Raw genomic sequence first — 56,869 nt, 5'->3', positions numbered from 1 at the left:
TGCTGTTCAAGCGTTTTGCCAATATCGACTCCATCGACATCGAGGTGAAGCACCGCACACCGGAGGAGTTCATCGATACCGTGGCGAACATTGCCGACACCTTCGGTGGCATCAACCTGGAGGATATCCGGGCGCCGGAATGTTTCGAGATCGAGCGTCAGTTGGTGGAGCGTTGCCAGATCCCGGTATTCCATGATGACCAGCATGGTACCGCCATCGTTACCGCCGCCGGCCTGCTCAACGCGCTGGAGATCCAAGGTAAAGAGCTGTGCGATAGCACCATCGTCTGTCTTGGGGCCGGTGCGGCGGCCATCGCCTGCATGGAGCTGCTGATCAAGTGCGGTGCCATGCGCGAGAAGATCTACATGCTGGATCGCAACGGGGTGATCCACACCCGGCGCGATGACCTCAATGAGTACAAGAAGCTGTTCGCCAACAACACCGACAAGCGCACGCTGCAGGACGTGATCGCCGATGCGGACGTGTTTGTCGGTGTCTCCGGGCCGGACCTGCTCAGTGCCGAGGATGTCGCCCTGATGGCGGACAAGCCGGTGATCTTTGCCTGCTCCAATCCGGACCCGGAGATCAAGCCTGAGCTGGCGCGCTCGGTGCGCCCGGACGTGATCATGGGTACCGGTCGCAGTGATTACCCCAACCAGGTCAACAACGTGCTCTGTTTCCCGTTCATCTTCCGGGGAGCCTTGGATGTGCGGGCCAGCGCCATCAACGACGCCATGAAAGTAGCGGCGGTGGAGGCACTGCGCAGCCTGGCCAAGGAGCCGGTGCCGCAGAACGTGCTGGACGCGTATGGCAGTGAGGGGATGAGCTTCGGCCCGGATTACGTGCTGCCCAAGCCGGTTGATGGCCGTCTGCTGCCGCGCATCGCCCGCGCCGTGGCCCAGGCCGCTATCGACTCCGGTGTCGCCGGTATTGACACCCTGCCGGATGGGTACCTTTCGGACGCCTGCTGAGGCTCTGCCCAGTCCCTACCGAGCCCGCCACTGTGCGGGCTTTCTTGTATCTGCGGACTTTGGGGCACAGTGATACGAGTTCCTAGATCCTAGATCCTAGGAACTCGGAACCTGTCTCCTGCTCCCAAGCTCGGGTGTGTCCCGGGAGGAGTCGTCGTTCAGGGCAGGAGGGCGGTCAGAGAGCGGAAGATCAGCAGCAGGCCAGCGCCGCCGCAGAGGGTCAGAGTGGCGTTTTTCAGCCGCTCCGGCGCCACCAAGGTGACCAGTTTGTCCCCCAGCAGGAAGCCCACCACCACAGGGGGGATCAACCACACCCCGCGCCAGAAGTCGTCCCAGCCGAAGGCACCGGCCAGTATCAAAAGCAGCAGGGAGAGAGCCGCACTGAAGACGAAGAACCCCGCCAGGGTATGGCGCAGGGCGGCGGCGGAGCGGTGATTATTGAGCAGCAGAGCCAGGGGGGGTCCCCCCATGGCGGAGATGGCGGCGAAGACCCCGGAGACGATGCCAGCCCCGAACAGGTTGGTGCGGCTCAGCGCCAAGCTGTACCTGTGGTGGGTCAGCCACACCGCCAGTAGGACGATCAGGCCGATCCCCAGCCCCAGCCAGTGGGCGGAGGCCACCAACAGCAGCCAGGTGCCGAGGATCCCCCCGGGCAGGCGGCCCAGCAGCGCTGGCGCCAGTATCCCCAGCTCGAAGCGTACGCCGGTGCGCAGCAGGGTAAAGAGGGAGACCAGCAGGCCCATCATGATGATGGGTCCCGGTACCCAACTGGGATCGATCAGGAACAGCAGCGGCGTGATCACCACCGCCAGGCCAAAGCCGATGGCACTTTGTACCAGGGCGCCAAGCAGGACAATCAGCCAGATCAACAGCAGTTCGAAGGAGAGGAGCATGGGCTTCCCGAGTCAGCCAGGAGACAACAAAAAGCCCGCCGTGAGGCAGGCTTTCCAGAGGGAACCAGACTCAGTCGTCCAACTGTTCCGGATCAATTCCCAGCGAGAGCATGATCTCACGGGCCGCAGCCGGGATATTGTCCGGCTGGTCTTTGCGCAGGTCCTCGTCTGAGGGCAGCGGCTGGCCGGTGTAGGCGTGCAGGAATGCTTCGCACAGCAGTTCGCTGTTGGTGGCATGACGCAGGTTGTTGACCTGGCGGCGGGTGCGTTCGTCGGTGAGGATCTTCAGCACTTTGAGCGGGATGGAGACGGTGATCTTCTTGACCTGCTCATTTTTCTTGCCGTGTTCTGCGTACGGACTGATGTAGTCGCCGTTCCACTCGATACTCATCGATGCACCTATAAGTCATGATAACGGGAGCAATTTTAAACTCATGGCAGAGAGAGTCAATGGTCGCCATCTTGACTGATACACGTTTGGATGGCTAAACGTCTTGACGCCTTTCTTGGTGCCGTTTAAGTTAATCCAACATGAACGAATTGTTGTCAATGCGTCAACCCGGAGGATGCACCCATGAGCCAGCCTCAGCTTGCCACCATCGCCGCTCGAGAAGGGATTGAGAGCGACACGCAGCATGGTGCCGTTGTTCCCCCCATCTACCTCTCCACCAGCTACACCTTCGAGTCATTCGGTCAGCCGCGCCAATACGATTACGCCCGCAGCGGCAACCCGACGCGGGGCACCTTGGGGGACGCTTTGGCCAAGCTGGAGGGGGGAGTCGGCGCCGTGGTCACCGCCACCGGTATGGCCGCCATCACGACGGCCACGGCACTGCTGGGCCGTGATGACCTCTTGGTGGTCCCCCACGACTGCTACGGTGGCAGCTATCGCCTGTTTACCTCCGTGGCCGCTAAGGGCGGCTTCCGACTGGCGGTGGTGGACCAGACCGATCCGGTGGCGCTGGCCCAGGCCCTGGCGCAGAAACCCAGGATGGTGTGGCTGGAGACCCCCTCCAACCCCCTGATGCGGTTGGTGGACATTGAGGCGATCGCGGCATCGGCCCAGGCCGTTGGCGCCTGGGTGGTGGTGGACAACACCTTCCTCTCCCCGGTACTGCAGCAACCCCTGAGCCTGGGCGCCGACATCGTGGTGCACTCCACCACCAAGTACATCAACGGCCACTCCGATGTGGTGGGCGGGGCGGTGATCACTAAAGATCCCGAATTGGCGGAGCAGCTGGCCTGGTGGGCCAACTGCCTGGGGCTGACTGGCGGTGCATTCGACAGCTACCTCACCCTGCGGGGGCTGCGCACCTTGCCGCTGCGGATGAAGCAGCACCAGAGTAATGCCGAGGTGGTGGTGGCGATGCTGCAGGACCACCCGGCAGTGCGTCACGTTTACTACCCCGGCCTGGAGGGGCATCCGCAGCATGGCCTGGCCCGGCGGCAGCAGAAGGGGTTTGGCGCCATGCTCAGTTTTGAGCTCGAGGGGGGTATCACCGAAGTGCAGGCCTTCCTCTCCCGCCTTCGGGTCTTCAGCGTAGCGGAGAGCCTGGGCGGGGTAGAGTCCCTGATCTGCCACCCGGGGACCATGACCCATCGTGCCATGTCCGATGAAGCGCAGGCGGCGGCGGGGATCGGTCCTACCCTGTTGCGGATCTCCGTCGGCATCGAGGATCCCCAGGACCTGCTGGTGGATCTGCAACAGGCGTTGGGCTGAGCCTCATCGCCAGCGAACCCGGTCGGAACTTAAGGAAGGGAGCCACAGCGTGTCACGTCGCACCTTGCACAAATTTGGTGGCAGCAGCCTGGCGGATGCCGACTGCTACCGCCGCGTCGCCCATATCCTGTTAACCCAGGGACACAGCGATGATCTGGTGGTGGTCTCCGCCGCCGGTAAGACCACCAATGCTTTGATCAGCCTGCTGGAACGGGCTCGGCAACATCGCGAGTTCAGTAACGAACTGGCGCAACTGACGGAGTTTCAGCAGGGGCTGATCCGCCGTTTGCTGCTGGGGCCCGAGGCGGAGACGATCCTGGCCCAGTTCAACGATGACCTGGCGACCCTGCGACACTGGCTGGGGGCCCCAAACCGTCATGGCGCCGAGATCCAGGCTTTGGGCGAGGTGTGGTCCTCCCGACTGCTGGCGGCACTGCTGGGCCAGCTGGGGGTGAAAGCCCAGGCGCTGGATGCACGCCAGTTCCTCCTGGTGGGGGCAGACCGTGCCCCGGATTACGCCAGTAGCCGTGATCGACTGAACCGCTTCCTGGCCCAGAGTCCGGACACCCGGATCGTGATCACCGGCTTTGTGGCCAACGATGGCCACGGACAGAGCGTGCTGCTCGGACGTAACGGTTCCGATTACAGTGCCACGGTGATCGGGGCGCTGGCGCGGGTGGACCTGATCACTATCTGGAGTGACGTCCAGGGGGTGTTCAACGCGGATCCCAACCGGCTGCAGGATGCCCGCCTGCAGGCGGAACTGTCTCTGGCGGAGGCCGACACTCTGGCCAGGCTGGGATCGCCGGTGCTGCACAGCCGCACATTGCAGCCGCTTAAAGACCATGCCATGGCCCTGCATGTGCGCTCTAGCTTCACTCCGGAGCAGCCCTATACCCGGATCCTGGCCGAGGGCGCCCGGGCAGAGCCGGTGATCACCAGCCTGGATGCCGTGGTGGTGCTCTACTGCCCCGAGGGGCGGCTCGATTCGGCCATCGAACACCTCCAGGCCAGTGGCCTGGCCCCGCTGGCCTGTTATCCCCAGCGCAATGCTCTGGTGGTGACCGAAGAGCTGGCCGAGGCGACCCAGGTCGCCCTGGTGGAGTGGCTGGGCGCGCCCGTATCCAGTGAGCGGGGGTGGGGCATGGTGGCGCTGATCAGCCGCCACGCCGGTCGCCTGGCCGGGGCCTTTGCCCGTCTGCTTGGCCGGCGGGCCTGGCCACTGCGCAGGGAGCCCTTGGCGCTGATCACCCTGGTGCCCAGCGATGAAGTGGCGGACCTGACCGGCCGGGTGCATCGTCGCTGCGCCGGTCCGATGAAGAAGATCGGTCTACTGGTGGCAGGCAAGGGCAACATCGGTGCCGCCTGGCTGCAGCAGTTTGCCCACTACCAGCGCCGGATCAGCGATGAGCTGGAGGCCGAGTTGATGCTGGTGGCGGTGCTGGGCCGAGAGGAGGCACTGCTGGCCCCGGAGGGGATAGAACCGGCCCAGTGGCAACCCCGCTTCGATGCCGAAGCTCGCCCCTACCGGCTGCCACAACTTATTGAACAGGCGTCAGCACTGCCGCTGGATGAGCTGATCCTACTGGATATCACCGCCAGCGAAACCCTGGCCCAGGCCTACCCGCAGCTGCTGGCCCAGGGGATCCACCTGATCTCCGCCAACAAGCAGGCGGGCAGCGGCAGTCAGGCCTTTTACCATGAATTGAAGCAGGCGGTGGCCCAGCGGCATCTTTACTGGCGCTACAACGCCACCGTGGGGGCGGGCCTGCCGGTGTTTTACGCCATCGATGATCTCAAGCGGGGCGGGGACCGGGTGCAGCGCATCGACGGGGTGTTTTCCGGCACCCTGAGCTGGCTTTTTCACCATTACGACGGTGCCAAGCCCTTCTCACGACTGGTGCTGGAAGCGCGGGAGCGCGGCCTGACCGAACCGGACCCAAGGGAAGATCTCGGGGGCATCGACATGCAGCGCAAACTGCTGATCCTGGCCCGGGAGCTCGGACTGGAGCTGGAGCTGGCGCAGGTCGGGCTGGAGACCTTGGTCCCGGAGGCGTTGCAAGGGGTCAGTGATAGCGAGTTTCTGCAGCGGGTCGAGGAGTTGGACCAGCCCATGACTGAGGCGTTGGCGGCAGCTTCAGCACGGGGGGAGACCCTGCGCTACACCGCCTCGCTGGCGGTCGAGGGGGATCGCCTGCAGGCTCGCGTGGGACTGGCGTCCGTGGCGCCGGATCACCCCTTCGCCAGCCTGCCACCGGGAGACAATCAGTTTCTTTTGCGCAGCCTTCACTACCCCGAGGGGTTGGTGATCCAGGGACCCGGCGCCGGCCGGGAGGTGACCGCGGCGGCGGTTCAATCCGATCTGGTGGCGATCTGCCGCCGCTTATTGCACTGATATCAGGGAGTCGACATTCATGGCCTTTTCTCACGCCCAGCAGGTTGAAGCGCTGAACGAGCGACTCTGCTCCCTGCGCGATCTGAACATCTCGTTCGAGTTTTTCCCGCCCAACTCGCCGGCCATGGAGGAGACGCTTTGGGCCTCGGTGGAGCGGCTGGCCCCGCTCAAACCGAAGTTCGTTTCTGTCACCTATGGCGCCAACTCCGGGGTGCGTGATCGGACCCACAAGGTGATCGAGCGGATCCACGCGGAGACCGGTCTGCAGGCGGCACCGCACCTGACCCTGGTGGATGCCAGCGACGAGGAGCTGCGGCAGCTGGCGCGGCAGTACTGGCAGCAGGGGGTGCGTCATATCGTGGCCCTGCGCGGGGATGTGCCAGAGGGACAGCCCAACCCCAACCGCTACGCTTCTGACCTGGTGGCCCTGCTGCGCCAGGAGCACGATTTCGAGATCAGTGTCGCCGCCTATCCGGAGGTGCACCCGGAAGCGCGAAGTGCCCAGGCGGACCTGATAAACCTGAAACGGAAGGTCGATGCCGGTGCCACCCGGGCGATTACCCAGTTCTTCTTCGATATCGAGGCTTACCTGCGTTTTCGTGACCGCTGTGCCGCGGCGGGGATTGATGCGGAGATCGTGCCAGGGATCCTGCCGGTCACCAACTACCAGCAGCTGCTCAAATTTGCCAACTTCGCCAAGATCCGGATCCCCAACTGGCTCCATCACATGTTCGACGGCCTGGAGGAGGACCCCGCCACCCGCAAGTTGGTGGGGGCCAACGTGGCGATCGAGATGACCAAGGTGCTGGCGCGGGAGGGGGTGGGTGATTTCCACTTCTACACCCTAAACCGGGCCGAGCTCTCTTACGCCATCTGCCACTCACTGGGGGTGCGCCCCGGCGTTTGAGAGTGATCGACCATCACCTTGTCGGCGTTTGAGATAACTACCGGAAGCCACTGGTCTTTGATGGTGGTATTTCGTACTCTGGGGCTCGATAACACAAGGAGGTTTGGGTATGAGTGCCCTCTATCAATTTACCGTCGAGAGCAATTCCGGCGCCCAGATCCCGATGTCGGAGTATCAGGGCAAAGTTCTGTTGATCGTCAACACCGCCAGCAAGTGCGGTTTCACCCCGCAGTATGAGGGACTGGAGCAGCTGCACCAGGCGTACTCGGAGCGCGGCCTGACGGTGCTGGGCTTTCCCTGCAACCAGTTCGGCAACCAGGAGCCGGGCAGTGCGGCGGAGATCAGCGATTTCTGCCAGCTCAACTACGGGGTCAATTTTCCGCTGATGGCCAAGGTGGAGGTCAATGGAGACGACGCCCACCCGCTCTACCAGCACCTGAAAACCGAGGCACCCGGGGTGCTGGGCAGCAAGGGGATCAAGTGGAATTTCACCAAGTTCCTGGTGAACCGGGATGGCGAGGTGGTGAAGCGTTACGCCCCGACCACCACACCCAAGTCCATTGCCGCCGACATCGAGGCGCTGCTGTAAGCGCGTCGACGGTGGCATGATCCGAGAATACGGGCCCCAGCGGCCCGTTTTTGATCTCTGCAGTTCTGTAGTCAGGTTACTGTCACGGCGAGCGGCAGCACCGGGTTGACGGGGATGGGTCCCCGCAGGGGCAGGATGGGAACCTTTGCGTTATTATGGCTCCGGCGATAACCGCCGCCACCCAGTCCCCCTCTCTGTTAAGGAACCCTGCTGTGTCCCAGCCCGCTGATACCCTGATTGTCCTAGACTTTGAAACCTCCGGTCTGTCGCCGGATCGGGGTGATCGCGCCATCGAGATCGGTGCGGTCAAACTGCATCGGGGCGAGGTGGTGGCGCGGTTCCAGCAGCTGATGTATCCCGGTTTTGCCATCAGCCCCTTTATCGAGAGCTACTGCGGCATCGACAACGCCGAGTTGGCCAAGGCGCCGCCCTGCGCTGAGGTGATGGCGCAGTTTGCGGAATTCATCGGCGATCACAACCTGGTGGCCCATAACGCCAGCTTTGATCGACGCTTCTTGGATGCGGAGCTGGCGCGGATCGGCGCTGGGTATGGGGGCGAGTTCGCCTGCTCGTTGCTGCTGGCCCGACGGCTCTATCCCCAGGCTCCCAACCATAAGCTGGGTACCCTGGTGGGTTACAAGGGGATCCGGCACGATGGGGTGTTCCACCGCGCGCTGGCGGATACGGAGATGACGGCCAAGCTGTGGTTGGCAATGCTGGCGGACCTGGCCCGGGAACACGGCATCCACAATCCCAGCTTCAGCCTGTTGCAGCAGTTGGCCCGTCAGCCCAAGGCGTCGGTGGCCAGCTTTCTGAGGCGTATGGCGGGTTAGGGCGGTTTATCCGTCGGCCCGCTCCCGCTCATTCACTCTCTCCCTCCAGCCCGCTGTCCGGCGCCATCGGTTTGCGAAGTTTGACCGGATCCTGGCGTGTTTTGCGCAGCTTGAGGTTGAGCATCTCCACTGACACGGAGAACGCCATCGCGAAGTAGACATAGCCTTTGGGCACGTGACCGCCGAAGCCCTCCACCACCAGGGTCATCCCCACCAGCACCAGGAACGAGAGCGCCAGGATCTTCACCGTCGGGTGCTGGTCGACAAACTCGCCGATGCGTCGGGCGGCCATCAACATGACAACCACCGCCAGGACGATGGCGATCGCCATGACCGCCAGGTCCTCCGCCAACCCCACCGCGGTGATCACCGAGTCCAGCGAAAACACCAGGTCCAGCAGGGCAATCTGAATCAGGACCATCGCCATTCCATTGACCTTGCCGGGTCCGTGCACTTCCTTGGCCCCCTCCAGGCTGTTGTGGATCTCCAGGGTCGACTTCGCCAACAGGAACAGCCCCCCGCCTATCAGGATCAGGTCCCGGCTGGAAATGGCGCGGCCCAGGATCTCGAACCAGGGCTCAGTCAGTCCCATCACCCAGGTGAGGGAAAAGAGCAGCGCCAACCGGGTGACCATGGCCAGCATCAAGCCGAGGCGACGGGCTCGTTCCCGCTGCGCCGCGGGCAGGCGGCCTACCAGGATGGAGATAAAGATGATGTTGTCGATGCCGAGGACGATCTCCAGGGTGGTGAGCGTCGCCAGGGCGATCCAGGCTTCCGGGCTGCTGATCCAGTCAAACACAGCGGCACTCCAGATGGATGGGGGTGCAAAAACTTTAGCGGAATCCGGTCGCTGGGGGGGAGGAAAAGCCGGTCGCCGCGGTGATGGGTTGCTAGCCTTGAGCATGGGGCTAAGTTCGCAGTGGCCTCGCGAGTCCAGCTCCGGATTCCTGGAACCTATTGCCTGGTTCCCGGGCCTGTGATCTGGCCGCGCCCTTGGTTTCATTTTAAGGGCTTTAAGGTGGCGTGGAGGATAAGCGGTATGGCACGGCGTTATGACAGCATACTGGAGACCATCGGTAACACGCCGGTGGTGCGGATCAACCGGATCGACAGCCACGGCTGTGAGCTTTACGTGAAGGTGGAGTCCTTCAACCCCATGGGGTCGGTGAAAGATCGCCTGGCGCTGGGGGTGATAGAAGCGGGCGAGCGGGATGGCAGCTTGCGGCCGGGGCAGACGGTGGTGGAGGCCACCAGTGGAAATACCGGCATCGGCCTGGCCATGGTGTGTGCCCAAAAAGGCTATCCCCTGGTGGTGACCATGGCGGAGAACTTCAGTGTCGAGCGGCGCAAGCTGATGCGTTTCCTCGGTGCCAAGGTGGTGTTGACTCCGGCCCACGAGAAGGGCAGCGGCATGGTCAACAAGGCGGTGGAGTTAGCGGAGAAACATGGCTGGTGGCAGTCGCGCCAGTTTGAAAACCCCGCCAATGCCGAGATCCATGAGCGCACCACCGCCAGAGAGATCCTGCGGGACTTCGAGGATGTGACGCTGGATTACTGGGTCACCGGTTTTGGTACCGCAGGGACGCTCAATGGGGTCTCCCGGGTGTTGCGGGCCGAGAGCCCGAAGACCCGGATCATCGTCTGTGAGCCGGACAATTCACCCATCCTTGCCAGTGGTACCCCCCAACCGAGCCAGGGCAGCCACCCCAGTTTTCGTCCACACATGATGCAGGGCTGGAGCCCGGACTTCATTCCCGAGCTGGCCCAACCGGTGCTGGAGCAGGGGCGCATCGACGCGTTCTGTCCCATTGATGGCCGGGACGCGCTGCGCTGCAGTGCGGAGTTGGCCGCCAAGGAGGGGATCCTGGTGGGGATCTCAGGTGGTGCGACCTTTGCCGGTGCGCTGGAGGTGGCTCGGGAAGCCCCTAAGGGGAGCCGGATCCTCTGCATGCTGCCGGATACCGGCGAGCGCTACCTCAGTACCCCACTGTTTGAAGGGGTGGCCGCCGAGATGACCGACGAGGAGATGGCGCTCTCCCGCTCGACCCCCAACTACCGCTTCGACACTGCCGGCTCGGCACCGGCCAGCGTGCCTCCGGCCGGGCCGCTGGATCCCGCCGCCCAGCAGGAGGTTGCGGAAACCCTGGCCGACCCGGCAAACCCGGTGGTGATGTACGCGCTGGAGTGGTGCGAATTTTGCTGGACCGTCCGCAAGGTATTCAAAGCCTATGGCATTGAGTTTGTTAGCCTGGACCTGGATTCGGTGGCCTACCAGGCACAGGAGCGGGGAGCCAAGATCCGCGCGGTGCTGCGGGATAAAACCGGGTGGAACACCCTGCCACAGATCTTCATCGGTGGTGAGTTTATCGGTGGTTGTACGGACCTGCTGGACCAGCTTAAAGAGGGCAGCCTGCAAACCCGGCTGAAGCAGGCGGGGGTCCCCTTTGACGACAGCGTCAGCCTGGATCCCTACAGCTTGCTGCCCAGTTGGTTGCACCCACGATAGGGGGGCTCCCGCGGTGATCCGCCCCCTGGCTTATACTCACTGTGCAAAGACACGAGTTTCTGGTTCCTAGGCCCAAGTAAGGATATACGATGAACAAATTGATCACTCTGGCCCTGGCGGCTATGGCCCTGCTCTTCACTCCCCTGACTCGGGCGGATGACGTCAGCGAAGCGCTCAAGAGGTTCCAGGCGGCGGAGGCCACAGCCCCCTTCTTTGCCAACGCTTACGGTTACGCCATCTTCCCCAAGGTGGGTAAGGGCGGTATGGGCATTGGCGGTGCCTATGGTAAGGGCAAGGTGTACCGGGGAGGCGAGCTAACTGGCACCACGAAACTGGCCCAGGTGAGTTTTGGGCTGCAGCTGGGTGGGCAGGCTTACAGCCAGATCATCTTCTTCCAGAATGCCGACGCCTATGAGGAATTTACCAGCGGTAACTTCGAGTTTGGCGCCCAGGCCAGTGCGGTGGCCCTGACCGCCGGCGCGTCCGCTGAGGCGGGCTCCAAGGGCACCTCAGCCGGTGCCGGTGAAAGCCAGGCCGAGAACAGCTACAGCGGCGGCATGGCGGTCTTCACCATGGCGATCGGTGGCCTGATGTATGAAGCGGCGATCAACGGTCAGTCCTTCAGCTTCAAGCCGATCAATTAGCCGCTAGTTGATTGACATTCAAGCGCCCGCCTCTCAGAAGCGGGCGCTTTCGTTTCCCGGGGCGGGTTAGGATCGAACTTGACGCTGTAGGCAACTCTGGCCACTGTTGGCTCTCCGTTCATGACCACAGCCGGCCCAGTCCCTTCTTGGTCAGATATCGTGCTGGATATTGAACAGGCGATAAAACCAGGCGGGCAGGGCGCGTATCGGTGCGGTGCGGGGGTTGGTATGTTCAATCACTTGCCCTTTCTCCCACTGGGGGTTGCCCTCCTCGTCGAGCGTGACGTGCCAGAAATTGTCCAACTGCGACAGTAACAGATACTCCGATAACGCTTCTGCGAACTCCTGGCTCTCGATCATCATGCCCATCTCGAAGTTGAGGTGGTCGGAACGGGGATCGAAGTTGGACGAGCCGATGTAGCTGAGCCAGTCATCGATGACGAAGGCCTTGTTGTGGTAGTAGGTGGTGGCTTGGTGGAGGTAGGGGGGGTGCACCGCTTCGCTGTCATATTCATAGATGTCAACACCCATCTCCAGCAGCGGTTTACGGTATTTGTCGTAATAGGCGGCGACGAATCCCGAGTCGTTGGAGGCGGCGCTGTTGGTCAGCAGGATAACGTCGGCTCCGTTCTCGAGAAACGCCTGGGTCGCGGTGAACTCATCGCCGTTGGGGATCATGTAGGGGGTGGAGATCAGCAGCTCCTTGTGCTGGGTCGGGTAGGTCAGCAGGAACTGCTCGATCCGGCGGCGGAAATAGGGCAGCGAGTCCTCGAACTTCTCCATGTCATCGAACGCCGGCGTGACCAGCGCAGAGATGTAGTCCGGCTCCGGCAGTGCGGCCCGCACTTCGGCGATAGCCCTGACCACATCCGGGTGCTCATCCTTCATCTCCTGAAAATCTTCAAGAAACAGGCTCTGCTGCTCGCTGGGCTCACCAGAAAGCACCTGGTCCACAGGGACGGATTCCTCATGGCGCCAGAACAGTTCGAAGTTGGCTTCAAACTGGCGCAGGCTTTCTCCCCGCACCAGCAGGTCCAGATCGAAGAAGTTGGCGCTGTCACTGAGCCCGAAATAGTCATCACCGATGTTACGGCCGCCGATGATCAGCAGCTCCCCATCCACGTTGAAGTACTTCTGGTGCATGCGGTGGTTGAGAGCTTTTTTGCGAAACTGAAAGTTGAACGCACGGGTGAACCAGCCGGTGTGGCGAACATCGAAGGGGTTGAATATCCGGATATCCATGTTGGGGTGTTGGTCCAGATCCTTAAGCCAGCGGTCGTTGAACACCAGCAGGTCGTCCAGCAGTACCCGCACTTTGACGCCCCTCTGCGCCGCCTGTAACAGGGCGTGGTAGACGTAAATTCCGGACACATCGTGATTCCAGGTGAAGTAGGTGATGTCAATAAACTCGGTCGCCTGGTCAATCGCCTCCAGTCGATAGGCCAGGGACTGGGGCGCGGTGGGAATGAGGAAAACCTCACCAGGCACGGTTTGGCCCTGCCAGTTAAGCTCAAACCCCTCCGGTGGTTCTGGGGGGGCGCTGGAACAACCGGAAAGTCCCGGTATCAGCCAGAGTTGGAGCAACAGTAGCCACAGCGCTTGGGGGAGTTTAGAGGCGAACAGTTTCATGGCGATCATCGTTGGTAAGCTTAAGGCTAACTATTGTTGAACGAACGCTTTTTATCCAACCCTTGCGGGTCGTGAGGCCCGTTTCCCATGACGTTCTGGTTCGGGTCAGAAGCGGTAGGCGACTTTCAGCATCGGACCATAAAACTCGTAGGTGACGTCGATGGTGGTGAGCTTGGTGCGGTAATCCACGCCCAGTTCGTAGTAGCTGAGAGAGCCGGTCACGCTCCAGGCCTCGGAGATCCGGTAGCGTGCTGCCACCTCCAATTCATACATCCAGCCGGTGATCTCATCGACCTCCAGGTAAAAAGCATGGCCGTGGCTGATGAACACGATCCGCTCCCCCACCGTAAACTCCATCCGCAGTCCCAGATTGGGTAGGGGGGCGGTGACGGCACTGAACACTTCACCGTGGATCTCGCTGTCTCCTCCGCCAGTAGGTTCCGGCTCGATCTCCAGCCGGAGGTCGCCGATAAAACCCAGGCCCAGGTGGGTCACGTGTACACCGGCAAGCAAGTCCAGCGCTAGGTCTTCACCCTGAAAGAACCGGAAGCCGTATCCAAACCGCATGATATCCACCTCCAGCACGGTTTCCAGGTAGGAGCCGGCCTCAACATGGTAGGTGTAACCATTGATGGTGAACTGGAAAGGGTCTGTAACATCCTCCTGAGTTCCGTCCCTGTGCAGCCGGCGCCAGTCGAAGTAGAGATGGTGACGATCGTTGAAGCGGTACTCCACATCAAAGTAGGGCAGGCTCCTGTCATGGGGCAGCATCAACTCCGATTCGAAGTTGAGGATGCGGTCCTTCTCGGCAAAAGGGTCGTAGACGCGGATATTGGTATCGGTCTGGGAGAAGAAGGTACCTAGCTCGATCTCCCAACTGCCCGCCTGAATGGGGCTGGTGATCGGCAGGCTAATCAGCACGGCCATCAGGCTGCGCAGAGTCGGTTTGGGATCTGCAGCGGATGTCGGAAGCGGGTTTACGAGCATCAGGATAGTGGGGCCCAGGTGAAGGTTTCGAAGGCAAAATGAGAGAAGGGGTCGGCGTATAATCTGCCACAAAGAGGCTTGACCCACCCTGAATGGTGCGAAGCCCCATTGGCAACTTAAGGTGACAGCGGCGGGCAGGTGGCTTGCCATAGGCGCAATGTCGGATCCGGACCGCTGCCTGTTGTCGCCCCCGCAGGGGTGCTAGGTTGCTGGGATTCGATTTTTTGTGAGCAGGGAGCGTCACGTCATGAGCCATAACGTCGCCGACTTCGACCGCTGGATCCGCAGCGATTTTATCCGCCTCAACAGCGAGCTGGAGGGGCTTTATCTTGCCCAGCCGGATCCCGCCAACGTCGATGGGGTTGGCACCGAACTCAAACAGACCCTGGAGCAACAGGGACGGGAGTTCTGCCGGGCCCTGCTGGCGGAGGGGAACACCGACGAGGGGTTTGAAGCGGCGTTCGACCTGCTGGGCAATGTGGGCTTCTACCTGGCTGCCTGCCGTCGCCACGGCCTGTCGGACCCGGACCAAGATCGTCGCTCCCCCCAGGAGGAAGCCTCCGCCCTGGCGATGCACATCGCCGCCTCCATCGGCGTGGTGCCCCGTTTCGCCACCGCCCACCTCTGTACCCACAACCGGGCGATCCAGGGACAGTACAAATCCTTCACGGATCTGGCGGACGAGCGCTGCTTCATCGATTACAACACTAAGGGGATCCTGGCGTTCAAGCGGGCGGCGGAAGCCCTGCTGAAAACCCAGGCGCTGGGGATCTCACACCCCATCACCCTGGACCTGCTGCGCACGGCGGAGCAGGCGCTGCGGGAGGTACGGGAGAGCAACGCGATGCTGTTCCGTACCCTGGACCCGCACCAGTTCTTTTACAGCGTGCGCCCCTACTACAAGCCCCACCATGTGGGTGGCCAGGTCTACCGCGGCGCCAATGCCGGCGATTTCGCGGGCATCAACGTGATCGACATGCTGCTGGGCCTGTGCCGTGCCAACGACCCGGACTACGGTCGGATGCTGGTGGAGAAGTTCCTCTACATGATGCCGGAGGATCAGCGGATCCTGCGGGATTGCATGCGTCGGCGCAGCCTGATGGACGACTTCCTGGCGGCTCGGGAACATCACGGGCAGAGCTGGTACCAGGAAAACCTGGCGGCACTGCTGAGGCTGTGCGAGCTGCACGGTGAAATCGCCACCCAGCACCACGACCAGTTGGTGCAGAACTTCATCGTTGGCCCCTCCGAGGCGATGGATCGCAAGCACCTGGGTCAGCTCACCGCCTCCGGCCCCCAGCTGCAACATCTGCTGGCCTCCCTGGCCAACCTGAGAGACCGTCGTGCCGCGACCCCCCGGGAGGATCTGCAGACCCGTTATGCCGATGTCGCCACGCTGCGCCAGAGCCTGGGAGTGGACCATGACTGAGTCCCGCTTAAGCGCCGCCGATTTTCACCTCGGCAGTGGCAGCTACCTGCTCAACCACTCTGTGGGGCGACCACTGAAAAGTGCCGAAGCGGCATTTCATCGCGACTATTTTGAACCCTGGCAGCAGCAGGGGGAGGCGATCTGGCCCCATTGGCTGCAGGCGATCGACGGTTTCCGTGCCGCGCTGGCTCGGCTCTTTTCCGTCTCTGCTGAGGGGTTCTGTCCCCAGAGCAACCTCTCCAGCGGCCTGACCAAGCTGGTGATGGCCCTGCCAGAACTGGCCCGGGCGGGGGGCAAGGTGTTGCTGAGTGAGCAGGACTTTCCCACCATCGGCTATGTCCTGCAGCATGCCCTTCCCGGCGGTCGCGATCAGATCCGCTACATCCCGGTCTCAGCGGATGTGACCGATCCCGATGTCTGGGCGGACGCCATGACGGCGGAGATCCGCCTGGTGTTTGTCAGCCATGCCTACTCCAACACCGGTCAGCAGGCGCCGTTGGCGGAGATCCTGCCACTGGCCCGGTCGCGGGGAATCCTGAGCCTGGTGGATGTGGCCCAGTCGGCGGGGATCCTGCCGCTCGACTTGTCCCGCCAGGCGCCGGACTTCGTGCTCGGCTCCTGCGTGAAATGGCTCTGCGGCGGCCCGGGCGCCGGCTACCTCTGGCTGTCGGAGGCGCGGATCGCCGAGTGCGAGCCCAAGGATGTGGGCTGGTTCTCCCACGCGCAGCCGTTCGAGATGGATATCCACGACTTCCGTTACCACCCCGGCGCCAACCGCTTCTGGGGCGGCACCCCCTCGGTGGCCCCCTACGCCATCGCCGCCCACTCGGTGGCGCGCCTGGTGGAGCACGGTATCGACGTCATCCGTGCACACAACCTGGCACTGCAGCGGCAGGTGATCGACGCCCTGGGCGAGCGGGTGGTTTCCCCACGCACGGAGGCGCAGCGCAACGGCAGTCTAATCCTTCATGTCGGTGCGCGTCAGACCCAGCTGGCTCCGGCGCTGGCGGCAGCGGGGATCGCCATCGATGAGCGTGCCAGTGGCGTGCGCGTCTCCCCCCACCTCTACAACAGTGCAGAGCAGATGGCGCAGTTGGTCGAAGTGGTGGAGGGGATTGGCTAACGGGGCTGCCCCGTCTTCTTTGGATGAAGATCGGGCCGGCGGAGCCCTTGGCTCACATTGGGCAACGGTGAAGGTTCGGGGAACGACCTACGACCCGATCACCCAAGGAGGGTAAAATGAAGAAGCCACTGACGGTTCGCAGCCTCGAGAAGCTGGGGCGCGTACGACTATCGGAATCCTTCTTTATGAGGGAGTTTCTCTACTCCGAAATATCGCAAATCGAGTCGATCCCCAATATTCCGCACCACCCGGATTTGGCGATGCGGGTCGGCCAGGCACTCTGCGAAAGAGTGTGCTTGAGCCTATCCAGGCACAGTTTGGTCGCATCAATATTCGGTCGGCCTACCGCTCTCCCGAGGTCAATGCCAAGGGCGCCGAGAACGGTAACCAGTACAACTGTGCGAGCAACGAAAGTAACTTTGCCGGACATATCTGGGACTATCGTGATGCCGAGGGGCACCTGGGCGGCACCGTATGCATCATCGTCAATGCCTTTGTGCCCTACTACGAACGAACCGGCGACTGACAGGCGTTAGCCTGGTGGATCCATGACCATATTCCCGGTTACTCGCAGATGCAGTTTTTTCCAAAGATGGCCGCCTTCGATATCGCCTGGCATGAGAAACCGAAGAAGATCATCCGAAGCTTTATTCCCGGCGGCCCCAGACTGCTGACCAAGCCGGGAATGGCGAATTTTGCCGAGACAAATCAGGCCAGCTACCGCGAGATGCTGGCGGAGATTGGATAATTCCCGGTTTTACCGAACGAGCGATCTCCTGGTGATACCCAGTTTTCCGCCATCAAAACGAATTAACGGATTGATTTAAATGGCCGCTATTGATAGCGTGGCTATCGCTTTAACCGGCTTGTAATCAGCCAGTAAGATTTAAACGGACTTAATACTTTGGTGGGAAAATGAGAGCACTATTTTTTGCATTTTTTATCCTCTCTTTCGGGGTGCAATCTGCTGAATATCAGGATGATATCGATAAATTTTTTGATCTGTACTCCAGTGGGAAAGTTAATGAGGCGGTTGATACCATATACTCGTCAAATTCATACGTCTCTGCCATTCCAGACCAGATCAAAAATATCAAAACCCAGCTTTCTGCCTTAGAAGGCCTCGTCGGCTCCATCCAGCATATCAATCGGGTTGATACTTTCAGTGTGGGCGAACTCCTGGTTCAAGTGACTTACATTGTGACTTATGCACGACAACCCGTGCGTTTCGAGTTCCAGTTTTTCAAGGTCAAGGATGGTTGGCGAACGTACTCTTTCTCTTTCGATGACGAGATTGATGAAGAGATTAAAGCCGCCGCCAGGAAGGCGCTACTTATTCAGCCTGAATAAGGTGGCGAGTAGGGTGGGGCATGGGTTGGCTTAAGTCGGCCTCAATGCCCCGCGTCCGAGCCTGGGGAAACCGAGTGAAGGCTAACGCTATCGTTGGCGACACTAGGCAGGATGGATTCCGGAGCACGGATGATGAAATACAAAAAACATCAATTCTGCCATTCATAACTTCGGACATAGCTTCACCAGCTTTGGGAACTATGTCGATGATGACTATGTTATTTACGAGTTGAGGCAAATTCACTTAAATGGCCATGATATTTCAATCGAATGGCGAAGTGGCCGCTTCTCTCCTTCTCAATTCCTCAGCCAACGGATACAGAGAGCCGTGGAGTATTGGGCGGCTTCCCTGGATGCACATCCACTGAGTCAAAATGTTTTACCGGAGTCGATCAATGTCATCCGCTTCGAATGGCCCGCAGACTCTCCGTATTTTATGATGGCCATTGATGATAGAGGCGTTGTTCACAAGCAGTACTTCAGGTAGCTCGTCTCATACGGAGTAACTATTCTTCATCTTGTCCTGAGCCCCCGTGTGGCAAGAACAATCGATTGGGCAGGGTGGCCTCTGAGTAGATCTGTTCGGCTTAGCCCAATCTTTAGCTGCCTTGGCAGCAAAGCGGGCTCCAGTTCTCGATGAACCTTGTTTTCGTCCGCTTCTGGCGCGAGTCGACTCTGATACTTGGTCGTCCTTGTTCCGGGGCAAAGTCCGCTCTAAGTATCCATTCCACCGCATTCAGTTCTTTGGCTTTCATCCCCTTGCCCAACACTTTGTTCATCTTGGCCTTGCTGCCCTGCAACTCCCTAAAAAATGTTGACATATACTTAGCCTCAAATCTCCATCTCACGGGGCACCAAGCTGTCCCAAAACAGACTAGAGCGGGGTCCAAATGAAAAAGGGTACAGGTTTACTGTTGGCAATGTTCATTCATGGCCTTCTCTTTCAAACCGCATTCGCGCAAGAGGAAAGAAAAGCTGTGGTGCCTTTACCCTCGCTCGATGACTTCACCAGGGGTGAAGATGGCTGGGCTTTCGGGCTGGGGGTGGGGGTTGAATACGAGTCCGCATACGAGGGCTCGGATGAATACGACTTCGAAGTTGATCCTGCCGGTGCCGTGCAATGGCGCAGAGGCAATCACATTGTCTACTGGGCGGGGGAGGCGCTGGGCTGGCGCGGGCTTCCTGCCGAAAAGTGGCTACTCGAGGCCGCCGTGGGCTTCGACGAAGGTCGTGAAGAAAGTGATTCCGACGAGGGGCATCTGGATGGTCTCGGTGATGGAGACGAGGGTGTTGAACTGGTGCTGCAAGCTCGCCGTGCTTTCGGTACCGATTGGCGTTATTGGCTGGATGGCCGAGTTGTAGCCGGTGAAAATGGCACGCTTGGTCTTTTGGGAGTGGGGTACCGCTTCGGCGATAAGTGGGACGGGACCGGCCATGAAATTGCTTTCGCTGTGGTGTTTCACGATAGCGATTATGCCAATAAAGACTTTGGTATCAATGCAGAGCAATCCGCCGCATCGGGACTGGATGAGACCGACCTAAGCGGCGGATATCGCTCGGTTGGATTCAATTACAATTATCGTCAGTATGTTGCCGAGAATTGGCAGATTTTTGCTGAGGCGGTCTATGAATATTACAGCAGTGACATTCAGGATAGCCCCATCGCGCGTAGCGACTATGAAGCCGAGGTGGGGGTCGGATTTATTTATGTGTTCTAAGTAAATGTTCAGAATCGTGCTTCGCACTACCATTCGCGAAGGCAAGCTGATGCGCTGGAGCACAAAGCTCTTAGGAACTCGGTTCTAGGCCCTCGTTCCTAAGAGCCGTAGCCAAGCTCAGGGTGCCTGAGCTTTCACGAAAGTTGAGCGTATTTAGGAACAGCTATTCAGATGGATTAACGCCCGCCTAACACGCAATGTGTTGGCATGGCTTTTTGCGTTGTTTGCCAAAACCATGACAACTAATCATTGTCGGAGTTAAGGCGTTTGTTATATTGCTTTGCAAACGTTTCGTAATCTCTTGATTTTAAGTTGGTAATATCATCTAGTACCAAGCGTTGAGCGCCATATGTAATTGCTAAACTTACGATAACACCAGAGTTGATATCTAAAACGATATCTGAACGTTTGAAACTTGTCTGTTCAAAATTACTTATTTTAGAAAGTACCAATGCTACTTCTTTACCATTAATAGTAAATGCAATTGATGCCTCTGCGACTGGCTCATTATTAGCGTTTTTGGAAGGATAAACTAATACATTCCAGCTCGAATCATTGCCAGAGGTTAGCCTGTGAATACCAAGCCCACTCGCTTGCTCAGGCGTAATTATTTTCTCGGAAATAAATGCCATATCCGTAGTAGCAACTGAGCACCACGGTAAAAACAAAAATAATAGAGCCAGATGTTTAATCATACTTCCCTGCAATATAACGCCCGATTAACGGGTAAAAAATTGTGGGCTAAAATTGAGCGAAGCGAATAGCACGCAAGTTTTTTATCCCTGTTGAATTGCTTGTTATAAGCCCTTTTTGCAATACATTGCAACCTTATGTGCCACTTTGCTACCTGTTAGCATATTGACAGCAATAATCATCGATGGCGTATATAGAAATAATACAACTCCGGCAAAAGCATTTTTTGCCTCAGGAGCAAAAGTCATTATTACCATTGATGTGTTAACTAGAACAAATGACCAAATAAACCTTTTAATAAAACCATCAGCTTTAACAAAAAATTTATAGTATTTATTAAAGAGGTGAATGCCTGCTAATAATATTAAGCTAAAAAGAAAAACCTTTTCGTAGTAGCCGTGAACTAATGTATAGAAGATAAACCCCGGCACCATTACTGGAGATAAACTCGCAAATGCTAATTTTTGCCGAAGCATTTTATTTCTCACTGAACCTCCGAGGGCTTATAACAGTGGATTTATTGCGCCTGTGGACACCTGAAGGGGCGCATTAACACCGGCGAAAGTGAGACCAACCTAACAAGTGACTCCAATTCAATCAATGTGTTAGGTCTAGTTTGATGCTGTTCTCTGGGCGAAACAGAGAATCCAAGTGGTGAAAGTTGGCCATCCTCGCGAACGGCCGGATTTGGCCGCTTAAGTGGGCAATAGAGCAGGAACGGTTAAATGCATAAGGCCCGAGTGGTCAACGGAGGGGGAGAGGCGAAAGCCTCTGACCGGCCGCCGGGTCGCTCCCGGCAAAGAAAGATCAGATAACGCATAAGCCTCACGGCGCAGCCGACCCCAAAATCAAAGCTCCTCTCGAACCCTGCGCCACATCAGCGGAAACCAACAAAAACGGCGTCCAGTGGACGCCGTTTTCTATGGAGGCCGGGATGTCCAGGGCGGGCTTAACCGATCAGCACGAAGCCGATGAAGGTCAGCACCGCGGCGATCAGCGCGTAGGGCAGCTGGGTGACCGCGTGGCTGATCAGGTCGCAGCCGGAACCCTGGGCGGCCAGTACCGTCGAGTCGCTGTAGAAGCAGGCCTGGCTGCCGAAGGAGGAGGCGGACAGCAGGGCACCGATGGTCAGCGGGATGTCGGCGCCAACGGCGTGGGCCAGCGGCATCACGATGGGGATGGAGACGGCGAAGATCCCCCAGGAGGAGCCGGTGGCAAAGGCCAGCAACGCCATCGCCAGGAACACCAGTGCAGGCAGCATTGAGGCGCTCATGTAGGGCAGCAGGCTGTCGATGACGAACTGTGGCAGTTGCAGCTGGTCTGACACCTCCTTGAAGATGAAAGCCGCCATCACGGTGCCAACGGCTGGCAGCATGGTCTTGAAGCCGTCCACCATCTGCTCCATCGCTTCCGGCAGGGTCATCAGGCCGGCGGCACGGAAGTAGACCAGGGTGGCCAGCAGGGTTACCAGCAGGCCTTTCCAGATGTCGATCTCGAAGTAGAGGGTCGAGCCTACCAGCAGCACCAGCGGCAGCAAGAAGTGGCGCAGTCGGCCGTTGCGGTGGCGGGTGGCGAACTCCTCCTCCATCGCCTTGAGGGCGTTGGCGTCCAGGGTACGCTCCAGCGCCTCCTGCTGCTGGGCCGGCTCGGGCAGTTGACCGGCGTGGCCGGCCATGGCGCGGGCTTCCGCCCGGGCCATGGGGCCGAACAGCGGGATGGCGCCGACGATCACCAGCAGCATCACAGCCAGGGTCAGCCAGGCGTAGAACATGTAGGGGATCGCCTGTATGTAGAGCGCGATCCCTGAGCCTTCACCGTCGCTCTCCAGCAGACCGCCGAAAAACACGGCCCAGGTGGAAAGGGGAACCAGCACGCAGATCGGTGCCGCGGTGGAGTCCACTACGTAGGCCAGCATCTCCCGGGAGATCTTCAGCTTGTCGGTGACCCGCTTCATGGTCTCGCCAACGGTGAGGGCGTTCAGGTAGTCATCGATGAAGATGATGAGGCCGAGAAAGCTGGTCATCAGCAGGGAGGATCTGCGTCCTTTGGCCAACAATAGAGCCCGCTCGCCAAAGGCGAAGGCGCCGCCGGCCCGGATCAGCAGGGCGATCAGCGAACCGAAGCCGCCGCACACCAGCAGCAGCCAGCCGATGGTTTCATCCTGCATCACTTTGAGCGAGGTCGCGGCAAAGTTATCCAGTACATCGAGGGGGTTGGCGGAGATCAGAAACAGGCCGGTACAGGCACCGATGACCAGCGCCAGGATAGGGCGGCGCAGCTGGATAGCCAGGACCAGGACAACAAAAGGGGGAAGAAGGCTCAGGGCAGTCGGCTCAGACATGCGTTCCAGGTCCTTAAAGATCGATAGCGCTACCACAGAGCGCGGGGACAAAGGAAAAGCACCTGGCTGTCCGCAGAAAAACCAGGTAGGCATACCTGCTTTTACGGACGTGTCTCCAGACGCTGCGGTACACCGCTTTCGCTATTGCCGGACCCGGTCAAAACATCGGCGGCAAAGTAATCCGAGTTGGCGTTGCCGTCAATTGCAGCTTTGGGTAATTGTTTTTGCCCTTAGGATCAGCATTTTTTGAGTTCCTATTCAGTGGCGGAGAGGGTGATTAAGTTTGTGTCGCGCCGGTGACGGCAGGCATGGGGAGGTTGTCTCTGCTTTGTAGGAGCAAGAGCCCCTTTTGCGGGCGTTACGGAGTTAGTTGGGCAGCTCTCGGCAAAGAAAGATCAGATAACGGATAAGCCTCACGGTGCAGCTACTCACCGAAAGGAAATCAAAGAGCGATACATTCGGTATCCGCCACGACCGATTAATCCCGCTTGGGAGTTAACAGCGCCACTATGTGCGGATCGACGTACTCTGGTATCGTTTCTTATCTGAACAAGGAAGATGAAAACCAATCCGTTACCAGGGATTGCCACCGATGCGACCCAAGGTAGAGGGGTTGGGATCTGTTTAAAGGGAGTTGAACCATGACATTACACCGATCATTAACCGCGGTAGCCGGCGTATTCTTCTTGGCTGCGTGCGCTACGACGCCGACGGCTCAGTTTCAGGCACTGCCACTCACTGAGTCTGAACTGCTGTCGGAAAAATGGCAGCGCCTGGAGCGCTACTCGCCACTGTTTCCCATCGAAGAGGCTCGGGCAGGTAGCGAAGGCTGTGCTTCCGTTGAATATGTCGTGACACCGGACTACGAAATCAAAGAGATCAAGGTGGCGGGCTCGACGAGCCATCACTTTGCAACCCAGGCCAAGCGCGTCATCAGCCAGTGGAAGTGGGATGATCTTCCCAAGGGGATTCTGGCAGCGCCGGTTAAGACCCGCACCCAGTTCCTGTTCTGCCTCGAAACCGGCGATGGGCACTGTTCCCGAGCCCCCGTACTGGATCTCGCTCAGTGTGGCGGCGACGACATTATCCTATCGGTAGCGCAAAAAGCCCTGCGCAGAGGCTGATGCTCCTTGGCTCGACGGTGTGAAGGCGGCAAGTGTGGAGGCATCTGCCCACGGAAATTGGATACGCCACCTGCTCTCGCTCCTGGGCTGCCTACCTCGGATTTTAATCAGCTCGAACGTAGGTCGGTTGTAGCAAGGCTGAGGGCCATGGATGGCCCGAGTGGTCAACGGAGACAGGAAGCCGACTTTGACCTGAGGCGCAGCGGAGAGCGACCGGAGTGAGGGCTGCGCTGAAAATGCACATAACCACGTTTTGCTCTGCCGACTTCGAGGCCGCTCCTTCACTTCCCTGTGATTGAGGCACTTGGGCATCCTGCCCATCGGACTCAGCGATGCCATCGAAAGAGCGGCCGCAGGGAGGCAAAAAGGGAGTCCAGAGGGGTGAAACCCTTCTGGTTGCCGTCGCCAACGCGACAAATCACATTAGAAACAAAGAAGCCTCGCAGCGCAGCCGCCCACCAAAACCAAACCTCCACAAACCCGGCGCCGCGTCAGCGGAAACCAACAAAAACGGCGTCCCTCTGGACGCCGTTTTGCCACCAAACGAGAGAAAGCGGAGTTAGCTGAGCATCGGCTTTAAGAACCGCGCCGTGTGTGACTCCTTACACTCCGCTACCGCTTCCGGGGTGCCGACGGTGAGGATGGTGCCGCCCCCGGCACCACCTTCCGGACCGAGATCCACGATCCAGTCGGCGGTCTTGATCACGTCCAGGTTGTGCTCGATCACCACCACGGTGTTGCCGTGGTCCCGCAGCCGGTGCAGCACGTCCAGCAGCAGTTGGATATCCTGGAAGTGCAGGCCAGTGGTGGGCTCATCGAGGATATAGAGGGTCTTACCGGTGTCCCGCTTGGAGAGCTCCTTGGCCAGCTTGACCCGCTGGGCCTCACCGCCGGAGAGGGTGGTCGCGGACTGTCCCAGGCGGACGTAGGAGAGGCCGACATCCATCAGGGTCTGCAGCTTGCGGGCGATGGCGGGGACGGCGTCGAAGAAACCGCGCGCCTCCTCCACCGTCATCTCCAGCACCTCGTGGATGCTCTTGCCCTTGTAGTGCACCTCCAGGGTTTCCCGGTTGTAGCGCTTGCCCTTGCACTGGTCGCAGGGGACATAGACATCCGGCAGGAAGTGCATCTCCACCTTGATCACCCCATCCCCCTGGCAGGCCTCGCAGCGGCCCCCTTTGACGTTGAAGGAGAAGCGGCCGGGCTTGTAGCCCCGGGCACGGGACTCTGGGGTGCCGGAGAACAGCTCCCGGATCGGCGTGAAGATCCCGGTGTAGGTGGCCGGGTTGGAGCGCGGGGTACGGCCGATGGGGGACTGGTCGATGTCCACCACCTTGTCGCAGAGATCCATCCCCTCTACCCGCTGGTAAGGGGCCGGTTCATCCACGGTGGCGCCGTTGAGCTCCCGGTGGGCGATCTTGTAGAAGGTGTCGTTGATCAGGGTCGATTTGCCGGAGCCGGAGACCCCGGTGACACAGGTCATCAGGCCGACGGGAATGGTGAGATCCACCTGTCTGAGGTTGTTGCCGCTGGCACCGTAGAGGGTGATCACCTGCTCGGGATCGTAGGGAGTCCGAGTTGCGGGAACGGCAATCTTTTTCACTCCGGACAGGTACTGTCCGGTTAGGGAGTCCTCACTTGCGAGGATATCTTCGAAGGTGCCGTCCGCCACCACTTCGCCCCCATGCACGCCAGCACCAGGGCCGATGTCGATGATGTGGTCCGCGGCGCGAATGGCGTCCTCGTCATGCTCCACCACGATCACGGTGTTGCCCAGGTCCCGCAGGTGCTCCAGGGTGTTGAGCAGTCGTTCGTTGTCCCGCTGGTGCAGGCCGATGGAGGGTTCGTCCAGCACGTACATCACCCCCACCAGGCCGGCGCCGATCTGACTGGCCAGGCGGATCCGCTGGGCCTCGCCGCCGGAGAGGGTATCGGCGGAGCGGGAGAGGTTGAGGTAGTTGAGGCCGACGTTGACCAGGAAGCCGAGACGATCGTGGATCTCCTTGAGGATCTTCTCCGCGATCTGGCGCTTCTGGCCCTCGAAGGTGAGCTGCTCAAACCAGGCTAGGGCATCGCCGATCGACCACTGGGTCAGCTGCGGCAGGGTGTTCTCGCCCACGAAGACGTTGCGCGCCTCCTCCCGCAGGCGTGAGCCGCCACAGCTGCGGCAGGCGGTAGTGGAGATGTACTTGGCCAGCTCCTCCCTAACCGAGTTGGACTCCGTCTCCTTGTAGCGCCGCTGCAGGTTGTTGAGGATCCCTTCGAAGGGGTGCTTGCGCACCACGGTATCGCCGCGATCGTTGACATACTTGAACTGGATGCTCTCCCGGCCGGAGCCATCCAGCACCCACTTCTTCACCTTGCTGGGCAGGTCCTTCCAGGGCATCTCGATGTCGAAGTCGTAATGCTCCGCCAGGGAGCGCAGCATCTGGTAGTAGTAGAAGTTGCGCCGATCCCAGCCGCGGATGCAGCCGCCGGCGAGGGAGAGATCTGGGTTGGTGACCACCCGCTCCTCGTCGAAAAACTGCTGAATGCCGAGGCCATCGCAGGTGGGGCAGGCACCGGCGGGGTTGTTGAAGGAGAAGATCCTCGGCTCCAGCTCCGCCATGGAGTAGCCACAGAGCGGGCAGGCAAAGTTGGCGGAGAAAATCAGCGGCTCCCCCCCCCCCTCCATGGGGGCCACCAGGGCGACCCCACCGGAGAGCTCCAGCGCTGTCTCGAAGGACTCCGCCAGTCGCTGCTTGAGATCCTCCCGGACCTTGAAGCGGTCCACCACCACCTCGATGGTGTGCTTGACGTGCAGGTCTAGCGTTGGCGGATCCGACAAGTCACACACCTCGCCATCGATGCGGGCACGGACATAGCCCTGGGCGGCCAGGGATTCCAGCAGCTTGGTGTGCTCCCCCTTGCGGCCCTGGATCACCGGCGCCAGCAGCAGCTGCTTACTGCCGGGCTCCAGTTCCAGCACCTTGTCCACCATCTGGCTGACGGTCTGCGCCGCCAGCGGTTCACTGTGGGTGGGACAGCGTGGCTCCCCCACCCGCGCAAACAGTAGCCTCAGGTAGTCGTAGATCTCGGTGATGGTGCCCACGGTGGAGCGGGGGTTGTGGGAGGTGGATTTCTGCTCGATGGAGATGGCCGGGGAGAGGCCCTCGATGTGGTCGACGTCCGGCTTCTCCATCAGTGACAGGAACTGACGGGCATAGGCGGAAAGAGACTCGACATAGCGCCGCTGCCCCTCGGCATAGAGGGTGTCGAACGCCAGGGAGGATTTGCCGGACCCGGACAGGCCGGTGATCACGATCAGCTTGTCCCTGGGGATGGTGAGGTTGACGTTCTTGAGGTTGTGGGTGCGGGCGCCCCGTACTTCTATATTGTCCATCGAGCCAGCTATCCAAAGATCAAAGTTTTCCCAGTATCGCATAATCGATTAAAGCGCGGCACCGCTGTGAACTTTGTCACTTATGGTTGGCTCCCGCGCTCTGCTTACCTGACGTACCTTCCCAATAGCCCCAGAACCCAGTTCCTCAATAGCTCATCCTAAACATGCTCGACTTTCGTGTAAGCCCAGAAGTATCAGGCTTTAATCCGGCTCTTAGGAACTAGGGCCTAGATCCTAGTTCCTAAGAGCTTGGTGCTCGACTGCACTAGGTCGCCTTCGCGAAAGGCAAGATGTCGCGCAATTGGGAACAGTTATTTAGCTCCGAGAACCTAGAACCTAGTTCCTCGTTCCTGGTTCCGAAAAGCAGGGAGCCCCGGAAAGCGTGTGCTGTGCGCGGATACAACGCATTGGTGGCAGACAAGTTTTCAACCTTTGGTACACTGTTTCCCTGTTGCGATACCGCCCCATTATCAGGAGTCTCCGTGAGTCAAGGACTTACCCCCATCGAAAAACGCACCGCTCTCTCCCTGGCTGGTGTGTACGGCCTGCGCATGTTCGGCCTGTTTCTGATCATGCCGGTGCTGGCTACCTATGGTCAGTCCCTGGCGGGGTTCTCGCCGCTGTGGGTGGGGATCGCCATCGGCGCCTACGGCCTGACCCAGGGGATACTGCAGATCCCCGCCGGGATCGCTTCCGATCGCTTCGGCCGCAAGCGGGTGATTGCCGCCGGCTTGCTGCTGTTTGCCCTGGGCTCCCTGGTGGCGGCCCTGGCAGACTCCATCTACGTGGTTGCCCTGGGGCGGGCGCTGCAGGGCGCGGGGGCGATCGCTTCGGCGGTGCTGGCGCTGGCCTCGGATCTTACCCGGGATGAGCAGCGGCCCAAGGTGATGGCGATCATCGGCTCCTTTATCGGTCTCTCTTTCATGGTGGCCCTGGTGGCGGGGCCGGCGCTGGCGGGCTGGATCGGCATTAACGGTCTCTTTGGCCTGACGGCGGTGCTGGCACTGGGCGCCCTGGCGGTGATGCAGTTTGTAGTGCCTAACGCCGTACAGAAAGCACCGACGCGGGACCTGGTGGCGGTGCCGGCGCGGCTCAAGGCGCTGCTCAAAGATCCCCAGCTGCTGCGGCTGGATATCAGCATCCTGATCCTTCACATGCTGATCACCGCCATCTTCGTGGCCCTGCCGCTGGCCCTGGTGAGTGCTGGCCTGGTGGCGGATCGTCACTGGACGCTCTACCTGCCCGCCATGGTGCTGGCGCTGGTGCTGATGGTGCCGATCCTGCTTTACGGGGTGAAACGGGGCCAGACCCGCGGGCCTTTTCTTTTTGCCATCGCCCTGATGGGACTGGCGGCCCTGCTGATGCTCACCCAGCTCGATTCGGTCTGGGGTCTGAGCGCCGCGGTGGTGCTCTTCTTCGCCGGCCTCAACTACCTGGAGGCGGCGCTGCCCAGCCTCATCTCCCGTCTTAGCCCCCCCGGGGACAAGGGCTCTGCCATGGGGATCTACTCCACTGCCCAGTTCTTTGGTGCCTTTGCTGGCGGCCTGCTTGGGGGTGTCCTCTACACCCACCTGGGTGCCCAAGGTGTGTTTGCCCTGTGTTGCGGCGCCATCGCCCTCTGGTTTGTCCTGATGTGGGGGATGCAGGAGCCGCGCAAGGTACGTAGCGTGACCCTGGATGCGCCGCTTTACGATCCCGCCCGGGCACAGAGCCTGGCCGGGCAGCTCTCCGAACTGCCTGGCGTGGTGGAGGTGGTGCTGATCCCGGAGCAAAAGGCGGCCTATCTCAAGGTGGAGGATCCCTTCGATATCGAGGCGGCGAAAGCGGCATTAACGGCTTGATCGATTTGGTCACTTAATGGGCAGACAAAGGAGCGTGATCCCAGTCGGCCCCCTATGGTAATCTGTGCGGTCATAAATCAGAGCAACTCGTTGGAGATATCGATGGCCGGTGGCATCAACAAAGTGATCCTGGTTGGCAACCTCGGGCAAGACCCGGAAGTGCGTTACATGCCCAATGGCAACGCCGTAGCCAACATTACTGTAGCAACGTCCGAGTCCTGGAAAGACCAGCAGGGTCAGAAGCAGGAGCGGACTGAGTGGCACCGGGTGGTGCTGTTCCGTCGCCTCGGTGAGATCGCCGGTGAGTACCTGAAGAAGGGCTCCAAGGTCTACATCGAAGGCAAGCTGCAGACCCGCAAGTGGCAGGACAACAACGGCCAGGATCGTTTCACCACCGAGATTGTCGCCAACGAGATGCAGATGTTGGACAGCCGTGGCGGCCAGGGCGGTGGCCAGAACTTTGGTGGCCAGAGTGGTTACCAGGGCGGTCAGGGTGGCAGCCAGCCCGGCGGTTACCAGGGCGGTCAGAATTACGGTGGTCAAGGTGGCCAGCAGGGGGGCCAGAACTATGGCGCTCCTCAGGGCGGCCAGAACTATGGCGGTCAGGGTGGTGGCCAGCAGAGCCGACCGGCTCCGGCGCCTCAACAGCAGAAACCGGCGGCCCAGCCTCAGCAGAACCAGAACCAGAACCAGAGCTTCACCCCGGAGCTGGATGAGGGCTGGGACGACGACATCCCGTTCTGAGGACTTGGCTCCCGTTCGCTCTCTCAATCCCCGCTTCGGCGGGGATTGCTGTTTTTGAGCCTCCGTTGACCAATTGACTTTCTCTGCCGGCAAGGCAAGGTGGAGAAAAACTGAACAGAAGATCCCCTCGGCGAGGGATCGGCGGCAGGAGCCCGGATGAAAAAAAACCGCACCCAGACCCAGAGACTGATCCAGTTTTGGATCACCTCCCTGCTTTTCATCACCCTCAGCTTGCTGATCAGCGCCTGGACCGCCAGTTACAGTCACAGCAACCATAACCGAGAGGTACGGGTGAACGCTCTGGTCAAACTGATGAATGACCAGTCGGCGCGGGGGGTGACCCTGGAGCAGATGGAGGCCTGGTTACCGGACCTGCTCGAGGGACTTAAGGCGGATCGCTTTATCCTGCTCAGCGGGGAGAGAGAGCTGTTTCGATGGCAGCCCCGGCAATATTTCGAGCGCCCCTCCATGCACTTTCGCCGTCAGCTCGATAACGGCCTGACCCTCAAGGTGGCGCTGAAGCGGCCTCAACTGCTGCCGACCTTCAGCCGTTCGGAGTGGTTGGTGGTGGGCGCCGGATTGATGATGGCGCTGGGGATGGTGCTCTTCGGCCGACGCTGGTTGCGGGGCGAAATGGCCGGCGTCGAGCTGTTGGCACTGCGGGCTCGCCGCATCAACGACGGGGAGTACGAGGCGGCAGGATCACCGGTCAGGGGAGAGCGTCCCCTGGTGGTGGGGCGGGCGATGCAAAAACTCCATCGACAGTGGCGCCGGGAGCGCAGTGCCAAGCTGGAGCTGGATCGGCAGATCCGCGCTAACGCCAGCCTGGATCCGGAGCTGGGGCTGGGCAATCGACTGTTTTTCGAGTCCCGGTTGGCCTCCTTGGCACCGGATGACCAGCTCAGCAGTCATGGACTGCTCTGCCTGCTGCAGTTTGATGGCCTGGAGCCGCTGGATAGCCAGAGTCGCCTGGTGCTGCTGCAGGAATTCATTGACCACTGCGATCCGATACTGATGGCTCACCCGGATGCGGTGTTCGCCCGCCTGGAAGCGCTGCAGCTGGGGCTGGTGGTCCCGGTCTTGCCCCTGAAAGAGGCGGATGCCCTGGTGGCGCGGTTACATCGCAGTGCCGGGCGTCTGAGCCTGCCCGGCGAGGTGGAACGGGATCGCCTGCTCCATCTGGGGGCTGCCTACTTCGTTCAGGGAGAGTCGTTGGAGCAGGCGCTGGAGGAGGCGGACCAGGCATTGAGAGCGGCCCAACTTCAGGGTGAGAGCGGCTGGTTCATGTACGACAAGGGTGCGGTGGACAGGGAGCTGGCTCAGGGCTCCGTGCGCTGGCGAAGCCTGCTGGAGGGAGCGATCCGGCGTGGGGATTTCCTGCCTCAGTTCGAGGACGTAGTCAACGCCGAGGGCAAGGTGATTGCCCGGGAGATGGTCAGCCAGATCCGTGATGGCCAGGGTACGTTGCTGGCGGCCTCGCTCTATCGTCCCATGGCGCGTCGCTGCGGACTGTTACCGATGATCGATCGGGAGCTGCTGGCCCTGGCACTGCGCCAGCAACGGGAGCATGGCTGGCCCGAGCCTGTGACGGTCAACCTGCCATTCGAGTCGGTAATCCATCCCCGTTTTGGTAAGTCAATCAAGATGTTACTGGCTAACTACCAGGCCCGCCGTAGTCAATTGATCATCGAGGTGAACGAGCGTGAGCTGGTGCAATACGCCGACCAGATGATCCCGACACTCAGGCAATGGCAAAAGATGGGGGTCCAGCTGTCTGTGGACGGGGTGGGCTATACCGTCGAGGGCACCCACTATATCGACGACCTGAGCCTGCACTGGCTCAAGCTGCACCCCAGTCTGGTACATCAAATTGACCGGCGCCCGGACAGTCAGCTGGTGGTGACCAGCCTGCGCCAGGTGGTCTCTCACCATCCTATCCAGGTGGTGGCGGCAGGGGTCCAGACTGAGGCGGAGCGGCGCTGCTTACTGCAGCTTGGCGTCTCTGCCCTGCAGGGCAGCGTGGTTGCAACCGGGCGCAAGGCGGGTTGAGTAGGAAGATCGGCTAACCCCTTGTACCAGGTTCTGCACCGATCTCAGTTGTTCCTACCCGGCCTAAGGGGCTCGGCTCTTCCCGAGGAGCAGCTGCGGGCGATGGGGTTTGCTTTGCCAGTCAGCGAAGCGGCTTTCTTACCGGGGGGGGGGCGCATCCTTGCGTACAAAAAAGCAGCGCTTGCTCCTAGGGTGAGAGTGGGAGCTTGGCGGTATGATAAAGAACTGAGCGGCTTAATCTTACCCGTGATTGCAGCGCGGCTGCCCTTCTCCGGCTCACGCCAACTTCCTGACGCTATTTGAACCCGGTCAGATCCCCCGCAAGCCAGAGCAGAACTGGCTTGTGGAACCGATGGGGCGTTGGTAAAGTGTGCTCAATTTCCCCCCCTCCCCTCAGTGTCTACTTACGGGTCTGGTACATGTTTAAGAAAATTCGTGGTCTGTTTTCCAACGACCTATCTATCGATCTGGGGACTGCTAACACCCTGATTTACGTTAAAGAACAGGGTATCGTTCTCAACGAACCTTCAGTCGTTGCGATCCGTCAGGAAAGGGCTTCCGGACCTAAAAGCGTTGCTGCCGTTGGCCATGACGCCAAACAGATGTTGGGCCGGACGCCCGGCAACATCACCGCCATCCGACCGATGAAGGATGGTGTGATCGCTGATTTTTACGTCACCGAGAAGATGCTTCAGCACTTCATCAAGCAGGTGCACAACAGCGGCGTTTTCCGCCCCAGCCCCCGTGTGCTGGTTTGCGTACCCTGCGGTTCCACCCAGGTTGAGCGCCGCGCCATCAAGGAGTCCGCTGCCGGTGCGGGCGCCCGCGAAGTGTATTTGATTGACGAGCCCATGGCCGCGGCCATCGGTGCCGGTCTGCCGGTCTCCGAAGCCACAGGTTCCATGGTGGTGGATATCGGTGGCGGTACCACCGAGGTGGCGATCATCTCTCTGAATGGGGTGGTCTACTCCTCCTCCGTGCGGATCGGTGGTGACAAGTTCGATGAGGCCATCGTCAACTACGTGCGCCGCAACTACGGCAGCCTGATTGGCGAAGCCACCGCAGAGCGGATCAAGCACGAGATCGGTTCCGCGTACCCCGGTGACGAGGTGCGTGAGATCGAGGTTCGCGGCCGTAACCTGGCCGAAGGGGTGCCGCGTAGCTTTACCCTGAACTCCAACGAAATTCTCGAAGCCCTGCAGGAGCCCCTGTCCGGCATCGTCTCCGCAGTGATGACCGCCCTTGAGCAGTCTCCGCCGGAACTGGCTTCCGACATCTCCGAGCGCGGCATGGTGCTGACCGGTGGTGGTGCGCTGGTGCGCGATCTGGATCGCCTGCTGCAGGAAGAGACCGGGATCCCCGTGGTGATTGCCGATGATCCTCTGACCTGTGTGGCCCGTGGTGGCGGCAAGGCGTTGGAGATGATCGACATGCACGGCGGTGATCTATTCTCCGACGAATAAGGACTCCTGACAGGCGATGAAGCCGTTTTTCCTCCGGGGACTTTCACCGCAGTACCGCCTAACCATGGCGGTACTGCTGTCTCTCGGCCTGATCATTTTTAACCAGCAGCTGACGCCGTTGCGTTCTGCCCTGGCGACCTTGGTGAGCCCGTTGCAGTACATGGCGGCGCTGCCGTCGATGCTGATCGACATTACCTCGGAGAATCTCTCCAGCCGTCAACAGTTGCTGGAGCAGAATCGCCGGATGCAGCAGGAGCAGCTGTTGATCAGTGAGCGTTTGCAGCGGATGGAACACCTGGAGCAGGAGAATCAGCGTCTTCGCAGTTTGCTGGATGCCCCCGCCAGCCTCGACTCCCGCCGCATGGTGGCGGAAGTGATGGCGGTGGACCAAGACCCCTTCAAGCACCTGGTGCTGATCGACAAGGGGGCGCTGCAGGGGGTCTACGTTGGTCAGCCGGTGCTGGATAACAACGGCGTCGTGGGTCAGGTGGTCGAGGTGAGTCAGGCGAACGCCCGGGTGCTTCTGATCTCCGACCTCACCCATGCGGTGCCGGTGCGTGTCGCCCGCAATGACATCCGTGCGGTGGCACACGGCAGCGGGCACAGCAATGAGCTGGAACTGCCTCACCTGGCGATGAACGTCGATATCCAGGTGGGGGATCTGCTGAACACCTCCGGTCTTGGGGGACGTTTCCCCGAAGGCTACCCGGTGGCCAAGATCACTCAGGTCGATCGCATCGCCGGTCAGGCCTTTGCCTTGGTCAAGGCGGAGCCGATCGCGGATCTGGACCGGATTCGTTACCTGCTGCTGTTGTGGAACCAGGAGGAGGGATGAATATGGATAGAGCCGTTGGCCGCCCGGTGATCTGGCTAACCCTGTTGGCCGCGACCCTGTTGCAAGTCATGCCGCTGCCGCAGGAGCTGATCTCCTGGCGTCCGGACTGGGTACTCCTGTTGATGGTTTACTGGGTGCTGGTGATGCCCCACCGCTTCAACATCCTCTCCGCCTGCCTTCTCGGAGTCCTGCTGGATATCCTGGTCGGGGGAACTTTGGGGGTACGGGGGCTGGCGTTTTCCATCGTGGCCTACGTGGTGGCGATGCAGTACCAGAAGCTGCGCCACTTTGCCCTTATCCATCAGGTGCTGGTTGTCGCCAGCCTCTCGTTGGTCCTGCACCTGACGGTGTTTTGGGCGGAATACCTGGCGAACCCCAAGGTGCATATTGATATGGTCTACTTCCGGCCGGTGCTGGTGACACCCCTGCTCTGGCCCTGGGTCTACTGGCTGTTGGGCCGGGTTCGCCGCCGGTTCCGGGTGAGGTAGCCATGAAGCTGTGTTTGGCCTCCTCCTCGCCCCGCCGCCAGGCGCTGCTGGCCCAACTGGGTTATCGCTTCTCCGTGGTGGCGCCGGACATTGATGAGACGCCTCGGCCCGCTGAGACGCCGGAGGCGTACGTGGCCCGGATGGCCCGGGAGAAAGCCGAAGCCGGCCGGGCCCTGTGTGAGCCGGACAGTTGGGTGCTGGGATCCGACACCATCGTGGTGCAGGATGGGCAGCTACTGGGGAAGCCGGCGGACCAAGCGGATGGGCTGGCGATGTTGCGTGCCCTTTCCGGCCGCAGCCACCGGGTGATGACCGCCGTTGCCCTGGCGGGGCCAGGGAGATGCCGGGATACCCTGGTCTCGACCAAGGTGATCTTCTGCCCCCTCAGTGAGACTCAGATGCTCGACTACTGGCGTACCGGAGAGCCTGCGGATAAGGCCGGTGGCTACGGCATCCAAGGCCTGGGCGGAAACTTTGTCCGGGCCATCGAGGGCAGCTACAGTGCCGTGGTGGGTCTGCCGCTGGTGGAGACCCGGGAATTAATTGAACAGATGACAGCGGAGTAAAGTCGATGCCTCATGCAGGACGTTCTTCCACCCTTTCGGGGGTCAGCGCGGAACTGCTGATCAACAGCTCACCCACGGAGATCCGGGTGGCGCTGGTGGAACATGGCATGCTGCAGGAGGTGCATATTGAGCGCAGCACCAAGCGGGGTATCGTCGGCAACATCTACCGCGGCAAGGTCACCCGGGTATTGCCGGGGATGCAGGCCGCCTTTGTCGACATCGGCCATGAGCGGGCCGCCTTCCTCCACGCCTCCGACATCGTTCCCCATACCGAGTGTGTCGACGTCAGCGAAGCCAAGCAGTTTCGCAGTGAAGATATCGCCTCCCTGGTCCGCCAGGGGCAGGACATCATGGTACAGGTGGTTAAAGACCCCCTGGGCACCAAGGGCGCCCGACTGACCACCGACATCACGCTGCCTTCCCGCTACCTGGTGTTCATGCCGGGTTCCTCTCATGTGGGCGTCTCACAGCGAGTGGAAGATCCCGCCGAGCGGGATCGACTCAAGGATATCGTTGGCCAGTTCGTGGATCGGGACGGTGGCTTCATTATTCGCACCGCGGCGGAAAACGCCTCCGAGGAGGAGCTGGCTCACGATGCGGCCTTCCTGCGCAGGGTCTGGCGTAAGGTGCTGGAGCGCCGTCGTCGTCCCGGCAAAACGGTGCAGCGCCTCTACGAGGAGCCCTCACTGCCGCTGCGTATCGTCCGTGACATGGCTGCCGGTACTCTGGACAAGGTGCAGACCGACTCCCAGATGGTGTTCGAGGCTCTGAGTGAGTTCATCAGTGAGTTCATGCCGGAGGTTGCGCCTGTGGTGGAGCTCTACCGGGGGACGGTGCCGATCTTCGATCTTTTCGATGTGGAGAATGAGATCCAGCGTGCGTTGCAGCGCAAGGTAGAGCTGAAATCCGGCGGTTACCTGATCATCGATCAGACCGAAGCGATGACCACCATCGACATCAATACCGGCGCCTTCGTGGGCCACCGCAATCTGGAAGAGACCATCTTTAACACCAACCAGGAAGCGACCCAGGCGATCGCCCGGCAGCTGCGACTGCGTAACCTGGGTGGGATCATCATCATCGATTTCATCGACATGATGACCGAGGAGCATAAGCAGCGGGTGCTGCACTCCCTCGAACTGGCCCTGGCCCAGGACAGGGTCAAGAGCAGCATCAGTGGGATCTCCCAGCTGGGGCTGGTGGAGATGACCCGCAAGCGGACCCGCGAGAGCCTGGAGCATGTGCTGTGCAGTGAGTGCCCCTCGTGCCGGGGAACCGGACAGTTGAAAACCGCGGAAACCGTTTGCTATGAGCTCTACCGGGAGATTATCCGGGTGGATCGCGCCTACGACGTTGATGAGTTCGTGGTGTATGTCGCCCCCTCGGTCCAGACACTGCTGGAGGGGGACGAGGCCCACAGCCTGGCCGAGCTGGAACTGTTTATGGGTAAGCGAGTCAAGGTGAAGCCGGAGCCCCTCTACGCCCAGGATAAGTTTGATGTGGTGATGATGTGATCGGATTGCCGCTGTGCCGCCGTGTCGGCCGTTGGTGCTGGTACGGTTTTGTCGCGGCACTGGCGGTTTTGGCCCTCACCATGAGCCTGGCGCGCAGCCTGCTGCCCCAGGTGGATGGGATCCGCAGCGAAATTCTCTCCTGGGCCGAGCAGCGGCTTGAGCTTGAACTGGCGCTGGAAAGCCTGGGTGCCGGCTGGGCCCATGGCGGACCCCATCTCACCCTGCGGGGCCTGAGTCTTCCTCCCCAGGAGGGCGTGAATGCCGAGTTCTCGGTAGCCCAGATCGAGCTGCAGCTGGATTTTTGGGCCACGCTCTCCACTCTGAGTCCCCAGCTTAAACAGATCCGGATCCAGGGACTGGACCTTGAGCTTGACCTTCAGGGGGGCGGCGAACCCGAGATGGAGTGGGGCAAGCTAACCCCCCTACGGGACCTCTTCCTTTACCAGCTGGGCGATCTGAGCATCGAAGCGGTTTCCGCCCGCCTGAACTGGCAGGGTCATGCCCTGGCGCCGATACACCTCTCTGAGCTGAAGTGGCAAAACCGTGGCCAGCGTCACCTCGGGGTGGGGCACATCTACCTGGATGAAGCGCTGCGGGACGATGAACAACTGACGGTGGCGATCGAACTGTCCAGTGCCGATCCGCTGGGGTTGAAGGGGCGGGCTTACCTGAACGCGGAACAGCTGGATCTTGGGGACTGGCTGGCCCGTCGCCTGGACGAGAACCCCTATCACAGTGAAGGGGTTCTCAACCTGCAGGCCTGGGCCAGCATCGGCCCCGAGGGACCCGGCTTGATCCAGCTTCAACTGGATGGGAGCAGTTTCAGCTGGCATCTGGAGGAGCAGACCCATGAGTTGTCGATCTCACAGGGCCGACTGCAGTGGCGCCCGGTGGGAAGCGGCGGTGAACTGCAGAGCCAGGCGCTCCAGCTGGTCAGCGATGGGGTGGCGTGGCCGCAAAGTGCGTTTGCCCTGCGCCATCAAAGTGGCGACCTGCGTCTCTGGCTGGATCGGCTCCCCTTGTGGGGCCTGCAACCCTTGCTGGCATTGGCACCGGGGCTGACGGCGGAGCAGCTGGCGGCCCTGATGGCGACCCCGGCGGAGGGTACGCTCGGCCCCTTGCAGCTGCAGCAGCAGGCATCGCAGTGGCGGCTGACGCTGCCCTTTGATGGGCTTGGCTGGGAGGCCGCCGCCGGACTGCCCGGACTCGAGGGCCTCAGCGGTGAGCTTTACTGGCAGCCGGAGTGGACCCGGTTGAGCCTGGAGGCGCAGCCCCTGGCGCTGGACTGGCCGGCACAGTGGCCAGAGCCGCTGCAGCTGTCAAAGTTGTCGCTGTCGGCAGAGTGGCTGCCGGAGCAGTCACTGCTGCGGATCCCGGATCTCGCCCTGACCAACGATGATCTCAGTGCGCAACTCAGTGCCGCGCTGGCACTGCCCGCTGAGGGAGCCAGCCGCCTGCAACTGATGAGTCGGGTCGCCCTGCACCGGGCCGGTGAGGCGGGACACTACTTCCCCCGTCGTGCTATGGGCGAGGGGCTGTCGGAGTACCTGGCCGGCGCACTGCGGGCGGGTCGCAGCGACAATGTGCAGCTGATCTGGCACGGCGAGCTGGGGGGCTACCCCTATCGTGATGACAGCGGGCGCTTCCTCGCCGGTTTCACCCTGGAGGGGTTGGAGTTTGATTTCCTCGAGCAGTGGCCGGCGGTGACCGACGCCACCCTCATGGCCCGCTTTGCCAATGAGAGCATGGATCTGCAGGTCGCGCGTGCCACCTTGGCCGGAGTGACTATCGAGGGGGCCCATGTGACGATCCCCACTCTGGACCGTAGTGCCACCCTGTCGGTGGAGGGCAGCCTGTTGGCGGAGCCCTCAATGGCTGAAGCGGTGCTGGGGGGGACCTTCCTGGCACCGACGGTGCTGGGTACCCTGGAACAGGTTCAGCTCCAGGCCCCTGTGCCGCTGTCGCTGGATATGACTTTTCCACTGGGCTCCGAAGTGGCGGATCAGTCCAACGTGGTCAAGGGGCGGTTGGCGTTTTGGGACACGCCGGTGCACCTGAGCACCCTGGACCTGGATCTTGAGCAGGTGCGGGGTGAGCTGCGCTTTAGCAACAGTGATATCGAGGCGGATGCGCTGATGGCCCGGATCTACAACCAGCCCACGGAGCTGGCCCTGCGGGGGGGATCCCGGGGGGAGGACTACGGCATCGACATCGACTTTACCAGCCATTGGCAGCAGCAGCGGATCCCGCCCGCCTTGCAGACGCCGCTGGACCCCTTTATCACCGGGGGCACCCGTCTCGATGGCCAGTTGGCCCTACGCTTGGGCTCGGAAAGCCTCGACTACCAGGCCGAGATCCACTCTGAGCTGACCGGGTTGAAGCTGGGGCTGCCCGGCGTTCTCTACAAGGAGTCGGATCAGCCCTGGTCGGCGACGCTGGCGCTGACCGGTGACAAGGAGGGCAGCGAGCTGTATCTGCAACTTGCGGAGCGGGCCCATTTTATCGGGGATCTCAGCTATGCCGACGGCGCGGGATTTGATCGCTACCACCTGGCCCTGGACCAGGCTGAGCCCACACCGGCCGAGCGCAATAGCGGGTTGATCTCGCTGCAGAGCGCCCGGATAGACCTGTCGGAATATGACCCCCTGATCCGTGCTTTTGCCGAAGCTCCGTCCCGGGATGATACTGCCCGACGCTCGCTGCTGCCGCCCCTGGATCGGATCCAGATCCGGGCGGATGAACTGCGTCTTCTGGAACAGTCTCTGGGTTCAGGGTCACTGACCGCGCAACCGAACCGGGATGGATGGGGCATCGCTCTGGAGAGTGAAGGGCTGCGTGGTGAGGCTTTGGTGGGGGAGGGAAACCATGGTCTTGGCCTGCAGATCCAGGCGGACTATCTGCACCTCAACAGCGCCGAACCGGAGCCCGGTGATCCGGACCTGTCGTTGCCGCGGATGATTGGCCAGGTACCGGCGCTGGATGTGGCGGTTGAAGCGCTGACCTATAACGGTATCGCCTTGGGGCGGGCGCAGCTTCAGGGGCACCGGGACTCCGGCGCCTATGAGATCACCCTCCTTAGCCTGCAGCAGGACAGTCATCAATTGCTCGGCAGTGGCAGCTGGTTCGAAACGGAGGGAACCACGCAGAGCCGTTTCGAGGGTCAGGTGACCAGCCCGGATGTGGGGGCGTTGATCGGCCAGTTTGGTTTCACCCCTGTGATCGAGGATGCCAGGACCGCGTTGAACTTCGATCTGCACTGGCCTGGTGCGCCCTGGCAGAGTGACCTCTCCACCCTCGAGGGGGAGCTGGATTACGAGATCACCGACGGACGGATGAGTGATGTTTCAGACCGGGGGGCCCGTCTGCTGACGCTCTTTAGCCTGGAGTCCCTGATGCGGCGGCTGTCGCTGGACTTCAGTGATGTTTTCTCCAAGGGGATGCACTTTCGCCGTTTCGCAGGCACCCTGCAGTTTGAGCAGGGGGTCCTGGTGACCGACGACAGTGTCATGGACGCCAATGCGGGCACCATGAGGATCAACGGTCAGACCGATCTCAACACCCGCGCCCTGGATTACCAGATCACCTTCAGCCCGGCTTTGACCTCCAATGTCCCCGCCGTGGTGTTTCTCAGCACCGGCGCCTGGACCGTCGGACTGGGGGCTTTCGCGGTCTCCAAGTTCCTGGAGCCGGTGATCGAGGTAATCACCCGCTTGCGTTACCATCTGACCGGGACCCTGGATGAGCCAGAGTTGGTTGAGGTAGAGCGGGCCAAGCGGGAGATCGCCCTGCCCGAGGCCGCCACGGGCGCCGCAATCAGTGAGGCGGATGCCGGCGCCAAGGCAAAGGCGGTCCAGGAAGCGTTGAACGAGGCGCTGGACGCCCCGGAACAAGGAGGAGCGAAAGATGGAGTGTCACCTGCTGCAGATGAACAGCCAGGGCAGCCCGGAGCGGGATCTGGCCTGGGTCCGGAGCCAACTGGCGAGTCTGGCTCGAACCCCTGACCCCCGGCTGGTGATCCTGCCGGAGGCGTGTCTGCATATGGCGGCGGGCCCCTGGAACCGGTTTGCCGAGCCGGATGAGGGGCCCAATCAGCAGGCGCTGGCACAGATGGCGCGGGAGTTTGATCTCTACCTGCTGGCGGGGACCCTGCCTATCACCGCCGGCGATGGCCGTGCCTATGCGTCCTCCTGCCTCTATGGCCCTGACGGCACCCGCCTGGGTCGCTACGACAAGATCCATATGTTCGACGCCAAGGTCGGGGATGGCAAAAGCTACCACGAGAGTGCCCACACCTGCCCTGGCGATGGGGTCCGCGTGGTCGATACCCCCTTTGGTCGCCTTGGCTGGGCGGTCTGTTACGATCTGCGCTTCCCGGAACTTTTTACTGCACTGGTCGAGCTTGGGGCGGAGATTATTGCGCTGCCCAGTGCCTTCACCTACAACACGGGTCAGGCCCACTGGGAGGTGCTGGTTCGGGCCCGGGCTATCGAATCCCAGTGTTACCTTTTGGCCGCGAACCAGTGTGGTGTTCATAGGGATGGACGCCGCACCTGGGGCCACAGCCTGGTGGTGGACCCCTGGGGGCGGGTGATCGCCGATGGGGGGGAGGAGCCGGGGCGGATCAGTGTTAAGCTGGACCCAGAATTGATCACACAGGCCCGGGATGCGATCCCGGTGCAGCAACACCGCCGCCATGCGGGTGGGGGTGACAACGATGAGAACGAGATCCTATGAGTTTTGAGACCGTATCCGCCACCATGCTGGAGCCGGCCCAGTTGAGCCCTGAAGCGCTGGAGAGGGCGCTGGCGGGCTTACACCGGCACAAACTGGACTATGCCGACATCTACCTGCAGTCCAGTCGCCACGAAAGCTGGGTGCTGGAGGATGGCATCGTCAAAGAGGGCAGTTTCAACATCGAGCAGGGGCTGGGTGTTCGCGCCATCGACGGGGAAAAAACCGGCTTTGCCTATGCCGACGAATTGAGCCCCTTGGCGCTCAAGCAGTCCGCCGACGCTGCCCGCGGCATTGCCGCGGCCGGGGGAGAGGGTAAGGTGCAGGCGTTGACCCGCCGCACGGCGCCCATCCGCTATGCCGGTCTCGATCCCATCGCCTCCCTGGCCACCGATGCCAAGCTGGGCCTGCTTCGAGAAATGGACACTTATACCCGGGGACTGGATCCCCGTGTTACCCAGGTAGTGGTCAGCCTTTCGGGTGTTTACGAGGAGATCCTGGTAGCCGCTTCCGATGGTACCCTGGCAGCCGATGTGCGGCCCCTGGTGCGCCTGAACTGTTCGGTGATCATGACCGAAGGGGATCGCCGCGAACGGGGGGCCAGTGGCATGGGTGGGCGTCATGGCTATGATTGCCTGCTGGAGCTGGATGTTGAGGGCAAACTCAAGGTGTTCTCCCTGTGCCGCGAGGCGGTGCGCCAGGGCCAGGTGAACCTCGAAGCGGGGGATGCCCCGGCAGGGGAGATGCCGGTGGTGCTGGGCAATGGCTGGCCCGGCGTGCTGCTGCACGAGGCCGTAGGCCATGGCCTGGAGGGCGACTTCAATCGTAAGGGCTCCAGTCTGTTCAGTGGTCGCATCGGTGAGCGGGTGGCGTCGCCTCACTGCACTGTGGTGGATGACGGTACCCTGAGCGATCGCCGCGGTAGCCTGACTGTGGATGATGAAGGGACACCCAGCCAGTGCAACGTGCTGATTGAGAACGGAATCCTCAAAGGGTACATGCAGGATAAGTTGAATGCCCGGCTGATGGGCGTGGCCCCGACCGGCAATGGCCGTCGGGAGTCCTACGCCCACCTGCCGATGCCGCGGATGACCAACACCTACATGCTGGCCGGAGAGCACAGCCCAGAGGCGATCATCGCGTCGGTGAAACGTGGCCTCTACGCCCCGAACTTCGGCGGTGGCCAGGTGGATATCACCTCGGGCAAGTTCGTGTTCTCCGCTTCGGAGGCCTATCTGATCGAAGATGGTAAGCTGGTGAAGCCGGTCAAGGGGGCTACTCTGATCGGCAACGGTCCGGAGGCGATGCAGACCATCTCCATGGTAGGCAACGACTTGGCGCTGGACCAGGGGGTGGGAGTCTGCGGTAAGGATGGGCAGAGTGTCCCGGTGGGCGTTGGTCAGCCCACCCTGAAGCTGGATCGTCTCACCGTCGGCGGCACCCAGTAGCCTGGGCGGAATTTAGCCAGCCCACGAGCGGGCCAGGAGAGACTCCTGGCCCGCTTTTTTTGGTTCTTCGCGTTTTTTTCGGGGCACTCTCCCGCCTCTGAAGGTGGTTACGCCTAAGGCGACGGCAACACGAGGACGACTCGCTTTGCCTCCAAGCGCCATTTTCCCTCACGCTTGCCCTTTGAGGCTGTGGCATTCTCTCTTCGCGTTTACCCCTCGGATTTTCCCCTGGCTTCAGGTCAGGCTCTGAACATCGGTCTATCGAGTCAGTTCAACCGTTAAATACCCCAAGACCTTTTTATACCGGTTACAGGTGTTCACCGCGCTTATCGGTGTGGCGGAAACCAAGTTGAGCCAAGAGGGTTTGTATGACCACCCACAAGTAGCGCCTGTTTGCCTGTATCTCGTCGGCAGTGCCCCGTGCTTCTGGATTGGCGCATTCGGGGGTGGTGCCCGGGCCGAGGCCAGGCTTTGCTTGCCCGTAGCTGATGGAGGCGTTGACCGGATCTGCCCTGAACGACGGGCGAGATTACGACGTAAGTACGTCAACTCTCCTACTTTTATTCTTAGGGTTTGGCGTCACTCTTGTGCGCTGTTAGAATGCCTAGAGCAATTACTCTAATTTATTCTTTGATGATTCCACGGGAGAGTCCCATCGAGATCGAGACCGTCAAGCCGGTAAGCCGGCAATATGAGCGTCCCCCCTCAAGTCACAGGGCCTCGGGGAAAATGACAGGATCGTGGCGAGGCTGGTTGGGCTCGTTGACGTTGTGCGCCGTGGCGTATTGGCCCTTGGGGCTTGCAGCGGCACCACTGTCGCTGCTGGAGGCGTGGCAGCACCTGGACAGCGACAGCGCCGCCCTGCAGGCGGAGCGTGAAGCGAGCCGCCGTGCCGAGAGTGAGCGGCAAGCGGCCGACGCGCTGGGGGGCCCCAGCCTCTCTCTGGGGGCCACCTACCTCTACTTGGATCAGCCCGTCTCTCTGGATCTCAGCGGTACCTTACCCAGTATCCTGCCTCCCGGGCTGATCAGTCCGGTCAACCTGACCGAACGCTCTATCTACCGAACCTCTCTGAGGGGCCAGTGGCCACTCTATGCCGGTGGCCGTATTGATGCTGCCCAGGCGGTGAAGCAGGCGGAGATGGAAGCGCAGAAACAGCAGCTGGAGATCCGTCGTCGGGAGCAGTTTAACCTGTTGGTGGAGCGTTATTACGGGGTGCTGCTGGCGAAACAGAACGCGCAGCTGCGCCAGGCCCAGGTGACGGCTCGCCGATCCCATGCCCGCAACGCCCGTTTGTTGGAGGAGCAGGGGCAGATTGCGCGGGTAGAGCGACTCAATGCCGAAGTGGCACTGGAGCAGGCCCAGGTAGCTGCACGTCAGGCCGACAGTGAACTTCGTATCGCCCAGCGTGCCCTGGCCAGCCTGTTACGCCAGGAGGGGGGCGAGCCGATGATCTACGGTGCAGAACGTTTGTCGGTGCCACCGGTGGCGCCCCTGGAACAGGCACTGGTGGAGACCCATCCGGCTCTGAAGCTGTTTGATGCCAAGGAGCGTCAGGCCCAGGGGGCGATCAAGGCCGAAAAGGGACGCTACAAGCCGGAGCTGGGTCTCTTCGGTACCTACACCCTGCTGGAGGATGACAGCCTGCTGTCGGATCTGGAGCCGGAGTGGATGGTGGGGGTGCGCTTCACCATGCCGTTGGTGACCAACGATGGTCGCCGAGATCGGGTCAAGGCAGCACGCAGCGCCGAGTTGGAAGCCCGTCATCGTCGCGCCCAGGCGGAGCAGGACCTGCGTTTGTTGCTGGTGTCCCAGCATGAGGCGATGCGTCAGGCGGCGGACCAGTTCGAGAGTTACTACGCCACCATCGCGCTGGCGCAGGAGAATCGCCACCTGCGCCAGGAGGCGTTCTCCCAGGGACTGGCTACCTCACTGGAGCTGGTGGACGCGGACCAAAGCCTGACCGCTGCCCAGTTGGGACAGGCGTTCTCCCGCTACCAGTACCTCAAGGCGTTGGCCCAGGTGATGTCCCTCAGTGGCCAGATAGAGCCTTTCTTTTCCCAGATCAGTGCATCGGAAATCGCGCAATGAAAAAGACCCTGACACTCGCCTCGTTGGCGTTCCTCATTTTGGGCGCCCTGGCGGCCTGGGCCATGTTCCGGGCCTACCAGCCTCAACCCCAGTGGCTTCAGGGCCAGATTGAAGCCCGCCAATACCAGATCTCCTCCAAGGCGGCGGGCCGTCTGGTCGCCCTGCACGTGCGCCGGGGAGACCAGGTGGAGGCGGGACAGGAGCTGTACCGCCTCGACAGCCCCGAGCTGGAAGCCCGTTTTCGCCAGGCACAAGCCGGGGCCAGCGCCGCCGATGCGATGCGACAGGAGGCGGACAGCGGTGCGCGGCAGCAGCAGATCGACGCCGCCTACCAGGATTGGCAGCGTGCCCTGGCGGCGGAGAACCTGACGCAGACCACCTACGAACGAATTCAGGCGCTCTTCGATGAGGGGGTGTTGGCCCGGCAGAAGCGGGATGAAGCCTACGCCCAGTGGCAGGCGGCCCAGCACCAGGCCAGCGCCGCCGAAGCACTGTACCAGATGGCCCAGGAGGGGGCGCGCAGTGAAACCAAGCAGGCGGCCCAGGGCCAGGCGGATGCGGCTCAGGCCCAGCTTGCGGAGGTGCAGGCGGTGCTGAGTGATATTCAGATCCGGGCACCCCGCGCCGGTGAGATCAGCCAGGTGCTGCTCCACCAGGGCGAACTGGTGCCCCAGGGCTTCCCGGTGATGACCCTGACCGATCTCTCCGATGCCTGGGCGTTGTTCCAGGTTCGAGAGGATCGCCTGTCGGAGTTTGCCGAAGGCAGCGAGCTGATGCTCACTGTCCCTGCCCTGGGTGAGACTCACCCCTTCACCGTGGCGTACACCGCAGTCCAGGGGGATTTTGCCACTTGGCGTGCCACCGAGAGCGGTCAGGAGTTTGACCTCCGCACCTTCGAGGTGGAGCTGCGTCCTAGCGAGCCCATCGAGGGGTTGCGGGCCGGGATGACGGTACTCTACAAGGCGGAAGAATGATCCCCTGGCTGCGACGCGATCCCTGGCAGGGGTTTATCCTCCTGCTGGCTCCCCTGCTGGTGGTGGGGGGGCTTTACACCATTTTTGCCAGCCGCACCCCGGTGGAGCTGCCGGTGGCCTGGTGGGACCAGGATCACTCCGCGCTGTCCCGACAGCTGGGCCGGCAGCTGCAGGCCAGCCCGGCGATTCGCCTTCACAGTGTTACCTCCCTGGCCGAGGGCAAGGCGATGCTGGCTAATGGCACCGCCTACGCCTTGATCCAGGTCCCCGTCGGTGCCAGCGAGACCCTGTTTCGTCGTGAGCCTCTGGTGCTGGACCTGAGATACAACGGCCAGTACCTGTTGCTGGCCCGGCGCCTGTCGGCACCACTCCAGCAGGCGCTGGCATCGGGATTATCGCAGCAGGCGACGCTGTCGTTGAACCTGGCCGGGGTGCCGGCGGCGGCACAGCCCGCCCAGTTGGCACCGGTCCAGGTGCAATTGACCGCCCTCAACAATCAGAACCTTGATTACGCGGCCTTCCTGGTGCCGCCCCTGGCGTTGGCAGTGTGGCAGATCCTGGTGCTGCTGTCGGTCCTCAACTTCTACCAGCGACCCCCTCCGGGTGTCTGTCCCCGCCGGGCCCTGCCGCTGCTGCTGGCCTGGCAGTGGGGCTGGGCGGGAATAGGACTCTGGCTACTCTCTCCCCTGCTGATGTTGCCAATCGGCACCCCGCTCTGGCCGCTGTGGTTTGGGCTGCTGCCGGTGATGGGGGCGGTGACCACCGCTGCCCTGCTGTTGCGGCGCAGCGGCCGGGAGGCGGAGCAGCTGGTCAGTGTCGGCGCAGCGCTGCTGACGCCGGCGATGACCTACATGGGGGTCACCATGCCGGAGGGCGATATGCCGATGGCGGCCCAGTGGTGGGGACAGGTGATTCCCAGTACCCACTACCTGCCGCTGCTGCAGAGTTACCGTGGTGTGGGTGAGGCCAACTGGCTGGCGCTGTGGCCACTGATGATGTTGCTGCCCCTGCTGGTTTGGTTGTGGAGGCGCAGCGCATGAACCGATGGATCGCCTTGTGGCAGCTGCAGGCGCGCGCCTTGGTGAGAGACACTGGCGTGTTGATCACCTTTTTCGGTGGCCTGATGCTCTACGCCCTGGTTTACCCGCTGCCCTACCTGCACCAGGTGGCCGGTGCTCAGCCTGTGCTGCTGATCGACCAGGACAACAGCGGCACCAGTCGTGAGCTGGTGCGGGCGCTGCAAGCCAGCCCCGGGATCCAGTTCGTGGCCACTAATACGAGCCTGAGTGATGCGCAGCAGGCGGTGCTGGCCGGGCAGAGCAAGGGGCTGGTGATGATCCCGGCCGGGTTTGAAACCCGACTGCGACGGGGTGGCAGTGCCACCGTCGTGGCGGCAGCGGATGGTCACTACTTCCTCTCCTACGGCACCATCGCCGAACAGGTGGCCCGGGCCAGCCTCTCGCTTGGCGGCCAGGTTCAGCTGGCGCGGCGGATGATGGCCGGCGCGGACCCCGCCTCCTCGCGTCAGGGCGGTGTAACACTCAACATGGTGCCGGCGAGCAACCTCAAGATGGGGTACCTCGATTACATCCTGCCCGGACTTTTCGTGCTGATCCTGCACCAGATCATGTTGATCTGCGTCGGCGTGACGGTGATACGGGTGCAGCGCAGGCCGGGCAGCTGGCAGCGAATGCCGGTTGCTGCTGGTCTGTCGGTGATGGCTTCGCTGTTGATCCCCCCTTTTGTACTGGCCAGCCTCCTCTACCTGGGGCCTCTGCTGGCCGGGTACGAGGTGGCTCTCCAGGGCAGCCTGTTCAGTCTGCTGTCGTTACTGCTGCCATTCTGGCTGGCCACCTTTCTGCTCGGCGTGGTGCTCGGGTCTCTGTTTCGCCACCGGGATAGCTATGCGCAGCTGTTGGTGTTGATCTCCATGCCACTGCTGTTCACCGCCGGTTTTGTCTGGCCGGTGGAAAGCATGCCGACCGTTTGGACTCTCTTGTGGGGGATAGTGCCCTCCCAGGCGATGATGCAGGGGATGATCCAGCTGACCAAGCTGGGTGGGGAGGACGTACTGGCACTGCAGTGGACCCTCTGGGGCCAGGTGCTGGCCTGGGGATTGCTGGCGGTGCTGCTGTGGCGCCGCCGGCAAGAGAAAGTACCCTCAGACAGTGCCCTGCCGGAAGCGTCCTGATAGAGACGGGGCCGCCTGCTTGCGCAGGCGGCCCCGTTTTTGATCGTGTTTCTACGTCGAGGGCGATTACTCCTCGAGCTGCTCCCGCAGCAGTTTGAACAGCTCCCGGCTGGACTTGGGCGGTTTGCTCTGGCTCACCTCTTTCTTGGCCTGACGAACCAGCTGGCGTAGCCGCTGGATCTCTTCACCGAGCTGTGGATGGGCCTGCAATGCCGCCCGGAGATCCTCGTTATCGCCGTTTACCAGCTGGTCCCGTAGCTGCTCCAGTTTATGGAAGTGGGCATTCTGGGCATTGTGCTTGTTGCGGATCAGATCCAGTGCCGCCTCGATAGGCTCCGGATCCCGCGCCCGCATCAACTTACCGATGTACTGAACCTGGCGCCGAAACGCTTCGTGCTTATTGCGGATCTTCTGGGCCAGCTCGATGGCATCCGCGAGATCCTCATCCAGTGGGATCTTGGTCAGCTCCGCTTTGTTGAGGTTGATCAGCGCCAGCCCCAGTGCCTGTTGCTGCTCCGCTTCGCGCTTGAGCTGGGTTTTGCTGATGAAATCGTCATCAAAGTCGTCGTACTGGGCCATGAGGCGCTCCGCAGGGTAAAAACCCTATTTTACCCTCAACCGCCGGTGCTGTCAGTGATGGGACAAATAAGGGGTCCGTTTGCCCGAGGGACTTTGTTATCCTGTCGTTTGTAACCTTGTTAACCGAGCTAGTGCAGCAATGAGTGAGCAGTTGGCGCAGCAGCGCGATGAGTTGGAAGGGGCGGTGGCCCAAGCCCTGGAATCGGCCCGTAAGTTAGGGGTCGACAGTGCCGAAGTGGCGATCCAGAAGCAGCAGGGCCTCTCCGTATCGACCCGGATGGGCGAAGTGGAAACCGTCGAATTCAACAAGGATGGCGCGCTGGGGATCTCGGTCTACCTGGATGGGCGCAAGGGCAATGCATCCACCTCGGATCTGTCCGCCCCGGCGATCCAGGCTGCGGTTCAGGCGGCGGCCACCATTGCCCACCAGACCACGGCGGACAGCCATAACGGCCTGGCGGACGCGGGCCTGATGCCAACCCAGTTGCCGGATCTGGACCTGTATCACCCGGAGGCGTTCGACCCCCATCAGGCGGTTGAGCTGGCGGCACGTGCTGAGCGCGCGGCGCTGGCGTCGGATCCCCGCATCGTCAACTCCGATGGCGCCAGCTTCAACAGCCATGAAGGGCTGAAGGTGTATGGCAATAGCCACGGTTTTATCGCCAGTTACCCCTCTTCCCGACATAGCCTGTCGGCAGTGGTGATCGGCCAGGACCAGCACGGCATGGAGCGGGACTACGATTATGGTGTCGCCCGACGCTTTGCCGATCTGCCTGAGCCGGAAGCGATTGGCCACCAGGCCGGAGTGGATACGGCAGCACGTCTCGGCGCCCGAAAAATTGATACCTGCACGGTGCCGGTGCTGTTCAATGCGGCGCAGTCGGTGGGGCTGATCGGACACCTGATTGGCGCCATCAGCGGCGCCAGCCTCTACCGCAATGCCAGCTTCCTAAAGGACAGTCTGGACAGCGAGATCTTCCCGCGCTGGTTCCAGATCTCGGAGCGGCCTCACCTTCCCGGTGCCCTGGCGTCGTCCCCCTTTGATGGTGAGGGGGTCGCCACCCGCGACCGGGAGATTGTTCAGGATGGGGTCCTGAAGAGCTACCTGCTCACGGCCTACTCCGCCCGACGACTCGGACTGGCCAATACCGGCCATGCCGGTGGGATCTACAACTGGCAGTTGTCCCGCAACGGAGGCGACCTGGCGGCCATGCTCAGACAGCTGGGCACTGGTCTCTATGTGACCGAACTGATGGGGCAGGGGGTCAATGGGGTGACCGGCGACTACTCCCGCGGTGCCGCAGGCTTCTGGGTTGAAAACGGGGAGATCCAATATCCGGTGCATGAGATCACCATCGCCGGAAACCTAAAGACCATGTACCGCGACATGGTGGCCATGGGCTCAGATATCGATCCTCGCCACTCCATCGCCGCCGGCCCGATCCTGCTGGAGTCGATGAAGATCGCCGGCAACTGAAGCCGCAATGTTTGCCCAAACGAGCCCCGGTGGTGAGGGCTCGTAACGTTTTCGATGACAAGGCACGTTGCTCTTGTCTCGGAGGAGTGGCACCGAGGCGCCTGGCTGCGTAAACTTGCCGCCCTCTCTTTGCTAAAGGTCATCCCATGCTCAATAACGATCTGCTGCGTCAACTGCGCTACGCCCTTAAGTTCAATAATCCGGATGTGATCGCGGTGTTTGCCCTGATGCAATACCCCATCACCAAGGAGGAGCTGGACGCCATGCTTAAGCGCGAGGAGGAGGCGGGGTTCGTACTCTGCCGGGATCGTACCCTGGCCGCCTTCCTCGACGGGCTGATCATCCGCAACCGTGGGGTGCAGCCGGGGCGGGAGCCACAGTTGTTGGGGCCCAAGGCGCGGTTGAGTAACAATGAGATCCTTCGTAAGCTGCGTATCGCGCTGACGCTCAAGGATGACGATATCATCGCCATCCTCAAGCTGGCGGGCTTCCGCATCTCCAAGTCTGAGCTTTCGGCCCTGTTCCGCAGTCCGGACCACCGTAACTATCAGGCCTGTGGTGATCAGTTGCTGCGCAACTTTGTGCGTGGACTTGGCAAGCAGCGCCGAACTGAGGAATCCTGAGGCGCCCACCGGGATTGAGGCCCCGCCTATGGCTGGGGCGGGCTCAGAACGGTTCGAAGGGGCGTCCTAGAGCCGGCGAATTTGGCGGATCTCAATGACCCGCCCGTCGCGAATGCGAAAAATGGTGGTGGGGCCTGAGCGCTCCTGCCTGAAGTGATACTCCCGGGCACCACGGCCGACGCTGAGGGATTCCAGTGGTCGTCCGCAGTGGGCCAGCAGGGTGGCCCGACTGTCGCCCAGCTTCACCAGGTCCGTGCCACAACGAGCACTGTGTAACCGGTTTTCGACCGCCTGGAGCGAGTTCGGTAACACGCCCAGTGCCAGCCAAAGTATGGCTAACCCCTTTCCAAGCCGAGCTATCCTCTTTTTACTCATCCTGCACCTCTCCCTGTGTCCTCTGCCGTTACCGGATCGTGGTGACGGCAGTGCATTAAACTATGGTGACTGAACTTATCGCTGGCCCGCGGGTTTGAGTGAAGTTGGGCCGCGCAACGAAGAGGGGATGATGCCCGCGCTCTCTATACACACCCTGGGGTATGTGACGGCGCTGCTGCCGCTGCTGACAACCCACCTTTGTTGGGGCCTGAGTATCCTCCTTGGCTACATCGAACCCTGCAATCCCTATGGTGTGGATTGCGTGAGCATCAGCAATACGGGGCGCCACGGGGTTGCCTATTTCCTTTTCAAGGCTGGTATGTTGCCGACCACCCTGCTGCTGTTTCTCTTCTGGGGGCTCTGCTGGCAATGGCTGGCGCTGTTGGGCCAGGGCCGTCACCGTGCCTGGTTACTGGTGGCCCTGCTTGGCTCCGCTGCCTTGATGCTCTATGCCCTGACACTGGGCCACAGCACCGGCTACTACCCGGTGCTGCGTCGCAATGGCATCGCCCTGTTCCTGTTTATGACCTTTACCCTGCAGGTGGTGGTGGCCGATGGGCTCTATCGGACCGAACGCTGGCATGGTGCTGGGCTTGGGCTGCTGTGGTTAAGCACCCTGACCCTGGTGGTGGCCCTGTTGTCGGTAGCGCTGGCGGCTTGGCTTGGTGAGGGGTATGAGCGGTTGGAGAACGGGTTTGAGTGGTGGTTACTCTTGCTGTTGAACCTGCCGATGCTGGTGCTGGCAAGGTTGTGGCAGCTCAGTGGCCTGAAAATGGGGTTACGACTGCAGGAGTAAGCCTGGGCTACGGTTTTTTACTCCTGTTCATCGAAGCGGGCGGCGAACAGTTCACATACCGCTTCCAGGGCCTCGGCTGCCTGGGGGCCCTCGCAGCGGACCTTGACCCGTTTGCCCTGGTTACCCTGCAACAGCAGGATCCCCAAGACACTATCCGCCTCGGCGACCTCCTTCCCCTGCTGAAGCGTGATCCGGGCGTCGAACTGGGCAGCCAGTTGTACCAGCCGGGTGGCGGCTCGGGCATGCAGGCCCAGACGGTTGACCACCTCAACGTCCCGTTCCAGCATCTCAGGACCCGGGCAGTTCGCGGTGACGCAGTTGCACATCTTTGCGATGGCGTCGGAAGCGCCGTGCCAGCTCTTTGGCGACGTAGACGCTGCGATGCTGGCCCCCGGTACACCCGATGGCGACGGTCAGGTAGGCGCGGTTGTTGCGCTCCAGCATCGGTAGCCAGTTGAGCAGAAAGCGCTCTGTGTGATCGATAAAGCGCGCCACGCTGTTGTGCCGTTGGAAGAAGTCCGCGACCGGCTGATCCAATCCGGTCAATGGGCGCAGGCTCGCTTCCCAGTGGGGGTTGGGCAGGAAGCGAACATCGAACAGGTAGTCGGCCTGCTTGGGCATGCCGTGCTTGAAGCCGAATGACTCAAACACCAGCATCATCGGCATGGTGTCCTGCTCGTCGTTGAGACGTTTACGCAGCTCGTCCGCCAGCTGGTAGACGGAGAGGTTGTCGGTAATGATGTGGTGATCGCAGTTCTGTGCCAAGGGCGCCAACAACCGCCGTTCCTCGGCGATCGCCTCGGCCAGGGGGCGACCATCCCGCGACAGGGGGTGCATTCGCCGGGTTTCGCTGTAGCGCTTCAGCAGGTGATCATCGCCGGCATCGAGATAGAACAGCTGCAGATCGATGTTGCTGTCGAGCTGGCCTCGAAGATGGGGGATGTCGATCTTCTCCAGCGGCAGATTGCGAATGTCGAGGCTGACCGCGACCTCCTTGCTGCGCCCCTGTTGCGTTCGCAGCAGCTGTGGGAGCAACTCCAGTGGCAGGTTGTCGACGCAGTAAAAGCCGAGATCTTCGAGTATGTGTAGGGCGACGGTTTTACCGGCGCCGGAGCGGCCGGAGAGGATGATTAACTTCACTGGGTTAGCAGCTCATAGAGTTCTCGATCATTACAGGTTTTGCGCATCGCCCGACAAAGCTCCTTCTGGCTGAGCAGGGCCGCCACAGTGCGCAACGTTGACAAGTGGGCCTGATGATCCTGCTCCGGAACAAAGAGGGCAAACAGCAGGTCGACCGGCTTGCCATCGATGGCATCGAAGGGGATCGGCTCCTCGGTTTTGAGCAGCACGGCGATGGGAGTGGTGATCCGTTCGAGGCGACCGTGGGGCAGGGCGATGCCGTTGCCGATTCCGGTGCTGCCCACTTTTTCCCGGGCTAACAGGCTCTCAAACAGTTCATGTTGGGGGAGATCCGGGCACTGGCGAGCAGCCAAATCACTGATCATCTCCAGTGCCCGTTTCTTGCTAAGGCCGGGCGCAGCACAGTGGGTGCGCTCCGGCGTCAGGAGTTGCGTGATTTCCATTAGTGTCTGGAAATTTTCTCTTTGTGCTTAATCACTTGGCGGTCAAGCTTATCCACCAGACCATCGATGGCCGCGTACATGTTTTCGTGCTCATGGGTGGCAAACACCTCCCCACCGTTGACATGGAGCTTGGCTTCGGCGATCTGCTGCAGCTTCTGTACATTCAGGATCACGTGGACATTGTTGATGTGATCAAAATGCCGTTCTAGTCGCTCAAACTTTTCATGCACATAGTTTCTCAAGGCGTCGGTCAGTTCGATGTGGTGCCCGGTAAGATTGATCTGCATAAGTAAGCCTCCATTGCGCTCTGTTACAGTACTTTGCGCTGGTTTGACGGGGGGATGGAGAGGGCTTCCCGGTATTTGGCGATGGTTCGCCGTGCTACCTGGATCCCCTGCTCCGCGAGAAGCTGAGCCATCTTGCTGTCGCTGAGGGGCTTTTTGGGACTCTCGGCGGCCACCAGTTTTTTGATCAGTGCGCGGATGGCGGTGGAGGAACACTCACCGCCACTGTCCGTACTGACGTGACTGGAGAAAAAGTATTTCAGTTCGTACACCCCTCGAGGGGTATGCATGAATTTCTGTGTAGTGACCCGGGAGATGGTGGACTCGTGCATCTCCACCGCTTCGGCGACGTCATTGAGGACCATGGGCTTCATCGCTTCGTCACCATACTCAAGAAATCCTTGCTGAAACTGGACGATGCAGTTCGCCACCTTCATTAATGTCTCATTGCGGCTCTCCAGGCTCTTGATGAACCACTTGGCATCCTGCAAGTGACCGCGAACAAACTGACTGTCGCCATTGTTTCTGGCCCCTTTTGAGAGGGCGGCGTACTGTTCGTTGATACGGATCTTTGGGACCGAATCCGGGTTGAGTTCCACCACCCAGCGTCCCTGTTTCTTGCTAACGGAAACGTCCGGTATCACATACTCGCTCGCGCTGGCGGAGATCGCGCTGCCTGGACGGGGGTTGAGAGATTGGATCAGTTCCATGGCGGCCCTTAACTCATCTTCTTTGAGTTTAGTGCGCCGCAGGAGGGTTCGAAAGTCGCGGTTGCCCAGCAGGTCCATATGGTCGTTGAGCAGGCTGATCGCTTCGCTGCGCCAGGGGGTTTTGGGATCGAACTGGGCCAACTGGACCAGCAGGCACTCTGCCGGATCCCGCGCGCCACAGCCGATAGGATCGAACTGCTGGACACGCTTGAGTACCGCCACGACCTCGTCCAGGTCGATATCATCCAGGCCCTGCGCTTCTTGCACCTCTTCGATATCAACAGTGAGATAGCCATGCTCGTCAATGGCGTCGATGATGGTGGTGGCGATGGCACGATCCCGATCAGTCATCGGGGTGAGCTCCATCTGCCAGAGCAGATGGCTGTGCAGGTCTTCGTGGGTTTCCCCCTGGTAGAGATTCTCATCGTCGTCGCGCACCGGCCCGGCGGGGGCGGCAGGCGCGGCACTGTAGACATCGTCCCAGGTGCTGTCCAGCGGCAGGTCATCGGTCATCTCGGTTTGGCTCATCGCCTCGCCGGTTTCCATTTCCGAGCGCTCCTTCGGGGCAGCTTCCGGCACCTCCGCATCCTGACCTTCAAACTCATCAACCTGCTCCAGCAGGGGATTGGCCTCAAGTGCTTCCTGGATCTCCTGTTGCAGATCCAGCGTCGACAGCTGCAGCAGGCGTATCGCCTGCTGCAATTGGGGCGTCATGGTCAGGTGTTGCCCCAGCTTCAGCTGCAGTGACGTCTTCATCGAGGTAATGCCCAATCCTTGTGTCGTAAGTCCCGCTTTAGCCGGACGGTCAGAGCTTGAACTGGTCGCCGAGGTACACCGAGCGAACCAGTTTGTTGTTGAGCACCGCTTCCGGTGCGCCCTGTGCGATCATCTCCCCGTGGCTGACGATGTAAGCGTATTCGCACACATCCAGAGTTTCGCGCACATTGTGGTCGGTGATCAAGACACCTAGGCCCCGCTCCTTGAGGTGTTCGATGATCTTCTTGATATCGATAACCGAGATAGGGTCTACCCCGGCAAAGGGCTCATCGAGAAGGATAAACTTGGGGTCCGCTGCTAGGGCTCGGGCGATCTCCACCCGACGACGCTCACCACCGGACAGGCTCATGCCGAGGCTGTCACGAATATGGGTGATGTTGAACTCCTCCAACAGCTGCTCCAGCTTGTGTTCCCGCTCCTGTTTCGACAGCTCCTTGCGGGTTTGCAGGACCGCCATCAGGTTGTCGTAGACACTCAGCTTGCGGAAAATGGAGGCCTCCTGTGGGAGGTAACCGATCCCCTGGCGGGCCCGGGAGTGCATGGGCAGCAGGGTGATGTCACGATCATCGATCTGAATACGTCCCTTGTCGTTCTGCACCAGCCCCACCACCATGTAGAAGGTCGTCGTTTTCCCCGCCCCGTTGGGGCCGAGGAGGCCGACGATCTGCCCGGTTTTCACCTCCAGACCGACGCTCTTGACGACCTGACGACCGTTGTAACTTTTGGCCAGTTGTTCAGCCTTGAGCACGCTCTCGGTCATGGTTGAGGCTCCTGCGCTGGCGCTGGCGCTGGAGCTTCCGGCTCCGGCTCTACCTTTTTTTCCTCTTTGGGCATGAAGATGGTGGTGATCTGTTCATCTTTGCTGCCCTCGGCGGTCAGGCGCTGTAGCCGGGCGTTGTAACTGATGGTTTCGCCCCGCACCAGGCTATCTGCCTGGCTCAGTTGCGCGTTGCCGCTCATGGTCAACAGCTGGGTATTGACGTCGTAGCGGATCTCTCGGGCCTCGGCCCGGGCCATCAGGCCGTTCTCCATCACTTGCTCGTAGGTGGCCGGGTTGCCGGTGGCGATCATTACCTGGCGGCTTTTGTCCTCCGAGGACTCAAGTATCAGGCGGTCCGCCTCGATGCGCAGGCTGCCCTGGACGATCACCACGTTGTCCCGATACTCAAGTACCCGGTTGGTGAAGTCGCCACTGGAGCTGTTAGCGGTCACTTTGACCGGCTGGGTAAAATCGGCCTCGGAAGCCAAGGTTTGCGGAGCCAAGGCTAACAAGCCCAGTAAAATCAGTTTATTGCACTTCATAGGTAGCGCTTACCCTGTCTTTGAGTTCGATCCGGTTTGTATTGAGATCCGCCCAGAGGCCCCTGGCTTGCAAGGTAAAGGTGTTACCCTCTGCGCGAATCATGGATTCGGTGGTCATGACCATGGTTTCCAGGTCCAGTGCCAGCTGGTCAGTATGGATGGTTTGCAGCGGCTCACCGGGTTCGATGGCGGTG

At 61.0% G+C, this 56,869-nt stretch carries 52 protein-coding genes (2 of these 52 cut by a window edge); 33 read left to right on the top strand and 19 right to left on the bottom strand.

What is annotated here, in order from left to right; translation table 11 throughout:
- Positions 1-971, top strand: the 3' portion of a protein-coding gene (locus ABD997_RS14280) for a malic enzyme-like NAD(P)-binding protein (RefSeq protein WP_345317785.1). The gene continues 283 nt to the left of window position 1, outside the view; 971 of the gene's 1,254 nt are visible here — the last part of the coding sequence; its start codon lies off the left edge, out of view; the stop codon is at positions 969-971.
- A gap of 158 nt (positions 972-1,129) precedes the next feature.
- Here the strand turns inward: ABD997_RS14280 and ABD997_RS14275 are convergent, their stop codons facing one another.
- The gene (locus ABD997_RS14275; protein ID WP_345317784.1) at positions 1,130-1,864 is read right to left on the bottom strand and encodes a TSUP family transporter; all 735 of its coding nucleotides are present in this window, start codon (positions 1,862-1,864) and stop codon (positions 1,130-1,132) included.
- A 70-nt stretch (positions 1,865-1,934) separates the two neighbouring features.
- On the bottom strand, positions 1,935-2,255 hold the full coding sequence (gene metJ / locus ABD997_RS14270) for a met regulon transcriptional regulator MetJ (protein WP_345317783.1): 321 nt from the start codon (positions 2,253-2,255) through the stop codon (positions 1,935-1,937).
- Positions 2,256-2,438: 183 nt separating this feature from the next.
- Between metJ and metB the strand changes: the two genes are divergently transcribed.
- The 5 genes from metB (at position 2,439) to ABD997_RS14245 (ending at position 8,308) form a co-directional block, all read left to right on the top strand.
- Positions 2,439-3,584, top strand: coding sequence for a cystathionine gamma-synthase (gene metB / locus ABD997_RS14265; RefSeq protein WP_345317782.1), 1,146 nt, complete (start codon positions 2,439-2,441; stop codon positions 3,582-3,584).
- A gap of 49 nt (positions 3,585-3,633) precedes the next feature.
- On the top strand, positions 3,634-5,979 hold the full coding sequence (metL, locus tag ABD997_RS14260) for a bifunctional aspartate kinase/homoserine dehydrogenase II (protein ID WP_345317781.1): 2,346 nt from the start codon (positions 3,634-3,636) through the stop codon (positions 5,977-5,979).
- Positions 5,980-5,998: 19 nt separating this feature from the next.
- A complete protein-coding gene (gene metF, locus ABD997_RS14255; protein ID WP_345317780.1) occupies positions 5,999-6,886 on the top strand; it encodes a methylenetetrahydrofolate reductase in 888 nt (295 codons plus the stop codon).
- A 109-nt stretch (positions 6,887-6,995) separates the two neighbouring features.
- The gene (locus tag ABD997_RS14250; protein WP_345317779.1) at positions 6,996-7,475 is read left to right on the top strand and encodes a glutathione peroxidase; all 480 of its coding nucleotides are present in this window, start codon (positions 6,996-6,998) and stop codon (positions 7,473-7,475) included.
- 212 nt (positions 7,476-7,687) lie between these two features.
- Positions 7,688-8,308: a 3'-5' exonuclease gene (locus ABD997_RS14245; protein ID WP_345317778.1), complete on the top strand. Its 621-nt coding sequence runs from the start codon at positions 7,688-7,690 to the stop codon at positions 8,306-8,308.
- Between the two features lie 28 nt (positions 8,309-8,336).
- Here the strand turns inward: ABD997_RS14245 and ABD997_RS14240 are convergent, their stop codons facing one another.
- A complete protein-coding gene (locus ABD997_RS14240; protein ID WP_345317777.1) occupies positions 8,337-9,107 on the bottom strand; it encodes a TerC family protein in 771 nt (256 codons plus the stop codon).
- Positions 9,108-9,347: 240 nt separating this feature from the next.
- Between ABD997_RS14240 and ABD997_RS14235 the strand changes: the two genes are divergently transcribed.
- Together ABD997_RS14235 and ABD997_RS14230 are read left to right on the top strand one after the other, a co-directional pair.
- Entirely contained in the window at positions 9,348-10,814 is a 1,467-nt protein-coding gene (locus tag ABD997_RS14235) for a pyridoxal-phosphate dependent enzyme (RefSeq protein WP_345317776.1), read from the top strand.
- Positions 10,815-10,903: 89 nt separating this feature from the next.
- Positions 10,904-11,458: a lipid-binding SYLF domain-containing protein gene (locus ABD997_RS14230; RefSeq protein ID WP_425557079.1), complete on the top strand. Its 555-nt coding sequence runs from the start codon at positions 10,904-10,906 to the stop codon at positions 11,456-11,458.
- A 150-nt stretch (positions 11,459-11,608) separates the two neighbouring features.
- Here the strand turns inward: ABD997_RS14230 and ABD997_RS14225 are convergent, their stop codons facing one another.
- Together ABD997_RS14225 and ABD997_RS14220 are read right to left on the bottom strand one after the other, a co-directional pair.
- Positions 11,609-13,087 carry a phospholipase D-like domain-containing protein gene (locus ABD997_RS14225; RefSeq protein WP_345317775.1) on the bottom strand — a complete coding sequence of 493 codons (1,479 nt, stop codon included), beginning with the start codon at positions 13,085-13,087 and terminating at the stop codon, positions 11,609-11,611.
- 105 nt (positions 13,088-13,192) lie between these two features.
- A complete protein-coding gene (locus ABD997_RS14220) occupies positions 13,193-14,074 on the bottom strand; it encodes a hypothetical protein (RefSeq protein WP_345317774.1) in 882 nt (293 codons plus the stop codon).
- A gap of 247 nt (positions 14,075-14,321) precedes the next feature.
- Between ABD997_RS14220 and ABD997_RS14215 the strand changes: the two genes are divergently transcribed.
- The 6 genes from ABD997_RS14215 (at position 14,322) to ABD997_RS14190 (ending at position 19,694) form a co-directional block, all read left to right on the top strand.
- Positions 14,322-15,503, top strand: coding sequence for a PrnB family protein (locus ABD997_RS14215; protein WP_345317773.1), 1,182 nt, complete (start codon positions 14,322-14,324; stop codon positions 15,501-15,503).
- Complete coding sequence (locus ABD997_RS14210) at positions 15,496-16,626, top strand: aminotransferase class V-fold PLP-dependent enzyme (protein WP_345317772.1); 1,131 nt, start codon at positions 15,496-15,498, stop codon at positions 16,624-16,626. Before ABD997_RS14215 ends, ABD997_RS14210 begins: the two co-directional genes overlap by 8 nt.
- Before the next feature lie 292 nt (positions 16,627-16,918).
- On the top strand, positions 16,919-17,152 hold the full coding sequence (locus tag ABD997_RS14205) for a hypothetical protein (RefSeq protein WP_345317771.1): 234 nt from the start codon (positions 16,919-16,921) through the stop codon (positions 17,150-17,152).
- Between the two features lie 48 nt (positions 17,153-17,200).
- Positions 17,201-17,374: a hypothetical protein gene (locus ABD997_RS14200; protein ID WP_345317770.1), complete on the top strand. Its 174-nt coding sequence runs from the start codon at positions 17,201-17,203 to the stop codon at positions 17,372-17,374.
- A 167-nt stretch (positions 17,375-17,541) separates the two neighbouring features.
- On the top strand, positions 17,542-17,976 hold the full coding sequence (locus tag ABD997_RS14195) for a hypothetical protein (protein WP_345317769.1): 435 nt from the start codon (positions 17,542-17,544) through the stop codon (positions 17,974-17,976).
- Positions 17,977-18,866: 890 nt separating this feature from the next.
- On the top strand, positions 18,867-19,694 hold the full coding sequence (locus ABD997_RS14190; RefSeq protein WP_345317768.1) for a MipA/OmpV family protein: 828 nt from the start codon (positions 18,867-18,869) through the stop codon (positions 19,692-19,694).
- A 242-nt stretch (positions 19,695-19,936) separates the two neighbouring features.
- On the opposite strand, the gene ABD997_RS14185 is transcribed toward ABD997_RS14190, so the two are convergent.
- From ABD997_RS14185 to ABD997_RS14175, 3 genes are all read right to left on the bottom strand, one after another.
- Entirely contained in the window at positions 19,937-20,389 is a 453-nt protein-coding gene (locus ABD997_RS14185) for a hypothetical protein (RefSeq protein ID WP_345317767.1), read from the bottom strand.
- A gap of 102 nt (positions 20,390-20,491) precedes the next feature.
- A complete protein-coding gene (locus ABD997_RS14180) occupies positions 20,492-20,875 on the bottom strand; it encodes a hypothetical protein (protein WP_345317766.1) in 384 nt (127 codons plus the stop codon).
- Between the two features lie 461 nt (positions 20,876-21,336).
- On the bottom strand, positions 21,337-22,728 hold the full coding sequence (locus ABD997_RS14175) for a Na+/H+ antiporter NhaC family protein (protein WP_345317765.1): 1,392 nt from the start codon (positions 22,726-22,728) through the stop codon (positions 21,337-21,339).
- Positions 22,729-23,369: 641 nt separating this feature from the next.
- Between ABD997_RS14175 and ABD997_RS14170 the strand changes: the two genes are divergently transcribed.
- Complete coding sequence (locus ABD997_RS14170) at positions 23,370-23,852, top strand: energy transducer TonB (RefSeq protein WP_345317764.1); 483 nt, start codon at positions 23,370-23,372, stop codon at positions 23,850-23,852.
- 559 nt (positions 23,853-24,411) lie between these two features.
- Here the strand turns inward: ABD997_RS14170 and uvrA are convergent.
- Positions 24,412-27,234 (bottom strand): excinuclease ABC subunit UvrA, encoded by a 2,823-nt coding sequence (uvrA, locus tag ABD997_RS14165; RefSeq protein ID WP_345317763.1) that lies wholly within the window; start codon positions 27,232-27,234, stop codon positions 24,412-24,414.
- Between the two features lie 482 nt (positions 27,235-27,716).
- Here uvrA and ABD997_RS14160 point away from each other — a divergent pair, with 482 nt between their 5' ends.
- The 15 genes from ABD997_RS14160 to ABD997_RS14090 all read left to right on the top strand — a co-directional run bounded on the left by ABD997_RS14160 (position 27,717) and on the right by ABD997_RS14090 (position 48,169).
- The gene (locus ABD997_RS14160; RefSeq protein ID WP_345317762.1) at positions 27,717-29,075 is read left to right on the top strand and encodes an MFS transporter; all 1,359 of its coding nucleotides are present in this window, start codon (positions 27,717-27,719) and stop codon (positions 29,073-29,075) included.
- A gap of 102 nt (positions 29,076-29,177) precedes the next feature.
- The gene (gene ssb / locus ABD997_RS14155; RefSeq protein WP_345317761.1) at positions 29,178-29,819 is read left to right on the top strand and encodes a single-stranded DNA-binding protein; all 642 of its coding nucleotides are present in this window, start codon (positions 29,178-29,180) and stop codon (positions 29,817-29,819) included.
- A 156-nt stretch (positions 29,820-29,975) separates the two neighbouring features.
- Positions 29,976-31,868, top strand: coding sequence for an EAL domain-containing protein (locus ABD997_RS14150; RefSeq protein ID WP_345317760.1), 1,893 nt, complete (start codon positions 29,976-29,978; stop codon positions 31,866-31,868).
- A gap of 419 nt (positions 31,869-32,287) precedes the next feature.
- Entirely contained in the window at positions 32,288-33,331 is a 1,044-nt protein-coding gene (locus tag ABD997_RS14145) for a rod shape-determining protein (RefSeq protein ID WP_345317759.1), read from the top strand.
- Positions 33,332-33,347: 16 nt separating this feature from the next.
- Positions 33,348-34,166: a rod shape-determining protein MreC gene (mreC, locus tag ABD997_RS14140; RefSeq protein ID WP_345317758.1), complete on the top strand. Its 819-nt coding sequence runs from the start codon at positions 33,348-33,350 to the stop codon at positions 34,164-34,166.
- Positions 34,163-34,654 (top strand): rod shape-determining protein MreD, encoded by a 492-nt coding sequence (gene mreD / locus ABD997_RS14135; protein ID WP_345317757.1) that lies wholly within the window; start codon positions 34,163-34,165, stop codon positions 34,652-34,654. Before mreC ends, mreD begins: the two co-directional genes overlap by 4 nt.
- Positions 34,655-34,656: 2 nt before the next feature.
- Complete coding sequence (locus ABD997_RS14130) at positions 34,657-35,220, top strand: Maf family protein (protein WP_345317756.1); 564 nt, start codon at positions 34,657-34,659, stop codon at positions 35,218-35,220.
- A 5-nt stretch (positions 35,221-35,225) separates the two neighbouring features.
- A complete protein-coding gene (gene rng, locus ABD997_RS14125; protein ID WP_345317755.1) occupies positions 35,226-36,734 on the top strand; it encodes a ribonuclease G in 1,509 nt (502 codons plus the stop codon).
- Complete coding sequence (locus ABD997_RS14120) at positions 36,731-40,735, top strand: YhdP family protein (RefSeq protein ID WP_345317754.1); 4,005 nt, start codon at positions 36,731-36,733, stop codon at positions 40,733-40,735. Before rng ends, ABD997_RS14120 begins: the two co-directional genes overlap by 4 nt.
- On the top strand, positions 40,638-41,468 hold the full coding sequence (locus ABD997_RS14115) for a carbon-nitrogen hydrolase family protein (RefSeq protein WP_345317753.1): 831 nt from the start codon (positions 40,638-40,640) through the stop codon (positions 41,466-41,468). The genes ABD997_RS14120 and ABD997_RS14115 overlap by 98 nt, the downstream gene beginning before the upstream one ends.
- Positions 41,465-42,913, top strand: coding sequence for a metalloprotease TldD (gene tldD / locus ABD997_RS14110; protein ID WP_425557077.1), 1,449 nt, complete (start codon positions 41,465-41,467; stop codon positions 42,911-42,913). The genes ABD997_RS14115 and tldD overlap by 4 nt, the downstream gene beginning before the upstream one ends.
- Before the next feature lie 762 nt (positions 42,914-43,675).
- A complete protein-coding gene (locus ABD997_RS14105; RefSeq protein ID WP_345317752.1) occupies positions 43,676-45,004 on the top strand; it encodes a TolC family protein in 1,329 nt (442 codons plus the stop codon).
- Entirely contained in the window at positions 45,001-45,978 is a 978-nt protein-coding gene (locus tag ABD997_RS14100; RefSeq protein ID WP_345317751.1) for an HlyD family secretion protein, read from the top strand. The genes ABD997_RS14105 and ABD997_RS14100 overlap by 4 nt, the downstream gene beginning before the upstream one ends.
- A complete protein-coding gene (locus tag ABD997_RS14095) occupies positions 45,975-47,018 on the top strand; it encodes an ABC transporter permease (RefSeq protein WP_345317750.1) in 1,044 nt (347 codons plus the stop codon). The genes ABD997_RS14100 and ABD997_RS14095 overlap by 4 nt, the downstream gene beginning before the upstream one ends.
- On the top strand, positions 47,015-48,169 hold the full coding sequence (locus ABD997_RS14090; RefSeq protein ID WP_345317749.1) for an ABC transporter permease: 1,155 nt from the start codon (positions 47,015-47,017) through the stop codon (positions 48,167-48,169). Before ABD997_RS14095 ends, ABD997_RS14090 begins: the two co-directional genes overlap by 4 nt.
- A gap of 66 nt (positions 48,170-48,235) precedes the next feature.
- Here ABD997_RS14090 and yjgA read toward each other — a convergent pair whose 3' ends face one another.
- Entirely contained in the window at positions 48,236-48,748 is a 513-nt protein-coding gene (gene yjgA, locus ABD997_RS14085; RefSeq protein WP_345317748.1) for a ribosome biogenesis factor YjgA, read from the bottom strand.
- A 139-nt stretch (positions 48,749-48,887) separates the two neighbouring features.
- Between yjgA and pmbA the strand changes: the two genes are divergently transcribed.
- Together pmbA and ABD997_RS14075 are read left to right on the top strand one after the other, a co-directional pair.
- A complete protein-coding gene (pmbA, locus tag ABD997_RS14080) occupies positions 48,888-50,225 on the top strand; it encodes a metalloprotease PmbA (RefSeq protein ID WP_345317747.1) in 1,338 nt (445 codons plus the stop codon).
- A 146-nt stretch (positions 50,226-50,371) separates the two neighbouring features.
- Positions 50,372-50,848, top strand: a complete 477-nt coding sequence (locus ABD997_RS14075) for a YehS family protein (protein ID WP_345317746.1) — start codon at positions 50,372-50,374, stop codon at positions 50,846-50,848.
- A 66-nt stretch (positions 50,849-50,914) separates the two neighbouring features.
- Here the strand turns inward: ABD997_RS14075 and ABD997_RS14070 are convergent, their stop codons facing one another.
- Positions 50,915-51,223, bottom strand: coding sequence for a DUF2845 domain-containing protein (locus ABD997_RS14070; RefSeq protein WP_345317745.1), 309 nt, complete (start codon positions 51,221-51,223; stop codon positions 50,915-50,917).
- 94 nt (positions 51,224-51,317) lie between these two features.
- On the opposite strand from ABD997_RS14070, the gene ABD997_RS14065 reads away from it, so the two are divergent.
- Positions 51,318-52,019 (top strand): hypothetical protein, encoded by a 702-nt coding sequence (locus ABD997_RS14065; RefSeq protein WP_345317744.1) that lies wholly within the window; start codon positions 51,318-51,320, stop codon positions 52,017-52,019.
- A gap of 17 nt (positions 52,020-52,036) precedes the next feature.
- Here the strand turns inward: ABD997_RS14065 and ABD997_RS14060 are convergent, their stop codons facing one another.
- The 8 genes in view from ABD997_RS14060 to lptC are tightly spaced (at most 49 nt apart) and all read right to left on the bottom strand, a layout consistent with a single transcriptional unit that may run on beyond the window.
- A complete protein-coding gene (locus ABD997_RS14060) occupies positions 52,037-52,306 on the bottom strand; it encodes an HPr family phosphocarrier protein (protein WP_345317743.1) in 270 nt (89 codons plus the stop codon).
- A 1-nt stretch (position 52,307) separates the two neighbouring features.
- Positions 52,308-53,159 carry an RNase adapter RapZ gene (rapZ, locus tag ABD997_RS14055; protein WP_345317742.1) on the bottom strand — a complete coding sequence of 284 codons (852 nt, stop codon included), beginning with the start codon at positions 53,157-53,159 and terminating at the stop codon, positions 52,308-52,310.
- Positions 53,156-53,602: a PTS IIA-like nitrogen regulatory protein PtsN gene (gene ptsN / locus ABD997_RS14050; protein ID WP_345317741.1), complete on the bottom strand. Its 447-nt coding sequence runs from the start codon at positions 53,600-53,602 to the stop codon at positions 53,156-53,158. The genes rapZ and ptsN overlap by 4 nt, the downstream gene beginning before the upstream one ends.
- The gene (hpf, locus tag ABD997_RS14045) at positions 53,602-53,889 is read right to left on the bottom strand and encodes a ribosome hibernation promoting factor (protein ID WP_345317740.1); all 288 of its coding nucleotides are present in this window, start codon (positions 53,887-53,889) and stop codon (positions 53,602-53,604) included. Before hpf ends, ptsN begins: the two co-directional genes overlap by 1 nt.
- Before the next feature lie 23 nt (positions 53,890-53,912).
- Complete coding sequence (locus tag ABD997_RS14040) at positions 53,913-55,352, bottom strand: RNA polymerase factor sigma-54 (protein WP_345317739.1); 1,440 nt, start codon at positions 55,350-55,352, stop codon at positions 53,913-53,915.
- A 49-nt stretch (positions 55,353-55,401) separates the two neighbouring features.
- Positions 55,402-56,133: an LPS export ABC transporter ATP-binding protein gene (gene lptB, locus ABD997_RS14035; protein ID WP_345317738.1), complete on the bottom strand. Its 732-nt coding sequence runs from the start codon at positions 56,131-56,133 to the stop codon at positions 55,402-55,404.
- On the bottom strand, positions 56,130-56,675 hold the full coding sequence (gene lptA / locus ABD997_RS14030; protein WP_345317737.1) for a lipopolysaccharide transport periplasmic protein LptA: 546 nt from the start codon (positions 56,673-56,675) through the stop codon (positions 56,130-56,132). Before lptA ends, lptB begins: the two co-directional genes overlap by 4 nt.
- Positions 56,662-56,869, bottom strand: partial view of an LPS export ABC transporter periplasmic protein LptC gene (gene lptC, locus ABD997_RS14025; RefSeq protein WP_345317736.1) — the 3' portion only. The gene runs 344 nt beyond the window's last position; 208 of the gene's 552 nt are visible here — the last part of the coding sequence; its start codon lies beyond the right edge, outside the window — the gene reads right to left on this strand; the stop codon is at positions 56,662-56,664. Before lptC ends, lptA begins: the two co-directional genes overlap by 14 nt.

Origin of the sequence: Ferrimonas gelatinilytica, from assembly GCF_039544205.1 — a bacterium.
Lineage (GTDB): Bacteria > Pseudomonadota > Gammaproteobacteria > Enterobacterales > Shewanellaceae > Ferrimonas > Ferrimonas gelatinilytica.
Note: the sequence above shows the minus strand (reverse complement) of the source record. Positions and strands in the feature narration are given on the sequence as shown.

What these genes read in the sequence shown, in the direction of transcription:
- ABD997_RS14275 (WP_345317784.1), bottom strand. Translation starts at nt 1,864, where the DNA reads ATGCTCCTCTCCTTCGAACTGCTGTTGATCTGGCTGATTGTCCTGCTT.
- metJ (WP_345317783.1), bottom strand. Translation starts at nt 2,255, where the DNA reads ATGAGTATCGAGTGGAACGGCGACTACATCAGTCCGTACGCAGAACAC.
- metB (WP_345317782.1), top strand. Translation starts at nt 2,439, where the DNA reads ATGAGCCAGCCTCAGCTTGCCACCATCGCCGCTCGAGAAGGGATTGAG.
- metF (WP_345317780.1), top strand. Translation starts at nt 5,999, where the DNA reads ATGGCCTTTTCTCACGCCCAGCAGGTTGAAGCGCTGAACGAGCGACTC.
- ABD997_RS14250 (WP_345317779.1), top strand. Translation starts at nt 6,996, where the DNA reads ATGAGTGCCCTCTATCAATTTACCGTCGAGAGCAATTCCGGCGCCCAG.
- ABD997_RS14235 (WP_345317776.1), top strand. Translation starts at nt 9,348, where the DNA reads ATGGCACGGCGTTATGACAGCATACTGGAGACCATCGGTAACACGCCG.
- ABD997_RS14230 (WP_425557079.1), top strand. Translation starts at nt 10,904, where the DNA reads ATGAACAAATTGATCACTCTGGCCCTGGCGGCTATGGCCCTGCTCTTC.
- ABD997_RS14225 (WP_345317775.1), bottom strand. Translation starts at nt 13,087, where the DNA reads ATGAAACTGTTCGCCTCTAAACTCCCCCAAGCGCTGTGGCTACTGTTG.
- ABD997_RS14220 (WP_345317774.1), bottom strand. Translation starts at nt 14,074, where the DNA reads ATGCTCGTAAACCCGCTTCCGACATCCGCTGCAGATCCCAAACCGACT.
- ABD997_RS14215 (WP_345317773.1), top strand. Translation starts at nt 14,322, where the DNA reads ATGAGCCATAACGTCGCCGACTTCGACCGCTGGATCCGCAGCGATTTT.
- ABD997_RS14210 (WP_345317772.1), top strand. Translation starts at nt 15,496, where the DNA reads ATGACTGAGTCCCGCTTAAGCGCCGCCGATTTTCACCTCGGCAGTGGC.
- ABD997_RS14200 (WP_345317770.1), top strand. Translation starts at nt 17,201, where the DNA reads ATGCAGTTTTTTCCAAAGATGGCCGCCTTCGATATCGCCTGGCATGAG.
- ABD997_RS14195 (WP_345317769.1), top strand. Translation starts at nt 17,542, where the DNA reads ATGAGAGCACTATTTTTTGCATTTTTTATCCTCTCTTTCGGGGTGCAA.
- ABD997_RS14190 (WP_345317768.1), top strand. Translation starts at nt 18,867, where the DNA reads ATGAAAAAGGGTACAGGTTTACTGTTGGCAATGTTCATTCATGGCCTT.
- ABD997_RS14185 (WP_345317767.1), bottom strand. Translation starts at nt 20,389, where the DNA reads ATGATTAAACATCTGGCTCTATTATTTTTGTTTTTACCGTGGTGCTCA.
- ABD997_RS14175 (WP_345317765.1), bottom strand. Translation starts at nt 22,728, where the DNA reads ATGTCTGAGCCGACTGCCCTGAGCCTTCTTCCCCCTTTTGTTGTCCTG.
- ABD997_RS14170 (WP_345317764.1), top strand. Translation starts at nt 23,370, where the DNA reads ATGACATTACACCGATCATTAACCGCGGTAGCCGGCGTATTCTTCTTG.
- uvrA (WP_345317763.1), bottom strand. Translation starts at nt 27,234, where the DNA reads ATGGACAATATAGAAGTACGGGGCGCCCGCACCCACAACCTCAAGAAC.
- ssb (WP_345317761.1), top strand. Translation starts at nt 29,178, where the DNA reads ATGGCCGGTGGCATCAACAAAGTGATCCTGGTTGGCAACCTCGGGCAA.
- ABD997_RS14150 (WP_345317760.1), top strand. Translation starts at nt 29,976, where the DNA reads ATGAAAAAAAACCGCACCCAGACCCAGAGACTGATCCAGTTTTGGATC.
- ABD997_RS14145 (WP_345317759.1), top strand. Translation starts at nt 32,288, where the DNA reads ATGTTTAAGAAAATTCGTGGTCTGTTTTCCAACGACCTATCTATCGAT.
- mreC (WP_345317758.1), top strand. Translation starts at nt 33,348, where the DNA reads ATGAAGCCGTTTTTCCTCCGGGGACTTTCACCGCAGTACCGCCTAACC.
- mreD (WP_345317757.1), top strand. Translation starts at nt 34,163, where the DNA reads ATGAATATGGATAGAGCCGTTGGCCGCCCGGTGATCTGGCTAACCCTG.
- ABD997_RS14130 (WP_345317756.1), top strand. Translation starts at nt 34,657, where the DNA reads ATGAAGCTGTGTTTGGCCTCCTCCTCGCCCCGCCGCCAGGCGCTGCTG.
- rng (WP_345317755.1), top strand. Translation starts at nt 35,226, where the DNA reads ATGCCTCATGCAGGACGTTCTTCCACCCTTTCGGGGGTCAGCGCGGAA.
- ABD997_RS14115 (WP_345317753.1), top strand. Translation starts at nt 40,638, where the DNA reads ATGGAGTGTCACCTGCTGCAGATGAACAGCCAGGGCAGCCCGGAGCGG.
- tldD (WP_425557077.1), top strand. Translation starts at nt 41,465, where the DNA reads ATGAGTTTTGAGACCGTATCCGCCACCATGCTGGAGCCGGCCCAGTTG.
- ABD997_RS14100 (WP_345317751.1), top strand. Translation starts at nt 45,001, where the DNA reads ATGAAAAAGACCCTGACACTCGCCTCGTTGGCGTTCCTCATTTTGGGC.
- ABD997_RS14095 (WP_345317750.1), top strand. Translation starts at nt 45,975, where the DNA reads ATGATCCCCTGGCTGCGACGCGATCCCTGGCAGGGGTTTATCCTCCTG.
- ABD997_RS14090 (WP_345317749.1), top strand. Translation starts at nt 47,015, where the DNA reads ATGAACCGATGGATCGCCTTGTGGCAGCTGCAGGCGCGCGCCTTGGTG.
- yjgA (WP_345317748.1), bottom strand. Translation starts at nt 48,748, where the DNA reads ATGGCCCAGTACGACGACTTTGATGACGATTTCATCAGCAAAACCCAG.
- pmbA (WP_345317747.1), top strand. Translation starts at nt 48,888, where the DNA reads ATGAGTGAGCAGTTGGCGCAGCAGCGCGATGAGTTGGAAGGGGCGGTG.
- ABD997_RS14075 (WP_345317746.1), top strand. Translation starts at nt 50,372, where the DNA reads ATGCTCAATAACGATCTGCTGCGTCAACTGCGCTACGCCCTTAAGTTC.
- ABD997_RS14070 (WP_345317745.1), bottom strand. Translation starts at nt 51,223, where the DNA reads ATGAGTAAAAAGAGGATAGCTCGGCTTGGAAAGGGGTTAGCCATACTT.
- ABD997_RS14060 (WP_345317743.1), bottom strand. Translation starts at nt 52,306, where the DNA reads ATGCTGGAACGGGACGTTGAGGTGGTCAACCGTCTGGGCCTGCATGCC.
- ptsN (WP_345317741.1), bottom strand. Translation starts at nt 53,602, where the DNA reads ATGGAAATCACGCAACTCCTGACGCCGGAGCGCACCCACTGTGCTGCG.
- hpf (WP_345317740.1), bottom strand. Translation starts at nt 53,889, where the DNA reads ATGCAGATCAATCTTACCGGGCACCACATCGAACTGACCGACGCCTTG.
- ABD997_RS14040 (WP_345317739.1), bottom strand. Translation starts at nt 55,352, where the DNA reads ATGAAGACGTCACTGCAGCTGAAGCTGGGGCAACACCTGACCATGACG.
- lptB (WP_345317738.1), bottom strand. Translation starts at nt 56,133, where the DNA reads ATGACCGAGAGCGTGCTCAAGGCTGAACAACTGGCCAAAAGTTACAAC.
- lptA (WP_345317737.1), bottom strand. Translation starts at nt 56,675, where the DNA reads ATGAAGTGCAATAAACTGATTTTACTGGGCTTGTTAGCCTTGGCTCCG.